General features: G+C 53.2%; 50 protein-coding genes, 1 other RNA gene and 1 riboswitch (2 of these 52 cut by a window edge). Of the genes, 34 read left to right on the forward strand and 17 right to left on the reverse strand.

What is annotated here, in order from left to right; all coding sequences use genetic code 11:
- The 4 genes from ACZ52Z_RS16835 to ACZ52Z_RS16850 form a co-directional block, all read right to left on the reverse strand.
- Positions 1-137, reverse strand: the start of a protein-coding gene (locus ACZ52Z_RS16835; RefSeq protein WP_464267934.1) for an HAD-IA family hydrolase. Its footprint begins 559 nt before the window's first position; the window shows 137 of its 696 coding nt (coding positions 1-137); it begins with the start codon at positions 135-137; the stop codon falls past the left edge of the window.
- 2 nt (positions 138-139) lie between these two features.
- A complete protein-coding gene (mfd, locus tag ACZ52Z_RS16840; protein ID WP_464267935.1) occupies positions 140-3676 on the reverse strand; it encodes a transcription-repair coupling factor in 3537 nt (1178 codons plus the stop codon).
- A gap of 33 nt (positions 3677-3709) precedes the next feature.
- Positions 3710-6382: an outer membrane protein assembly factor BamA gene (bamA, locus tag ACZ52Z_RS16845; protein ID WP_464267936.1), complete on the reverse strand. Its 2673-nt coding sequence runs from the start codon at positions 6380-6382 to the stop codon at positions 3710-3712.
- 240 nt (positions 6383-6622) lie between these two features.
- Positions 6623-7378: a lysophospholipid acyltransferase family protein gene (locus ACZ52Z_RS16850; RefSeq protein WP_464267937.1), complete on the reverse strand. Its 756-nt coding sequence runs from the start codon at positions 7376-7378 to the stop codon at positions 6623-6625.
- A 248-nt stretch (positions 7379-7626) separates the two neighbouring features.
- Here ACZ52Z_RS16850 and icd point away from each other — a divergent pair, with 248 nt between their 5' ends.
- The 3 genes from icd (at position 7627) to dnaA (ending at position 11599) form a co-directional block, all read left to right on the forward strand.
- The gene (icd, locus tag ACZ52Z_RS16855; protein WP_464267938.1) at positions 7627-8865 is read left to right on the forward strand and encodes an isocitrate dehydrogenase (NADP(+)); all 1239 of its coding nucleotides are present in this window, start codon (positions 7627-7629) and stop codon (positions 8863-8865) included.
- A gap of 78 nt (positions 8866-8943) precedes the next feature.
- On the forward strand, positions 8944-9666 hold the full coding sequence (locus ACZ52Z_RS16860; RefSeq protein WP_464267939.1) for a ComF family protein: 723 nt from the start codon (positions 8944-8946) through the stop codon (positions 9664-9666).
- Positions 9667-10279: 613 nt separating this feature from the next.
- Positions 10280-11599: a chromosomal replication initiator protein DnaA gene (dnaA, locus tag ACZ52Z_RS16865; RefSeq protein ID WP_464267940.1), complete on the forward strand. Its 1320-nt coding sequence runs from the start codon at positions 10280-10282 to the stop codon at positions 11597-11599.
- A gap of 84 nt (positions 11600-11683) precedes the next feature.
- Here dnaA and hemG read toward each other — a convergent pair whose 3' ends face one another.
- Entirely contained in the window at positions 11684-13087 is a 1404-nt protein-coding gene (hemG, locus tag ACZ52Z_RS16870) for a protoporphyrinogen oxidase (RefSeq protein WP_464267941.1), read from the reverse strand.
- 243 nt (positions 13088-13330) lie between these two features.
- Here hemG and htpG point away from each other — a divergent pair, with 243 nt between their 5' ends.
- The 7 genes from htpG (at position 13331) to ssrA (ending at position 19988) form a co-directional block, all read left to right on the forward strand.
- Positions 13331-15211, forward strand: coding sequence for a molecular chaperone HtpG (gene htpG / locus ACZ52Z_RS16875; protein WP_464267942.1), 1881 nt, complete (start codon positions 13331-13333; stop codon positions 15209-15211).
- A gap of 321 nt (positions 15212-15532) precedes the next feature.
- Entirely contained in the window at positions 15533-15907 is a 375-nt protein-coding gene (locus tag ACZ52Z_RS16880) for a hypothetical protein (RefSeq protein WP_464267943.1), read from the forward strand.
- Positions 15904-16551, forward strand: a complete 648-nt coding sequence (locus tag ACZ52Z_RS16885; protein WP_464267944.1) for a protein-L-isoaspartate(D-aspartate) O-methyltransferase — start codon at positions 15904-15906, stop codon at positions 16549-16551. The genes ACZ52Z_RS16880 and ACZ52Z_RS16885 overlap by 4 nt, the downstream gene beginning before the upstream one ends.
- Positions 16552-16558: 7 nt before the next feature.
- Positions 16559-17161 (forward strand): YqaA family protein, encoded by a 603-nt coding sequence (locus tag ACZ52Z_RS16890; protein WP_464267945.1) that lies wholly within the window; start codon positions 16559-16561, stop codon positions 17159-17161.
- 105 nt (positions 17162-17266) lie between these two features.
- Positions 17267-19087, forward strand: a complete 1821-nt coding sequence (locus ACZ52Z_RS16895; RefSeq protein ID WP_464267946.1) for a GspE/PulE family protein — start codon at positions 17267-17269, stop codon at positions 19085-19087.
- A gap of 48 nt (positions 19088-19135) precedes the next feature.
- Positions 19136-19591: an SsrA-binding protein SmpB gene (gene smpB / locus ACZ52Z_RS16900; RefSeq protein WP_464267947.1), complete on the forward strand. Its 456-nt coding sequence runs from the start codon at positions 19136-19138 to the stop codon at positions 19589-19591.
- A gap of 38 nt (positions 19592-19629) precedes the next feature.
- Positions 19630-19988, forward strand: a transfer-messenger RNA (tmRNA) gene (gene ssrA, locus ACZ52Z_RS16905).
- 114 nt (positions 19989-20102) lie between these two features.
- On the opposite strand, the gene ACZ52Z_RS16910 is transcribed toward ssrA, so the two are convergent.
- Complete coding sequence (locus ACZ52Z_RS16910) at positions 20103-20294, reverse strand: hypothetical protein (RefSeq protein WP_464267948.1); 192 nt, start codon at positions 20292-20294, stop codon at positions 20103-20105.
- A 180-nt stretch (positions 20295-20474) separates the two neighbouring features.
- Between ACZ52Z_RS16910 and ACZ52Z_RS16915 the strand changes: the two genes are divergently transcribed.
- From ACZ52Z_RS16915 to ACZ52Z_RS16945, 7 genes are all read left to right on the forward strand, one after another.
- Positions 20475-20684: a helix-turn-helix domain-containing protein gene (locus tag ACZ52Z_RS16915; protein WP_464267949.1), complete on the forward strand. Its 210-nt coding sequence runs from the start codon at positions 20475-20477 to the stop codon at positions 20682-20684.
- On the forward strand, positions 20677-23061 hold the full coding sequence (gene hsdR / locus ACZ52Z_RS16920; RefSeq protein WP_464267950.1) for an EcoAI/FtnUII family type I restriction enzme subunit R: 2385 nt from the start codon (positions 20677-20679) through the stop codon (positions 23059-23061). Before ACZ52Z_RS16915 ends, hsdR begins: the two co-directional genes overlap by 8 nt.
- Before the next feature lie 25 nt (positions 23062-23086).
- On the forward strand, positions 23087-24559 hold the full coding sequence (locus ACZ52Z_RS16925; protein WP_464267951.1) for a type I restriction-modification system subunit M: 1473 nt from the start codon (positions 23087-23089) through the stop codon (positions 24557-24559).
- Positions 24556-26229: a restriction endonuclease subunit S gene (locus ACZ52Z_RS16930; protein ID WP_464267952.1), complete on the forward strand. Its 1674-nt coding sequence runs from the start codon at positions 24556-24558 to the stop codon at positions 26227-26229. Before ACZ52Z_RS16925 ends, ACZ52Z_RS16930 begins: the two co-directional genes overlap by 4 nt.
- 9 nt (positions 26230-26238) lie before the next feature.
- Positions 26239-28131 (forward strand): AAA family ATPase, encoded by a 1893-nt coding sequence (locus ACZ52Z_RS16935; protein WP_464267953.1) that lies wholly within the window; start codon positions 26239-26241, stop codon positions 28129-28131.
- Positions 28132-28133: 2 nt separating this feature from the next.
- Positions 28134-29186, forward strand: coding sequence for a Fic family protein (locus tag ACZ52Z_RS16940; RefSeq protein WP_464267954.1), 1053 nt, complete (start codon positions 28134-28136; stop codon positions 29184-29186).
- A gap of 441 nt (positions 29187-29627) precedes the next feature.
- A complete protein-coding gene (locus ACZ52Z_RS16945) occupies positions 29628-30230 on the forward strand; it encodes a class I SAM-dependent methyltransferase (RefSeq protein ID WP_464267955.1) in 603 nt (200 codons plus the stop codon).
- On the opposite strand, the gene ACZ52Z_RS16950 is transcribed toward ACZ52Z_RS16945, so the two are convergent.
- Positions 30199-31173, reverse strand: coding sequence for an HNH endonuclease (locus ACZ52Z_RS16950; RefSeq protein ID WP_464267956.1), 975 nt, complete (start codon positions 31171-31173; stop codon positions 30199-30201). The two genes, ACZ52Z_RS16945 and ACZ52Z_RS16950, sit on opposite strands and share 32 nt — an antisense overlap.
- A gap of 364 nt (positions 31174-31537) precedes the next feature.
- Here ACZ52Z_RS16950 and ACZ52Z_RS16955 point away from each other — a divergent pair, with 364 nt between their 5' ends.
- From ACZ52Z_RS16955 to ACZ52Z_RS16990, 8 genes are all read left to right on the forward strand, one after another.
- Complete coding sequence (locus tag ACZ52Z_RS16955) at positions 31538-31666, forward strand: hypothetical protein (RefSeq protein ID WP_464267957.1); 129 nt, start codon at positions 31538-31540, stop codon at positions 31664-31666.
- Positions 31667-31672: 6 nt separating this feature from the next.
- On the forward strand, positions 31673-32044 hold the full coding sequence (locus tag ACZ52Z_RS16960; RefSeq protein WP_464267958.1) for a hypothetical protein: 372 nt from the start codon (positions 31673-31675) through the stop codon (positions 32042-32044).
- Positions 32045-32542: 498 nt separating this feature from the next.
- Entirely contained in the window at positions 32543-32851 is a 309-nt protein-coding gene (locus tag ACZ52Z_RS16965; protein WP_464267959.1) for a hypothetical protein, read from the forward strand.
- 42 nt (positions 32852-32893) lie between these two features.
- A complete protein-coding gene (locus ACZ52Z_RS16970) occupies positions 32894-34339 on the forward strand; it encodes a DUF3375 domain-containing protein (RefSeq protein WP_464267960.1) in 1446 nt (481 codons plus the stop codon).
- A 2-nt stretch (positions 34340-34341) separates the two neighbouring features.
- Positions 34342-34977 (forward strand): DUF4194 domain-containing protein, encoded by a 636-nt coding sequence (locus ACZ52Z_RS16975; RefSeq protein WP_464267961.1) that lies wholly within the window; start codon positions 34342-34344, stop codon positions 34975-34977.
- Complete coding sequence (locus ACZ52Z_RS16980) at positions 34970-38335, forward strand: ATP-binding protein (RefSeq protein ID WP_464267962.1); 3366 nt, start codon at positions 34970-34972, stop codon at positions 38333-38335. Before ACZ52Z_RS16975 ends, ACZ52Z_RS16980 begins: the two co-directional genes overlap by 8 nt.
- A complete protein-coding gene (locus ACZ52Z_RS16985) occupies positions 38332-39519 on the forward strand; it encodes a DUF3322 domain-containing protein (protein ID WP_464267963.1) in 1188 nt (395 codons plus the stop codon). The genes ACZ52Z_RS16980 and ACZ52Z_RS16985 overlap by 4 nt, the downstream gene beginning before the upstream one ends.
- Positions 39520-39743: 224 nt before the next feature.
- Positions 39744-40025 carry a hypothetical protein gene (locus ACZ52Z_RS16990; protein WP_464267964.1) on the forward strand — a complete coding sequence of 94 codons (282 nt, stop codon included), beginning with the start codon at positions 39744-39746 and terminating at the stop codon, positions 40023-40025.
- A 291-nt stretch (positions 40026-40316) separates the two neighbouring features.
- Here the strand turns inward: ACZ52Z_RS16990 and ACZ52Z_RS16995 are convergent, their stop codons facing one another.
- Entirely contained in the window at positions 40317-40799 is a 483-nt protein-coding gene (locus ACZ52Z_RS16995) for a universal stress protein (RefSeq protein ID WP_464267965.1), read from the reverse strand.
- Positions 40800-41086: 287 nt separating this feature from the next.
- Here ACZ52Z_RS16995 and ACZ52Z_RS17000 point away from each other — a divergent pair, with 287 nt between their 5' ends.
- Entirely contained in the window at positions 41087-41500 is a 414-nt protein-coding gene (locus tag ACZ52Z_RS17000; protein ID WP_464267966.1) for a hypothetical protein, read from the forward strand.
- Positions 41501-41694: 194 nt separating this feature from the next.
- On the opposite strand, the gene ACZ52Z_RS17005 is transcribed toward ACZ52Z_RS17000, so the two are convergent.
- A complete protein-coding gene (locus ACZ52Z_RS17005) occupies positions 41695-42057 on the reverse strand; it encodes a hypothetical protein (RefSeq protein WP_464267967.1) in 363 nt (120 codons plus the stop codon).
- 283 nt (positions 42058-42340) lie between these two features.
- On the opposite strand from ACZ52Z_RS17005, the gene ACZ52Z_RS17010 reads away from it, so the two are divergent.
- Positions 42341-43126: a hypothetical protein gene (locus ACZ52Z_RS17010; protein ID WP_464267968.1), complete on the forward strand. Its 786-nt coding sequence runs from the start codon at positions 42341-42343 to the stop codon at positions 43124-43126.
- 98 nt (positions 43127-43224) lie between these two features.
- On the opposite strand, the gene mce is transcribed toward ACZ52Z_RS17010, so the two are convergent.
- Complete coding sequence (gene mce / locus ACZ52Z_RS17015) at positions 43225-43629, reverse strand: methylmalonyl-CoA epimerase (RefSeq protein ID WP_464267969.1); 405 nt, start codon at positions 43627-43629, stop codon at positions 43225-43227.
- 237 nt (positions 43630-43866) lie between these two features.
- The gene (locus tag ACZ52Z_RS17020; protein WP_464267970.1) at positions 43867-44274 is read right to left on the reverse strand and encodes a Fur family transcriptional regulator; all 408 of its coding nucleotides are present in this window, start codon (positions 44272-44274) and stop codon (positions 43867-43869) included.
- A 394-nt stretch (positions 44275-44668) separates the two neighbouring features.
- On the opposite strand from ACZ52Z_RS17020, the gene ACZ52Z_RS17025 reads away from it, so the two are divergent.
- The 4 genes from ACZ52Z_RS17025 to ACZ52Z_RS17040 all read left to right on the forward strand — a co-directional run bounded on the left by ACZ52Z_RS17025 (position 44669) and on the right by ACZ52Z_RS17040 (position 47631).
- Positions 44669-44836 carry a hypothetical protein gene (locus ACZ52Z_RS17025; protein WP_464267971.1) on the forward strand — a complete coding sequence of 56 codons (168 nt, stop codon included), beginning with the start codon at positions 44669-44671 and terminating at the stop codon, positions 44834-44836.
- A 92-nt stretch (positions 44837-44928) separates the two neighbouring features.
- Entirely contained in the window at positions 44929-45135 is a 207-nt protein-coding gene (locus ACZ52Z_RS17030; protein WP_464267972.1) for a hypothetical protein, read from the forward strand.
- A 50-nt stretch (positions 45136-45185) separates the two neighbouring features.
- Positions 45186-45584, forward strand: a complete 399-nt coding sequence (locus tag ACZ52Z_RS17035; RefSeq protein ID WP_464267973.1) for a pyridoxamine 5'-phosphate oxidase family protein — start codon at positions 45186-45188, stop codon at positions 45582-45584.
- A 535-nt stretch (positions 45585-46119) separates the two neighbouring features.
- Positions 46120-47631 (forward strand): ATP-dependent DNA helicase, encoded by a 1512-nt coding sequence (locus ACZ52Z_RS17040; protein ID WP_464267974.1) that lies wholly within the window; start codon positions 46120-46122, stop codon positions 47629-47631.
- Here ACZ52Z_RS17040 and ACZ52Z_RS17045 read toward each other — a convergent pair whose 3' ends face one another.
- From ACZ52Z_RS17045 to ACZ52Z_RS17070, 6 genes are all read right to left on the reverse strand, one after another.
- Positions 47632-48729, reverse strand: a complete 1098-nt coding sequence (locus ACZ52Z_RS17045; RefSeq protein WP_464267975.1) for a D-alanyl-D-alanine carboxypeptidase family protein — start codon at positions 48727-48729, stop codon at positions 47632-47634.
- 412 nt (positions 48730-49141) lie between these two features.
- Positions 49142-49387: a hypothetical protein gene (locus ACZ52Z_RS17050; RefSeq protein WP_464267976.1), complete on the reverse strand. Its 246-nt coding sequence runs from the start codon at positions 49385-49387 to the stop codon at positions 49142-49144.
- A gap of 111 nt (positions 49388-49498) precedes the next feature.
- Positions 49499-51556: a hypothetical protein gene (locus ACZ52Z_RS17055; protein WP_464267977.1), complete on the reverse strand. Its 2058-nt coding sequence runs from the start codon at positions 51554-51556 to the stop codon at positions 49499-49501.
- Positions 51557-51845: 289 nt separating this feature from the next.
- A complete protein-coding gene (locus ACZ52Z_RS17060; protein WP_464267978.1) occupies positions 51846-53063 on the reverse strand; it encodes an NADP-dependent isocitrate dehydrogenase in 1218 nt (405 codons plus the stop codon).
- A gap of 232 nt (positions 53064-53295) precedes the next feature.
- Complete coding sequence (locus ACZ52Z_RS17065) at positions 53296-54501, reverse strand: CaiB/BaiF CoA transferase family protein (protein WP_464270813.1); 1206 nt, start codon at positions 54499-54501, stop codon at positions 53296-53298.
- Positions 54492-55439, reverse strand: a complete 948-nt coding sequence (locus ACZ52Z_RS17070; protein WP_464267979.1) for a hydroxymethylglutaryl-CoA lyase — start codon at positions 55437-55439, stop codon at positions 54492-54494. The genes ACZ52Z_RS17065 and ACZ52Z_RS17070 overlap by 10 nt, the downstream gene beginning before the upstream one ends.
- Before the next feature lie 435 nt (positions 55440-55874).
- Positions 55875-56101: riboswitch (cobalamin riboswitch) on the forward strand.
- Between the two features lie 175 nt (positions 56102-56276).
- Here ACZ52Z_RS17070 and trpD point away from each other — a divergent pair.
- The 3 genes in view from trpD to cobT are tightly spaced (at most 4 nt apart) and all read left to right on the forward strand, a layout consistent with a single transcriptional unit that may run on beyond the window.
- Complete coding sequence (trpD, locus tag ACZ52Z_RS17075) at positions 56277-57383, forward strand: anthranilate phosphoribosyltransferase (protein ID WP_464267980.1); 1107 nt, start codon at positions 56277-56279, stop codon at positions 57381-57383.
- 4 nt (positions 57384-57387) lie between these two features.
- Positions 57388-57615, forward strand: a complete 228-nt coding sequence (locus ACZ52Z_RS17080; protein ID WP_464267981.1) for a hypothetical protein — start codon at positions 57388-57390, stop codon at positions 57613-57615.
- Positions 57612-57671: the start of a nicotinate-nucleotide--dimethylbenzimidazole phosphoribosyltransferase gene (gene cobT, locus ACZ52Z_RS17085; RefSeq protein WP_464267982.1), read on the forward strand. 2037 nt of this gene lie beyond the right edge of the window; only the first 60 of its 2097 coding nucleotides appear in the window; its start codon is at positions 57612-57614; its stop codon lies beyond the right edge, outside the window. Before ACZ52Z_RS17080 ends, cobT begins: the two co-directional genes overlap by 4 nt.

The raw sequence follows: 57671 nt of genomic DNA on the forward strand, positions 1-57671 counted from the left end.
TGTTCGGGCAGGTATTGTTCCCAGAAATAATCGTCAAAGTGTTTATCCAGCAGGGTACCGTCCATGTCCAGGAGGACCACATCGATGGCTTCCCAGGAAAAGCCTGGAATGGTTTTTTCACAGGATTGATGTATCATGGCTACTCTTCTTCCAGGGTACTCAGCACCTGGTTAATCTGTTGGTAAAGAGGGGTTTGCGAATCCACAGGAACCAACAGGCGGTGGTCAGGGGTCAGGCGCGGGGTGGCCTGATTGCCCGAACTTGCCGACTGGTTCTGAATGACCCGTATGATCCGCTGTGGTTCAAGGGGACTGTTTTCTGCAAAATGGAAAACCAGGGTGGTCGGAGACTGTTCAAGCCGGGTTATCCAGAGTGGGCGCAACCGCTGCTTAAGGCCTATGATACGCAGGAGGTTGCGGGCTTCCTCTGGCAGATTCCCATACCTGTCACGCAGTTCGTCCTCCAGGTCCTGGAGTTCTTCGAAAGTGGCGTTGCTCAGTGCCGATATCCGGCGATAGGCCTGATAGCGCTGGGTCGTATCAGTGATGTACGCATCAGGCAGAAAGGCGGCGGTCTGCAGCTTGACCTCCGGATCAATGTCAAAGGTCGGCTGACCATTTTTACGGGCCTCGCTCTGCTTTTTCAGATCCGCCACTGTGGCCTGTAATAATTCCAGGTAAAGGTCATAGCCGACAGCTGCAATATGGCCTGATTGGGACACCCCGAGCAGGTTGCCACCCCCCCGTATCTGGAGGTCGTTCATGGCCAGTTTGAATCCACCGCCAAGCTCTGCATTATCCATCAGGGCACGAAGCCGCTTTTTCGCATCACCGCTCAGGCTGTCCAGGGAAGGAACGAACAGGTAGGCATAGGCCTGGCGGGAGGAGCGACCGACACGTCCGCGCAGCTGATAGATGTCTGCCAGGCCGAGGTGATCAGCCCGGTTGATAATGATGGTGTTGGCATTGGGAATATCCAGGCCGGATTCAATAATGGTGGTACATACCAGGATATCAATATCATGCTGGATGAACTGTACCATCACCTCCTCAAGCTGCTGGCCGGACATTTGGCCATGGGCAACGCCAATCCGGGCGTTGGGAACCAGTTCGCCGATGGTTTCCGCAAGCCGATGAATGGTCCGCACCCGATTGTGTACAAAAAATAGCTGGCCTCCGCGCTGCAGCTCCTTGATGACAGCCTCGCGAATGACCAGCTGATCGTAGCGGGCCAGAAAGGTCTTCACGGCTCGACGTTGCTGGGGCGGAGTGGAAATGATCGAGAGGTCGCGTATACCGAGCAGCGACATCTGCAGAGTCCGTGGGATGGGGGTTGCGCTCAGAGTGAGCACTTCAACCGACGCTTTGAGCCGCTTGATTTTTTCCTTGTGGCTGACCCCGAATCGATGCTCTTCATCAATGATGAGCAGCCCCAGCCGATTGAACTGAATATCTTTTGACAACAGCCGGTGGGTTCCCACAACCAGGTCAATGGTACCGTCGCTTACCCCGGCACTGATTTCCTTCTGCTGCTTGGCAGTTCGAAAACGATTGAGGCAGCGTATTTCCACCGGAAACGAGGTGAAGCGATCACGAAAGGTGGCGGCATGCTGTTCGGCCAAGACGGTGGTCGGTACCAGGAGCGCGACCTGGTATCCATCTTCAATGACCTTGAAGGCCGCCCTGGCTGCGACCTCGGTCTTTCCATAACCGACATCGCCGCAGATCAGTCGATCCATTGGTTGCTCGCTGGTCAGGTCGGCGAGGGTGTCGTCAATGGCCTGGGCCTGTCCAGGAGTCTCTTCGTAGGGGAACGATTCCTCCAGCTCACGATAGAGTTCACCGGGCGGAGAGAAGCGATGGCCCTGGCGCACTGCACGTTTGGCGTAAATTTCCAGCAGCTCCTGGGCAACCTTCCACACGGCATCGGTGACCTTTTTTTTGGTCGCTTGCCAGCGCTGGGTGCCGAGGCTGTCCAATCTGGGCTGTTGGTCGGTCAGCCCCTGGTATTTGCTCACCCAGTGGAGTTTATCCACCGGTACATAGAGCTTATCGTCGTTGCGGTAGTCAATCAGGAGGAAGTCGCCTCGATTGCCGGTGACCTCCATGTTGATTAATCCTCGAAAGATCCCGACACCGTGTTCCCGGTGGACGACCACATCACCATCGGCCAGCTGATCAAGGTCCAGCGGTTGGCCTTTGGCGGCTCCTGCAGAGCGTCGGTGGCGCTTTTTCTGCAGTCTTTTTTCGCCAAAAAGTTCGTTGGCCGAGAGAATGTGCTGTTTGGCGCTTGGCAGATCAAAGCCCCGCGACAGGGGATGGTCAACCAGGAGGATCTCATTGGTGGAAGAGAGCTCGTTCAGGTTGACAGGGGCCTCTATCGGCCGCGATCTGAGCGAGTAATTTTCCAATAGTTCGGCCAGGTGGCGAGCCTGGCGCTGCGATTTGCAGGCAAGCAGGGTCGTTGCACCTTTTTCCACCCACGGGATGATGCGGTCAGCGAGCGGGGCGAGCAGACCCCGTTTTTTTCGCTGCAGTTCTATTTCCTGGCGCAACAGGCTGTGGTCGCCGCTCTGAATGGTCAGCGGTGGCTCTGGGTTGTCTGGGTCCGGCAAGGAGACAATGCGTGCCGCAAGTCGGTCGGAGCAGGCCTTCTGGATTTCTTCTGTGGAGAGGAACAGCTCATCCGGCTGAAGTGCAGCTACATCGCCGGCAACTGCTTCGGTAAAATTGGCCTGGATACGATCACGGACAAGCTCCATGGAACGGTGTACTTCAAATGGGTCGCAGAGAAAGAGCGCACAATCGGGAGGCAGGTAGTCGAAAAAACTCTGCAGTTTATCGCTGCCGCCATAGAGCAGGGGAAGCAGGCACTCAATGCCGGGGAAGCGGTATTGGTTGGAAAAATTGGTCTCGATCTGCCGCCTTGCATCTTCCGGCCACTGTCCCTGCTCAGCAATTGTAGTTATGACTGCACGCCAAAGCGGCTGATTGCCGGAATGGACGAAGAGCATATCGGATGCGGGGAGGAGCACCGCTTCTTCCAACTCATGCACTGATCGCTGGCTCACCGGATCGAAGGTGCGAATGGTTTCCAGGGTGTCCCCGAAAAAATCGAGCCGCAGCGGTCCCGCAGTGCCGTCGGTGGTATGGGATGGCGGATACACATCGACTATCCCGCCGCGAACAGCCAGGTCACCCTGTTGCTGTACCAGTTCGCAGTTCTGGTAGCCGGCACGCACGAGGAACTCAATCAGGCCGTCGCGGTCAATGTCCTCGCCGGCCATGAGCAGTTCGCAATGGTCATTGAGGGCGGCCCTGGGGAGTATCCTGCGCAGCACAGCCTCGGCCGAGGTGAGCACGATGATCGGTTCCACCGCTTCCTGCAGCAGGTAGAGGGTGGAAAGCCGCGTCCCTACGGTTGCCGGATCAGGGGAGAGCGGGGTGTAGGGCGGGATTTCAAAGCTGGGGTAGACAAGTGCCGGAACAGGGGTAAAGAGCGCAATATCCTGGGCAAAGGTCTCCAGCTGATCATCGGTGGGGAGGATACAGCATATGGATTTTCCCAGTTTTTCCAGCGTCTGGCTGATAAAAAAAGCAGTGGAAGCGCTGTTCAGTCCCGCAATATCAGGTGCTGATGAACTGCCCTCGCACAGCCGTTCAATTACCGACTGCATGATGAATGTCTGTCGTGCAAAGATGGGGGAATATCAGAAGGTGCCACCCATGCTGAAGTCCCAAGTGGAGCTGTCCTCTCCCTCCTGCTGATCAAGATTGTATCCCCATGCAATGCGTAGAGGGCCAAGCGGGGAAAGCCAAAGCAGCCCGACACCGGCTGATTTTTTGAAATCGCTGAGATCCCAGTCTTCCTCAGTGCCGTATACGTTACCGAAGTCAGTGAAAATCTCTCCCTGCATTCCCATGTCCTTGAGTAGCGGAAAGATGATAGAGACGTTGGCATACCACATTTTGTCACCACCGATTTTTTCACCGGTCTCCGGGTCTATCGGACTGATGGAATAGGATTCAAAACCGCGGATCGAGTTCATGCCGCCGAGGTAAAAATGTTCATAGACCGGCAATTTATCGTCCTCGTTTTCAAAGGCCTGTCCGGCAGCTCCTTTGACGTGGAATACCGTCTCCCATACCATGGGAAAATACCAGGAGGACGAAGCTTCGAGCTTGGTAAACTGGGCTTCGCCGCCAAGTGGGCCCCCGGCATATTTAATGCTGGCCGCATTACGGGAGCCACTGCTGGGCGCGAAGGTACGGTTTCTGGTGTCGCGGACCAAGGACAAACGTACGGAGCTTTCAAGATTGATCTCCGCTGATTGTTTAATCACCTCAGAGGCGTTTTCCGCGATATCGCTGAGGTTTGTGTCTGAAATGGTGTATCCGTAGTAGATGTACCATTTTTCAAAGAAGGGGTGACCAAAACGAACGCCTGCGCCGGTGGAGTCCTTGGTGTAATCATCATATTCCCGTTCCCAGTTGAACAGGTCGAACCCGGCTGAGACATTGGAGTCAAACAGGCGCGGATTGGTGAAATTAAGGTTATACCTGGCAGTCTTGCTGCTGAGGTTGCCGGTAAGGGAGAGGCGGTTGCCTGTGCCCAGAAAGTTGTTTTCAGTGATTTCTCCCATTAAAATGAGGTTTTCCGAAGTGGAATACCCGGCACCGATGCTGAATTGACCGGTAGATTTCTCCTTGATATCCACCACCACATCCATCTGGTCCTGGTTGAGCGTGGGTTTGGGCGTGACCGTTACTTCCTCGAAATAACCGAGTCGCTGCAGCTTGAGGGTGGAGGTGCGGATAGCCCTGGAATCGAAGACTCCTCCCTCCTCAACGGTCAGGTCCCGGCGAATGACATTGTCCCGAGTTCGGGTGTTGCCCTGGATCTCGACCCGATTGAAATACACCAGTGATCCTTTGTCGATCTGCAGGGTGATATCTACCCGTTTCCCCACGTCCGCCTTACTGACCTTGGGCGAAACTTCGGCAAAGGCAAAGCCGTTTTCCGCATAAAGATCAGTGATCCGGGTGGTATCCTCGCGCAGGATCTGACGATTGAGGAACGGTTCCTGGCGGATCTGCAGCTTGGCGATAAGTTCATCCTTGTCACGGATCAGGTCTCCGGTGATGTCGACAATGCCAACCCGGTAGCGTGGGCCTTCATCGATGGGGAAGGTGATGTAGAGGCCGTCATCCTTCTGTTCGACAACCGGGGTGCCCACTTTGGCTTCAATAAAACCGTGGTTCTGGTAAAAGGCGCCAAGGCGTGCGGCATCCTGCCTGAGAATATCCATCTTGAGCACCCCTGCATCGGTAAGCCAGGAGAGCCACCAGGTATAGGTCCCGGTCTGGATAACGTCCTCAAGGTCATCGTCGTCAAAGCTGGTATTGCCTTGAAAGCTGATTTCTTCTACCGTAATCTTGTCGCCCTCCTGCACCACGAACCGTACTTCAGCGCTGTCTTCGGCAGGGTAACTGACATTGGCATTCACCTCGGTGGTGTAGTACCCTTTGGATTTGTACAGCTCCTTCACCCTGGTGACCGCATCGTTGATTTTGGTCGGGTTGAGGATGGTGTTGGTGGCGATGTTGGCTGCGTCGCGGACGTCCTCTTCCTTGATGTTATCGGTGCCGACAATGACCACGCTGCCGATAAGTGGTTTTTCCTGTACCCGGAAAAGGATTTTTTTCCCGCTTTCGCTGTCTGAGGCCTCAATTTCGACGTTGTCAAAATAGCCCATGGAAAAAACCGCTTTCAGGTCTTCACGCAGACCCTTTGGGTCGTACACATCTCCAGGTTTGGTGGATATCTTTCGCAGGATGGCACCAGCGTCTATACGTTGGTTGCCGGCCGGTGAAATGGAGGCAATGGTAAAACTCCGGTTGGCAAAACGAACGGCTTCCGCCACAATCTCAGCAAGAACGTTTTGCAGATCATCTATGGATTGGGTTTCCCGAAATGCAGTATACGGGGCGCCGGGCTGGAGTGCATCGAATACCGCCACATCAAGGCTGTAGGTCGTTCCTAGCTGGGTCAGGCTGCCGATCGCCACGTAATCGTATCCGGTTGTTTCAGATATTCGGTTGATTGTCTGCGAGGGAGGCGGCCAGGTGCCGCTGTAGTCAAGGAGCGTTGCTGCCTTGTCTCTGGCGAGCAGGAGATAGTCTCTTTCTGCCAGTGCCGATTCAAGGGCACTGTCCGCCGGAAAAACAAGTGATTCTGGATCCGGAGCGTTAATTTTTAAGGGGATAAAGGCGGTATTTTGCTCCAGGGCCTGAACCGGGGATGCGCCAAGGAGGCAGATAAGCACCAGCAGCACTGCGAGGCTGGAGAGAATATGGCCTGTTCTTCTTGTATGCAACTGCATGGAATAATTCCCGTGAAAGGTAGCTGTATCAGGCAAGCTGTTTAGACTGTTTGCGCAGGCGGCCGGGGAAAACGGATTTGCCGTGGCGGGTCCGCCCTGTGTAATTTCGGATGGCATTATTACACGTTCCACTGTTTTTGCAAAGCATTATAATTCTGCTGCATTACCGTGCCGCGGGTGTTGGAGAGGCCGGTTTTTTCAAGAGGATGAAAACGTTGCCTGCTGAAAGGACTGAGTTGGTCAAGGGGACGAGACCGCCTCGTTTTCAGGTTGGTATTCGTTATCGAGCAATCGAGCCACATCCTGATGGAGACTGGAGGCAAGAGCCTGTTTGTCCCTGGCTTTATAGTGGCTGGTGGGCTGCGGAGTACCGAAACGGATGGTTATGGTGCCCTTGTTGGCAAAAAGTTTTCCTTTGGGAAGTACAGGGAAGGAGCCGTTGAAACCAATGGGGACCACCGGAACCCCCGCCTTGATCGCCAGCATAATAGCTCCGGTCTTGAATTCCTGGAGCCTGCCGCTGGGGCTTCGGGTCCCCTCTGGGAAAATCAGGACCGACGCTCCGGCAGCAATCTGTTCGGCCGCCTGATCCAGGCTTTTCAGCGCCTGCCGTCCCCGCGATCGGTCGATGGAGATGTAGCCCACCTTTTTCATGGCCTGGCCGAAGACAGGAATGTTGAATAATTCTTTTTTTGCCACCCAGCGAAAGTCGTATGGGTAATACCCCTGAAAGCTGAAGATGTCGAACTGGCTGCAGTGGTTGCCGACAAAGATATAGGTCTGGTCGGGGGCGATCTGATCCAATCCCTCAAACTGCACCTTCACCCCGGCAAGGCGGCAGATGCATCGGCCCCAGAACCGTGGAAACACCAGTGCTTTTTCTTTAGCCTGACGAAAATAGCTCAGGTCCAGCCAGGCAAGCAGGGAGACAATGAAGGTCATGGGCGGGGCAAGAACAAGAACAGTAACAGCGCGAATATATTGAAGTGGTGACATCGTGTTGAGGGGCATTGGGTTGAGGGGCACATTTGGCGCAGGGGCGCATCCTGCTTACGTTTCTGGACAGAATATACATTGACAGGTAAAATCTGCAAGTTTATGTACCAGCCAAGGGTACCTCGTCCTGTTGCCTGCAGCCATGTGCCCTGCCAAAAGAAACCTGGGACTGAGTATTCATCTTGGTGTGCGGCGTTTTGCGTACAGCGCATCTGCTGCCTGTCGAGAAAAAGGGTGCAGGAAAATTCGTGAGCAACCGGGAGACTGTTTTGTCAGGAGATGAGATAAGGTTAACGCCTGAAGGGGCTCTCAACGTCCCGAATAATCCCATTATCCCCTATATCGAAGGAGATGGGGTCGGGCCGGAGCTCTGGGCGACGAGCCGACAGGTAATTGATGCTGCTGTGGAAAGCGTCCATGGAGGCGGGAAGCGCATCGTTTGGCGTGAGGTGCTTGCCGGAAAAAGAGCACAGCTGCAAACGGGCGAGCGTCTGCCGGATGCAACTGTGCGGGCATTGAAACGGCACCGTGTTGCCATTAAAGGTCCGCTGGAGACACCGGTCGGAGAGGGCGCTCGCAGCGTTAATGTTGCTTTGCGTAGAGAGCTGGACCTGTATGCCTGTGTTCGTCCGATCACATATTTTCAGGGAATTGTTGCTCCTGTTCGCGAGCCGGCCAACGTAGATATGGTGATTTTTCGTGAAAATACCGAGGACGTCTATGCGGGAATTGAATGGCCGGCGGGGTCGGAAAAGGCCAATCAGCTGATAGAGTTTTTGCGCAGAGAGATGGGAACCCATATTCGCGATAATTCCGGGATCGGGGTGAAGCCTATTTCCGAATTCGGTACCAAGCGCCTGGTGCGCAAGGCGATTCAGTTTGCCCTGGATGCCGGGAGGGATTCGGTGACCCTGGTGCATAAGGGCAATATCATGAAATATACCGAGGGCGCTTTTCGCCATTGGGGCTATGAGCTGGCTGCCGAGGAGTTCGGCGATGCAACCCTCACCGAAGAAACGCTGCGTCGGGAATGTGGCGGCAAGCTGCCTGCCGGTAAGGTGCTGATCAAAGACCGCATTGCCGATGCCATGTTTCAGCATGCGCTTTTACGTCCCCAGGAGTATTCGGTGCTGGCCATGCCCAACCTGAACGGCGATTATATGTCCGATGCTCTGGCTGCACAGGTAGGCGGCCTGGGGATGGCACCCGGTGCCAATATCGGTGATGGAGTGGCAGTGTTTGAAGCCACCCACGGCACCGCGCCGCAGCTGGCCGGTAAGGACGAGGCTAATCCCTGTTCCCTGCTCCTAAGCGGGGTTATGATGCTGGAGTATATTGGATGGGGCGAAACGGCGGTCACTCTGCGCCGCGCTATAGGGCAGGTGATCGGTGCCGGGCAGGTCACTGTTGATCTTGCCAGGCTGATGGATGGAGCACAAGCAATGGGCTGCTCAGCCTTTGGGCAGGCTATAATCGACCGTCTGTAATGATCATCAAGGGAGGTGGGGTATGCCTTACTGGAACCATGACCGCATGGAGGAGGATAGAAGCGGGAAGGGACAGGCATGCGCTCCCTGATCGGAGCTCTGCATGACCTGCTCTTTCCTCCCCACTGCCTGCATTGCGGACTGCGGCTGGACCATTCCCTGCCGCCGGTTCTCTGCCCTGGCTGTCTAGACGGTCTCCAACCTCTTCACTCGCCCTGGTGCACATGCTGCGGCTTGCCCTATGCGGCTGGAGAGGACCATTTGTGCGGGACCTGTCTCGGCCCTGACCCCTACGCTTTCGATTTCGCCCGTTCACCATTTCTGTACCAGCCGCCCATCAGCTCACTCCTCCTGGCTTTGAAATTTGCCAACCGCACCGATTCGCTCACCCCTCTCGGAACATTGAGCGCCGCCTCAGGGGTGCTGGCTGTTTTTTCCGAACCGGATATCATTCTTCCTGTTCCGCTGCATATTACGCGTCTTCGCCAGCGAGGCTTCAACCAGGCCCTGTTGCTTGCCCGCCATTGTTTTCCTCAGTGGCGCGACCGTATAGCCCCTTCTTTGCTGATCAGGACCAGGGCAACGGCTCCCCAGTCCTCCCTTTCCGGAAGAGAACGGCGCCGTAACTGTTCCGGGTGCTTTGCTTTGACCGACGCGTCCTCTGTTGCCGATAAAAAGGTTTTGCTTGTAGATGACGTTTTTACAACCGGCAGCACCCTCAATGAATGTGCCCGGACTGTGGGTCGGCATAACCCGGAGCGGATTGAGGTGTTTGCCGTAGCGCGCAGCCTTAAAAAATAACAGCTGTACCACCCCTCCCCCAGGCAGGCAGCATCGGGAAAAGCAGGATGAGTGTGGCGATGCTGATGAATCCCCTTTCTTTTTCAACAGCTTGACATGATGATAAAAAACAGGAAAATGCAACTGGCAAGGTCATGGCTCCGCCGGCCAAAGGTGTAAGAAAAATGCGACTTTTTTTTGATGGAAAACTGAAGCGGAAACCACGCAATAGAGGGGGATTAACACAGGCTGGCGAACTGTAAGCTAAAAATGGAGCATATGAAAGTTATAATGAGCTGCGTGGAGAATAGTTGAGTTAGGGAATTGTTGATAACTTGTTAAAAGAATGTGCGACTAGGTCGTATTTGTCTAAAATTCTGTCTATTTATGAAAATGCGCAAGAAACGGTCGATATGTTGGGGAGATGCTTCGGGAGTGGGCTCTATACGGTGAATCTTTCATTACCCTTGAATTTGTTGATTTATATATGATTTGTATCCTGAAATCAGCGTAGATCGATTTTGACCGAAAAATAGATTTTCGGTAGATCAATGGCCACAGCAAGACATTGCTGTTTCAGTGGTTCTATATTTTTCAATCGTTTATAATATCAACGTGTTAAAGGTAAACATCCATGATTTGGAATGCGATCAGATCGTCATTGCTTGCTTCTTTGCCCGAAAGCGAATTTTCCCTTTGGATCAAGCCGCTGGAGTGTAAAGCAGAAAATGAGCAGCAAATCGAGCTTGTCGGACCGGATCGGTATTTTTGCACATGGGTGGAAGATCATTACCTGCCTCTGATCAAGGGCGCTGCAGGGCAATTGGGCAGCCATGCCGAGATCAGGCTCCTTATCGACGATTCCCCTGTCCTTCAGCTGGAGAATAAGAGCAAGGAACAATTGCGGTTGCCTGGTGTGAGCCGTGATATGTCTAAATTTCGCTCTTTGCATCCGGCCTATACCTTCGACCAGTTTATGGTGGGAGAGTCCAACCTGCTGGCAAAATCGGCATGCACGGCGATTGCCCAAGGGGAAAGAACCTACGGTAACTGTCTTTTTATGAACAGTTCAACCGGTCTCGGGAAAAGTCATTTGACCCAGGCGGTGGTGCACCAGGTCCTTGATACGGCACCGGGCACACGCATGCAGTACCTCACTGCCCAGCAGTTTACCGCGGAGATGGTGAAAAATCTGCGATCCAATTCCATGGAAAAGTTTTCCAGGAAATATATCAACAGCTGTGATCTGTTGCTGGTCGAGGATGTGCATACCCTGGTGGGGAAGAACAAGACCCAGGAAGAGCTCAATACCATTCTTGACTACCTGATCAAGTCCGGTCGTCGGGTTATTCTCACTTCGGCGCTGGCCCCGGGAAAGCTCAAAGGGCTGGATGAGGATTTTCGCAGCCGGATGACCTCCGGCCTGATCACCGGCATCGCATCGCCGGATTATGCAACCAGGGTACGCATTATTGAGCATAAATTGCGCGTGAACGAGTTACAGCTTGATGAAGAACTGGTTGATTACCTGGCGCGCAGGCTCAAAGGTGATATTCGTCGGTTGGAGAGCGCCATTATCGGCATCAAGGCCAAGTCCACTCTGCGAAATGAGCCGCCTGACCTTTGCCTGCTCAAAGAGGTACTTTCCGGAATCCTGTGCGCAGTCAATGATCTTTCCGCAACCGGTATACGGGATCTGGTGATTGACCAGTTCAAGGTATCCGAGGAGGAGCTGAAATCAAAATCCAGGAAGCGCTCGATCACCTATCCCCGGCAGATTGCCATGTACCTTACCCGAAAGTTCACTCAGGATTCCCTGGCCGATATAGGTGGACTCTATAATCGGGATCACTCCACCGTAATGCATGCCATCAAAGTCATTACCCGCGATATGGCCCGCCACAGTGCCACTAAAGAGCAGGTTGAAATGCTGTGCGCCAAGCTCGAGCCATAATCGGCCCGAGCCCGAGCGGTTGTGCTGGAAAGCGGCAGGGGGCAGCGCCTGCCGATGATGCTGGGGAGAGCAGTCCGGCTGACTTTAGAAGTAAACCGGTTTGACCTCGGCACCTCTCCTCTCGCCCTGGCGGGTGAGAATCCGCTGTGCCATGCGCTGTCCCTCTTTGGTCATATCGTTGATTCCAATGCCTTTCCATCCGAACCCGCAGATGTGCAGGTTGGGTTCCCGCTGCAAAATGTTTTCCCTCCAGCCAAGCAGATCGGTGTAACCTTTCTCCAGCTGGGGTATGCCGTGGGGCGAGCGCAATACTCGGCTGAAGCAGGGCGCCTTGGGCAGCGGCATTAACTGTCGGATATCGGCATACACCTGGTTGATCAGCTCGTCATCCGAGAGGGTGAGCCGCTGCGGATGCCTTCTGCCACCCACCAGCACTTCGATTAACTGGTGCCCCCCAGGTGCACGACCGGGAAACATGTGCGAGGAAAAAAGAGTGCCAAGGGAAAAGCGTTGTTCCTGCTCAGGAGCAAGGTAGCCGAACCCGAAAGGGATTTGTGCTTCTTCGGTAAAGCCAAGCAAAACCGAGGCAATATGTGCCTCAGGAATAGCTGATACAGGTGGTGGTTGCAGTTTCGGGATTCTGCCGAGCAGGGGGAGTGCCCCATTCACCGGCATGGCCAGCACCAGGTCGGTACACCTATAGGCAATTTCACCGGCATTCACCTGCCACTGGGTGGTCTTTTTTTCGATGGAGGTGACTTCCGTCTGGTAATGCAGGTCAGCCGTGCGGCCGATTTGTTCGGCCAGCGCCATTGGCAGCCTGCCCATGCCCTCCTTGAAGCTGGTCATTGCCGGCAATCCCCTGCTTTTTTCCGTGCTTTTGCGGCCAGCAAGCATCCGCTGTATCAGGCCGCGAATCACGGAGCCACGCGCTTTTTCCAGCTCTCGTACCCCTGGCATGACCGCATCGATTCGCAGACGGTGGATATCCCCGGCATAGGTGCCGGTAAAAACTGCGTCTGCAAAGGGAACGAGAGCCTTGCCGAACCGGTGTTCTACCCATTGGGCAACCGTTGGCTCCTGTTGAAGCGGGGCTTTCCAGAGATCGGCCAGGACGCGGAGTTTTGCCGGAAGAGAAACCAAAGGTGCGCGCAGAATCCGCAGCGGATGTTGGGGTATTAACTGTAACTGTCCACCCAGGCAGAGGTAGCGGACGAATTCTTTCAGGGGGGCCATCTCCTTTTCATCCTCCAGGCCGGCGATCCGGATCAGGTCTCTGCTGGCCGCACAGTTGTCGAGAAAACCGTGAGGCCCCCATTCTGCCAGATAGCCTTCCTGGTGGTAACTGCTGATGGCGCCACCGCACTGGTGGTGTTTTTCCAGCAGCAGCAGTCGCAGGCTCGGGCGTTGGTCGAGGAGAAAAGCGGCGGTGGATAAACCGGAGATGCCGCTACCAACAATGCAGACGTCAAAGGTGTGGTCGTTCATGAGCGGAATAGAGCAGAGTGTGAGTGGGCATAGCGGCCTACAGGGCCGAGTCTTGACAGTCGGTCAATCGTGCTTAACATGATTGCCGAATAATTGAAAGGTCCATGTTGGCCGTGGTGCAGTAGCATAAAAAAGGTGGAATTCAATGGAGATAGCAGCACTGTTGAAATCCCCGGTCGCTATCGTGCCTGGTTGCCGAATTATCAACAAAATATGAGTATGTCCACAGAAGGGGAAAGTATCATGACTGAAGCACAGGTCGAAACCAAACAATTCCAGGCGGAAACCAGAAAGGTCCTGGATATCGTTATCAACTCTCTGTACACCGAGCGAGATATCTTTGTACGTGAGCTGGTTTCCAATGCTGCCGATGCTTTGGAAAAATTTCGTCATCAAAGCCTGGTGGAAAAAGCGGAGTTCGATGCCCATGTACCGCTGGAAATCACCATCGACTGCGATGATAAAAAACACACGCTGACCATCACCGATACGGGTATCGGTATGACCAGGGAGGAGCTGGAAACCAACCTGGGAACCATTGCCCATTCCGGTTCTGGCCGTTTTTTTGAAGAACTGGCTGAAGCGGTGAAAAAGGATGTCAGTCTGATCGGTCAGTTCGGGGTCGGTTTTTATTCGGTGTTTATGGCTGCCAAAAAGGTCACGGTTCAGACCCGTTCCTGGGACGGCAGTGAAGGGCATGAGTGGATTTCCGACGGTGGCGGCACCTACACGATCAGTCCGTGCCAAGGGCTCCATCGCGGTACCCGGATCATCATCGACCTTAAGGATGATGCCGAGACCTATGCCACCAAGTTCACCATTGAAAATATCATCAAGCAGTATTCCACCTTTATTCCGTTTCCGGTCATGGTGGAAGGGAAAAAGGTGAATACGGTTCAGGCCATCTGGGCGCGATCCAAGAGCGAGATCAGCGAAGAGGAATACACCGAGTTCTATAAATTTATCGGCAACGCAGGGGATGAGCCGACCTACCGTCTTCATTTTTCCGCAGATGCGCCGCTGGCCATCAATGCGCTGGTCTATGTGCCCAAGGATAACTTTGAGGTGTTCGGTATGGGTCGGATGCAGCCCGGCGTCAACCTGTATTGCCAGAAGGTCTTGATCGATCAGCATAGTGAAAACATCCTCCCTGAGTGGCTGCGTTTTCTTAAAGGGGTGGTTGATTCCGAAGATCTGCCGCTCAACATTTCCCGCCAGTCGCTGCAGGATAATGCTCTGGTGTACAAGTTGCGCAAGGTGCTGACGAAGCGGTTTATCAAGTTCCTCAACGAAGAGGCGAAAAAGGACGAGGAAAAGTACCTGGAGTTCTGGAAGACTTTCGGTATTTTTCTTAAAGAGGGGGTTACCTCGGACTTTGAGTTCCGCGATGATCTGGGGAAACTGCTTCGTTTTGAGTCTTCCTCCAGCGAACCAGGCAAGATGATCTCCCTTGATGACTACATCAGCCGGATGAAGGACGGGCAGGACAATATCTATTACATCAACGGACCGAGCAGAGCAGCGGTGGAAAGTGGTCCGTACGTGGAGATGTTCAAAAAGCGGGGGGTCGAAATTTTCTACACCCTTGAGCCTATCGATGATTTTGTTCTCAATCATCTGGGTGAGTATCAGGGCAAGAAACTGGTTTCTGCCGATACTGCTGATCTGCGTTTGCCCGAGACAACCGGCGAAGTTGATGAGAGCGAGAGCAAGGAGCAGGGGGAACCCTTGGCTGCGGACCAGGTGGAGGCGCTGTGCAAGTGGATCAAAGAACGTCTCGGCGATCGGGTCCAGGAGGTCAAGGCCTCTAACCGCCTGGTGGACAGTCCGGCAATGATCGTTAATGTGGACGGGTTCATGACCTCCTCCATGGAGAGGATCATGCAGGCTTCAGGGCAAGAGGCCGGACTGGGAATGCAGTCGAAAAAGGATATGGAAATTAACCCATCCAGTTCGTTAATAAGGCGTTTGGCTGCCCTGAAGGATGGCGACCCTGATTTTGCGGGAATCATCGTTGATCAGGTATATGACAACGCCCTGATTCAGGCCGGTCTGGTGGTCGACCCGATGGAGATGGTGAGCAGGAATTACCGTATCCTGGAACGGGCGGTGGGTGAGGAGTAAAAGGGTGCGGTTACGCCCCCAGGCTTCCTCTGCGCGGTTGGTGCCAGCTTTCCGCCAGAAGCGGCAGAACGCTCGCCCATGGGCCTAGTGCCCAGTCTTGGCTTGAAAAAAGGTTGTGTTCACGATATATGGACACAACCTTTTTTATTTGGGGTTCCTCTTGAGCCTCCCTCGGCGTGCCGCTTTTAAGGCGGCAACCACTATAGAGCGGGGGCTTCGGCGTTATTTCAGATACCAGCAACAGCTGACTGCAGCCTACGGCGAGCGTCGATGAGAGTGCAATGGGCAAAGGATTTCCCGCAAAAGAAAGGGGAGGTATACGTGCGAAAACTACTAATAATTTTGGCAATTTTGCTGGCGCTTTCCGGCTGCCAGTCCAAGCAGGTACGCCACCTGGCATCCGATGCGTCGTTGATCAAGCCGGGCCAGACCACACGGGACGAGGTCAAGCGCTACCTGGGAGAACCGAACGGACATCGCAGTATTTCTCCGGGTGTAGAAGAGTATGTCTATTATGAGGATTTGCCCGGTTTTATGGGGCATACCCCGGTAATTAGTTCCTGGGTGGATGCAGCAGGCTATGAAATGATAATTATTACCCTGAAAGATGACCTGGTAACCAATTGCGAGTTTCGCACTTTCAGCGAGGCTGACCAGGAGTGGGTTGATGATTTTACCTGGGAAGATGTCCAGTGAGCACCCCTTCCAGGTTTGAGATAAATCGTCAACGGATGGTGGAGGAACAGCTTATTCCCCGCGGAATAAGCGATCCCAAGGTGCTGGAAGCCATGGGTACGGTACCCAGGCACCTGTTCGTTGAAGATGCCATGCAGGCCAACGCCTACAGCGACTTTCCCCTGCCCATTGGCAGCGGGCAGACCATCTCCCAGCCCTATATTGTTGCCCTGATGACCCAGGCCTTGCAGCTGCAGGGCGGTGAGCGGGTGCTGGAGATCGGTACCGGCTCCGGATACCAGGCGGCGATCCTGTCTCGGTTGTGCGAAAGAGTGTATACAGTCGAGCGTATTGACGGCCTGCTGAGCAGGGCCCGCCGAGTATTTGACAAACTGCGCTACCACAACATTGTTTCCCGCATTGACGATGGGACCAGCGGATGGCTGGATGAAGCGCCTTTTGACGCGATTGTCGTCACTGCCGGTGGCCCGTTCGTTCCCCAGCCCCTGATAGAGCAGCTTGCTGACCCGGGTCGTATGGTTATTCCGGTGGGCGATCATGGACTGCAGGAGTTGCAGTCTGTGGTCAAAGAGGGTGGAGAGACTCGCGTGGAGGTTATAGAATATGTCCGTTTTGTCGACCTGATCGGCACCTATGGGTGGTAGCAATCCTATGACCACACAGCAACTCTCTCTTTTGCAGAGGACCTACAACCGTTGCATGCAGTGGATCCAGACACCGGCTGGCATCTGGGCCCTTTTCCTGATTGCCGTGGCTGAATCCTCTTTTTTCCCCATCCCGCCCGATGTGTTTCTGGTTGCTCTGTGTGTGGGGGCGCCGCACAAATCATTCAAGTTTGCTTTGATCTGTTCCATCGGTTCGGTGATCGGCGGGGTTATCGGCTACGGCTTGGGGCTGGGGTTTATGGACACCCTTGGTCAGCCAATCCTTCAGGCGTACGGTTTGCAGGACAAATACCTCACCGTGCAGGACCTGTATCAGCGCTATGATGCCTGGGCAGTGGGCGCAGCAGGATTTACGCCGCTGCCCTACAAGCTGTTCACCATAACCGCCGGTGCGTTTAAGATTCACTTTCCGACCTTTGTTCTGGTTTCGCTTCTGGCAAGGTCAGCCCGTTTTTTTCTTGTCGGCGCGCTGATTTACAAGTTCGGGGCACCTGTGCAGTATTTCATCAGCCGATATTTTAATATTCTCACCATTGTTTTTCTTGTATTATTGGTGGGCGGATTTATTGTGGTCAAAGTATTGTTGTAACCTGCCTGATTGCCGAGACGGAGAGGGGCCCACCGCGGCTCTGTCGATGATCTTTTCCGCTCGCTGAGCATTTCCCGGCTGAGATTCCCGCTTTCGAGACTGCCTATGAGCTACCTGAATAGTGATAAATTGCTCGACCTGCTGGTGGACGAAGGGTTGCTGACCAATGATCAGCGCCGCTTCGTTATCCTGGAAAAGGGAAAGCAGCGCCAGAAACTGTTGCGCCAGGTAGGGGGCCGACGCAAGGATGACCCCAACAGGGTCGAGAGAGGGTATCCGGACCTGGTGGCGGTAACGGCTTCACTGAACCTGGAAATTCCCGGGTCAGATGGAGAATTACTTGGCGAAGAGCTGATCATGCGTGCGGTTGGCCGTAAACTGAAGATCCCGTTCAAAAAGCTTGACCCCCTTGAACTGGACATGGAGACGGTTACCAAGACCATCCCGCGCTCGTTTGCGATCAGTCACCTGATCCTGCCGATCGGCCTGCGCAACGGTATCCTTGAGGTGGTGACCTACAACCCCGATAACCGTGGGCCGCTGGCAGATATTGAGCGGGCCAACCAGGTCAAGATCAGGGCCTATATTTCGACTCGGACCGATATCAAGAAGATACTGGCAGAGTTTTTCGGCTTTCAGCACTCCATTTCTGCTGCGGAAACCCAGTTCAGCGGTACCGGGGGCGCAACCACGGTGGATATCGGTAATCTGGAGCAGTATGTGCGTCTCAGCTCCAGCCGGGAACTGACCTCGACGGATCAGCACATAAAGGCGGCGGTCAATCATCTCTTTAATTACGCCCTGGAACAGCGGGCCAGCGACATCCATGTGGAACCCAAGCGGGATGTATGCCTGATCCGCTTTCGAATAGATGGCCTCCTGCATACCATATATAAGCTGCCTAAGGCCGTGCATTCGGCGATCACCTCGCGGATCAAATCGCTGGCAAGGATGGATATTGCCGAGAAGCGGCGGCCCCAGGACGGACGAATCAAGATCGGGCGCAGGGAGGAGGATGGTGACGCCGAGGTGAGGGTTTCGACCGTACCGGTTGCCTTTGGCGAAAAAACGGTCATGCGAATACTGGATTCCGATGTTATTTTCCAGGATCTGAACGGGCTCGGTTTTTCCCAACGGGACCGGGTAGTGTACAACAGCTTTATGTCTTCGCCCCACGGGATTGTCCTGGTGACCGGCCCCACTGGCAGCGGCAAATCTACCACCCTCTATTCCACACTCAAGCAGCTAGCCAGCCCGGATAGGAATATCATTACTGTAGAAGATCCGGTGGAGATGGTACACGAGGAGTTCAATCAGATTGCCGTGCAGCCGCAGGTGGATGTCACCTTTTCCACTATCCTGCGCAACATCCTGCGCCAGGACCCGGATGTGATCATGATCGGTGAGATCCGTGACCTCGACACCGCGACCTACGCAGTACAGGCGGCATTGACCGGACACCTGGTGTTTTCCACCCTGCACACCAATGATGCGGTATCGAGCATCGTGCGTCTGGAAGATCTGGGGTTGGAGCCGTTTTTGATCGGCTCCACCATGCTTGGAGCCCTTGCCCAACGACTGGTACGCCGTAACTGCCCCCATTGCGTCGAAAGCTATGCGGTTGAGGGTGCAGAATTGAAGAAACTGGGATTTCCGGTGGCTGAGAGCGGAACCCAAACGCTTAAACGAGGCGCAGGATGTCGTTCCTGCCGTGGGACGGGCTACTTCGGACGTCTCGGTATCTTTGAGGTGTTCCCCATGTCGGATCGGATGAAGGAGCAGGTCGCCTCCCGATCTGCCGTGGAGGCGCTTCGGCAGACAGCGGTGCGCGAGGGGATGGCGACGCTGCGTGAGGATGCCTGGCGCAAGGTACGGAGCGGGATGACCACCGTTGAAGAGGCATTACGGGTCACCAGGGATGCGTGAACGCTACTGGACAACCATGGTATACTAACAGGTGAATGAACAGGCAGTATGGGGATAAAAGTAGTTTGCAAAAATAAGAAGGCCTTTCACGATTACCATATTGATCAGACCTTTGAAGCGGGGATGGTGTTGAAGGGGCCGGAGGTGAAATCTCTGCGGGCGGGCAAAGGGAACCTGCGGGATGGGTATGCCCAGATTAAAAATGGGGAGCTGTTTCTCTATAACGTGCATATTTCGCCCTACACCTTTGCCACCCATATCGCCCAGGATCCCATGAGGGTGCGCAAGCTCCTGCTGCATAAGCAGGAATTGCGAAAATTAATCGGTAAATTGCACGAGAAGGGGATTGCGCTTATCCCTTTGAAGATATATTTTATAGAGAGTGGGAAGGCCAAAGTTGAACTGGGCCTTGCCCGGGGTAAAAAACTCTACGATAAACGGGCTGCGCTCAAGGAAAAACAGTCTAAGCGCGATATCGAACGCGATGTACGGCGCGGTGGTTGAGGCGCAGCCTGATCATCATTAATAACAGATCATCATATGGGGGCGAAACGGATTCGACGGGGATATTGAAGCTTATTGTTGCATGCCGAGTTGCTGTCAGCTCGTAAAATTGGCGGTTTTTAAATATAATCGCAGACGATTATAATTACGCACTGGCAGCGTAAGCTGCTGTGCCGCTCCACCAATCTGCGCCTGCCAGGTTGGAGCCGGAGCGTCGACTCTGTAGGCTGGTCTGCTGCACATGCCTGAGGTACAGCAGACGAGAACTTCCAGGCTGGCATCTGCTTATCCTTGTTTCGGGTGAGACGCGGATGTGAGAACCAATCCCGAGACTAAGCATGTAGAGACGTAAGGGGAGAGTTTCCGGACGCGGGTTCGACTCCCGCCGCCTCCACCACTAACATTTAAACAAACCGATCCTGTTGCCGAGTCCGGCACGCGGGATCGGTTTTTTTGTCTTTATAAATTAGCGACTTACGTCGATTAGCGCGTTCTGCTGAATGCTCCGCATTCACTCCCGTTTTGGGAAATCTTGTTCAATTCCTTTCTCTGTAGCCACTTTCTTCTCCGTTTTCTCAGCTTCTGCATTGGGCTCAAGTCCAGTGGGAGCCGGGTTGACTGAAGTCTGCTCCTGCTCGACCATTTCCGCTTGATACTGCCGAAACGCCTCGGCAATCCCGTCAAACAAATCATTAATATCCATCAGTTTCTCCTGTGTTCTGGTTTCTCTGCACCTTACTTACCGGAGAAACGGAGAACGTGTCGGGAGCCTGAACCACTTTTTCATCTCTGACCAATAAACGCTCTTGCACAAGCTATAGCAGATGTTATATTCTATGGTGATTGATAACATGACCCTGTAAAAGACATGAGGTGATAAGGCATGGGAACTAAACCATTTTCAGAGCAGGTAAAGGCGGTGCGCATGGCACTGAATCTCAGCCAGGAAGAGCTGGCCCATGCCCTCGGCGTCAGCTTCGCCACGGTCAATCGTTGGGAGAATGGAAAGACCAGCCCGTCAAAGTTGGCTCAACGTCAGTTTGAACAGTTTTGCGAGGACAAAAGAAAACAGGGAGAGTTTGAAGATGAATAAAAAGCAACTCTCCGAACGCGATATCTGCACCAAATTCATTACCCCGGCTCTGAAAGAGGCCGGGTGGGATATCACAACTCAAGTGAGAGAAGAGTTTTCCCTTACCAAAGGGCGTATTATCGTGCGTGGCAAGCTACATACTCGCGCCAAGCATAAACGTGCCGACTATGTCCTGTTTTATAAACCCAATATTCCCATTGCCGTTATTGAGGCCAAGGACAATAACCATACGGTTGGTGATGGTATGCAACAGGCTCTTGGCTATGCAGACATGCTGCAAGTTCCATTTGTATTTAGTTCTAACGGTGATGGTTTTCTATTTCACAACAAAATAGCATCCGATGGCATTGTCGAGCGTGAGCTGTCTCTTAATGAATTCCCTTCTGTGGAAACATTATGGCAACTGTGGGCGCAATATCGAGGTCTCAACGATCAGCAAAATGAATTAGTTACGCAGGACTACTTCAGCGACGGAAGCGGTAAAACTCCACGTTATTATCAGTTGCTTGCTGTCAATAAAACCATTGAAGCGATTGCTCAGGGACAAAACCGTATTCTGCTGGTCATGGCAACCGGCACAGGCAAAACATTTACAGCGTTTCAAATCATCTGGCGTTTATGGAAGTCCAGGGCAAAAAAACGAATCCTGTTTCTTGCTGATCGAAATATTCTTGTCGACCAGACCATGACAAACGACTTTAAACCATTTGGTTCCGCCATGACCAAGATTCAGAAGCGGCAGGCCAACAAGTCGTATGAGATTTACCTCTCCCTCTATCAAGCCGTCACCGGCAACGAGGAAGAAAAAAATATATATAAGCAGTTCAGCCCCGACTTTTTCGATCTGATTATTATTGATGAATGCCATCGGGGTAGTGCTGCGGAGGATTCTGCCTGGCGAGAGATTCTTGAATATTTCTCTTCAGCGACACAAATAGGCCTGACCGCTACTCCCAAGGAGACCAAAGAGGTCTCCAATATCGATTACTTTGGTGACCCGATCTACACCTACAGCCTCAGGCAGGGGATTAATGACGGATTTTTAGCTCCTTATAAAGTAGTGCGCATTGACATAGACAAGGATTTAACCGGCTGGCGACCAGACAAAGGGATGGTCGACAAGTATGGCAATGAAATAGAAGATCGCATCTACAATCAAAAGGATTTTGATAAAACTCTGGTTTTAGAGAACCGCTGCCAATTGGTTGCAAAAAAGATCACAGAATTCCTCAAGCAGACCAACCGCTTTGATAAAGCCATTGTGTTCTGTGAAAACATCGACCATGCCGAACGTATGCGACAAGCGCTGGTCAATGAAAATGCCGATCTTGTGGCTCAAAACAGCAAATATGTCATGCGTATCACCGGAGACAACGAAGAGGGAAAGGCAGAACTCGACAACTTTATTTTTCCGGAAAGCACCTATCCGGTTATTGCCACGACGTCAAAGCTGATGACTACCGGCGTGGATGCTCAGACCTGCAAACTCATTGTGCTGGATCAGCGCATTCAGTCCATGACCGAATTTAAGCAGATCATCGGACGCGGTACGCGGATCAATGAAGATTACGACAAATACTATTTCACCATTATGGACTTCAAAAAAGCCACCGAGTTGTTTGCAGATCCCGATTTCGACGGTGACCCGGTGCAGATTTACGAACCCAAAGGGGATGATTCCCCCGTACCTCCAGACGTCCCCGATGAAAATGCGGGCGATGATGGTTTCACCTATCCAGACACCAATGAGGAGCAAGAGTGGATGGGCGTTGGAGAGTCCGGCTCGGAATATGGTGACGGAAGCGTTCGTCGTTATGTGGTAGCCAATGTCGAGGTAAAAGTTGCTGCGGAACGGGTGCAATACTTCGATGCAAACGGAAAATTGATCACAGAGTCCCTCAAAGACTACACCCGCAAAGCCCTCAGCAAAGAATACGCCTCTCTCGACGATTTCCTGCGGCGCTGGAGTAGCATGGACAAGAAACAGGCCATCATTGACGAGCTTTCCGAGCAAGGTGTGTTCTTCGAAGCCCTGGCCGATGAGATCGGTCGGGAATCGGGAAAAGAATTCGACCCCTTTGACCTCGTCTGCCATGTAGCGTGGGATATGCCGCCGCTTACCCGTAAGGAACGGGCAGAGCAGGTAAAAAAGCGTAACTACTTCACCAAATATGGCGAGCAGGCACGCATTGTTTTAGAAGCCCTGCTCGACAAATATGCCGATGAAGGGGTGGCTCATATCGAAGAGACGCAAATTCTCACCATCGCTCCCTTTACCGAATTGGGCACCCCCATGGAAATTATTCGCACCTTTGGCGGACTGGAGCAATATCAACAAGCTGTTAACGAATTGGAACAGGCGCTCTATGGCGCCTGAACAAAAGAACTGGAGATAACCGACTATGTCACTTTCAACCTTAATTAAATCCATCCAGGACATCATGCGCAAAGATGTGGGTGTCGATGGCGACGCCCAACGCATCAGTCAGATGGTCTGGCTCATTTTTCTCAAAATATTCGACGACAAAGAACAGGAGTGGCAACTCACGGTTCCGAACTATACATCACCGCTCCCCAGCCGCTTCCGTTGGTTCAACTGGGCAAAAAACGCGGAAGGAATGACAGGCGAAGAACTGATCGACTTTGTCAATAATGACCTTTTCCCGGCATTAAAGGCACTGGCCACCAAGGCCGGAGTCTCCGATCACGGCAAAGTCGTCGGTTCCGTGTTCGAGGATGCCTACAACTATATGAAATCGGGCACGCTCCTGCGTCAGGTCATCAACACCATTGAAGAGGATCTGGACCTGAATAAATCAGGCGACCGTCACCTGTTCAACGACATCTATGAAAAGATTCTTGCCGATCTGCAATCCGCCGGAAATGCGGGTGAATACTATACACCCCGTGCCGTCACCCAATTTATGGTCGATATTCTCGATCCCAAACTCGGTCAAACGATCCTCGACCCGGCCTGTGGAACCGGCGGCTTTCTCACCTGCGCCATCGAGCACCTGAAGAGTACGAAGCAGATCAAAAATAACGATGATCTCAAGCAATTGCAAAAATGCATCCACGGTGTAGAGAAAAAGCCACTGCCGCACATGTTGGCGCTGACTAATATGATGCTGCACGGCATCGACGTCCCCACCAACATTCGTCACGACAACACACTGGCCCGACAGCTCCAGAGCTACACCCCGAAAGACCGTGTGGACATCATCATCACCAACCCGCCCTTCGGCGGCATGGAGGAGGACGGCATTGAATCCAACTTCCTCAAAAAATACCAGACCCGCGAAACCGCCGACCTCTTCATGGCGTTGATCATGCACCTGCTCAAACACGACACCGGCAAAGCCGCTGTGGTATTGCCCGACGGATTCCTGTTCGGTGAAGGCGTCAAAACCACTCTTAAGCGCGAGCTGCTGGAAGAATTCAACCTGCACACCATCGTGCGACTGCCAAAAGGGGTATTCGCCCCCTATACCAGCATCGCCACCAATATCCTCTTCTTTGAAAAAGGCGGGCCGACCAAGGACGTCTGGTTCTTTGAACACCCTTATCCCGAAGGCTACAAGTCCTACTCCCGCTCCAAACCGCTCACCATAGGCGAATTCGACCTTGAAAAAAGCTGGTGGGGCGGAGCCGATCGCAAAGGGCGCAAGACCACTGAGCAGGCATGGAAGATATCAGCTAAGGAGCTGGCTGAGCGCAACTACAACCTCGACTGCAAAAATCCGCATGAAGACGAAATTATCCACATGGACCCTGAAGAATTGATGGCTGAGTATCAGGACATTGTAAAACAGCTTAATGCAGCACAACTCGCCCTCAAAACCGAGCTGATGGCTTGCTTAGGGGGCAATGCATGAACGCCTTCATTTCCAAACTCTTAGAAGAGCACTTCGACACTGCCTTTGCTGCACCGGACGGTATCACCAAATTGCGTGATTTAATCTTGTCGCTTGCCTTGCAGGGCAAGTTGCTTCAGCAGGACCCTAATGATTCGCCCGCCAGTGAACTACTGAAGGAGATTGAGACTGAAAAAAAGCACTTAGTAAAAGCTGGCAAAATCAAAAAAACAAAGCCGCTTCCTAAAGTTCAAGAGTCCGATATCCTTTATGCTTTGCCGGACAGCTGGATATGGACTCGCCTCGGAAATATAGGCAATATTTTTAACGGAAACAGTATTAACGCCCGTGAAAAGCAAAGCAAATATGCCGGTGTAAGTGGTTTTCCCTACATCGCAACCAAGGATGTCGGTTACGGTTTTGAGCCTTTAGACTATAAAAATGGAATCAATATCCCTGAGTCTGAGCCGAAATTTAAAGTAGCCCACAAAGGAGCAGTGTTGATCTGCTCAGAAGGCGGAAGTGCAGGCAAAAAGTGCGGCATAACCGAAGAGGATATTTGCTTTGGAAATAAGCTCTATGCCAATGAACCGTTTGGTGGCATTACTTCAAGATTCATTCTCTATCTTTATCTTTCTCCTGTGTTCAGGCAATCATTCAGCGCGGCCATGACCGGCATCATTGGCGGTGTGTCTACGGCAAAGTTTTTGGCGCTGCCAATTCCACTCCCTCCGTTAAAGGAACAACAACGCATCGTCGCTAAAGTCGACCAGTTGATGGCGCGGTGCGATGAACTGGAAAAGCTGCGCAAGGAGCGGGAAGAAATGCGGCTGGCTGTCCACGCCACCGCCATCAGAAAACTGCTCGACAGGCCGGACCGCACGGCCTGGGACTTTGTTCAAAAAAACTTCGGCGAACTCTACACCGTCAAAGAAAACATTGCCGAACTGCGCAAAGCCATCCACCAGCTCGCCGTCATGGGCCGCCTCGTCCCCCAAGACCCCAACGACCCTCCCGCATCCGAACTGCTTCAACAAATCGACGCCGAAAAACAGCGCCTCATCAAAGAAAAGAAAATCAAAAAGCCCAAACCTCTCCCGCCCATCAAACCGGAAGAAATCCCCTACGAACTCCCGCAAGGCTGGGAGTGGGTGAGATTTTTCGACCCCAACACTGTAAAGTCTGAACTGGTCTCCGCTAGGGATTACCCAGACGACAATCAAATTGCGCCTGACTCGATCGAAAAAGATACTGGTAGATTGCTGTTTCATCGAACCGTTGCAGAGTCAGGTGCCACTGGCCCCAACAATCGTTTTTACGAAGGGCAGATTCTTTATTCGAAAATTCGTCCTTCACTGAACAAGGTCGTCATTGCACCATACGACGGTCTGTGCAGTGCAGACATGTATCCAATTATCTGCCATGCAGATACAGAATTTATGCTTAAAGCCATTCTGTCAGAACCTTTCTTGGCTCAAGTGAGGTTGGCTGAAAATCGAGTAAAGATGCCGAAGCTAAACCTCGAAAGTCTTGGGCAATTTGTAATTCCACTTCCTCCGCTCCCCGAACAACAACGCATCGTCGCGCGCATCGACCAGTTGATGGTGCTGTGCGACACGCTCGACCAGCAGATCGACGCCGCCACCCATAAACAAACCGAACTGCTCAACGCCGTGATGGCGCAGGTGTAGGAAGATATTATGCGCCTGACATCACTCTACATCGGCCAATACAAGAACCTGCGGGATTTTTCCCTGAGCTTTGATGGCTCCAGCTTCATTGATGTTTTTGTCGGCAAAAACGGTACCGGAAAATCCAACCTGTTCGAGGCGCTTATCGAGATCTTCCGCCACATTGTCGAGTATGACCGTGACAAGACTCCCTGCGATTTCAATTACCGCATCGGCTTCGAGATTGATGGCAAGGCCACCGAAATCGGCTGGAACTCCGGAAAATTGACGATCAACGATAAAGACCGAAAAACCATCGGCAAGACGCCGCTGCCCGACAATGTGCTGATCTACTACTCCGGCCACAACGATACGGTGGCTAATCTGGTCGAACAGTATGAAGAAACCTTTCGCAAGCGGATCAAACGTGCTGATTTTGACGAGACCCGTTTTTTTCTGGGCATCGGCCCCGAATACAAAGAGTTGTTACTGGCCGTTCTGCTGATGCAGCCCGAGACATGCAAAGCCCGGCAGTTCATCTGCCAGAAACTCTGCATTGAAACCGTGGATTCAGAGGTAAAGGTGGTGCTGGAGCGCCCCGCTTACGCCGCCGATTCCCGTTTTGATATTGAACAGAATGACGAAACCGACCGTTACTGGAAACCGGAGGGAATCACCAAAACCTTTCTCGACCGGCTCCATGGTAGCATCAACACCGCCAGCGGCAGCCCGGTGCGCTCGGAAGGCTATTTTGCAGAACCAGACCGCTACATCCTCTATTTTGATATCGCCAAAATCCGAGAGGAATTCGCCGAGTTCAGCCCTCAGGAACTGTTCCGCCAATTCGATAATCTCAAAACACTGGGGATGCTTGCAGAGATTACAATTCCTCTGAAGCTGGCCGGAGGTATAGACGCCACCATTGCGCATTTCAGCGACGGACAGTTTCAGTCGGTCTACATCTACTCAATCACAGAACTTTTCAAGGACCGAAACTGCATCACTCTGCTCGACGAGCCCGACTCCTTCCTCCACCCTGAGTGGCAGTTCGACTTCCTAAAGCAGGTTTTTGAAATTACTGACACAGCCGCCAAGACCAACCACGTCCTCATGAGCAGCCATAGTGCGGCCACCATAACGAACCTGAACGAAACACTCATCAATCTATTTGATTTTGACGGCTCTTCTGTTCGATGCCAAAAGGTGGCCAAGACAGATATCATTCGAACACTATCCGGTGGATTCATCTCTTTTTCAGAAGAAGAAGCTCGGCTGAATATTCAGCATATCTTGAAGAATACGAGTGGTCCCGTTTTATTTACGGAAGGAATCTCTGATGAAATCATTCTGGAAACGGCCTGGAGCAAGTTATATCCGGGCCAATCTTGCCCATTTGACATCCAGAATGCCTTTGATTGCGCATTTCTTCGCAACCTGATCAAACGGAATGAGCTTTACCAAAATAATCCCGGACGCACCTTCTTTGCCCTGTTTGATTTTGATGCGGCCTACAACGACTGGAATCAACACGGCAGGAATAATGTTGAAACCGATCCGCAAAAAGGCCTGATCAAAAAACATAACTCGCAAGACAGCTATGCGATCCTCTTGCCGGTGCCAGCGGCTGATCCGATCAAAAGTCAGGTCATAAACCCACGCACGGGCGGGAACTTCGGCAATCGATCACTTCTAACCATCGAATTGTTGTTCCACGGCATCCCCGGCCTAGAATCATATTTCGTGGTTGATGCAGAGAGAACGGATGGATTTACGAAATTTGTAGGAGATGGCCAGAAAGTTACTTTTGCAAAAGACGTTGTCCCTACCTTAGACACAGAATATTTTGAAGTTTTTCGCTACATGTTCGAATTCATCAAGTCGAAGTGTGCAGCATCGGCAGAACCGCCGGAACGTGAGGTGTAATCATGAGTACATTTAATCCAAAATTCACCATCACCAACCGCATGACCGCCGCCATCACGCATATTGAACGGGCACGCGGATTTCTGGAAGCGGCGCGACTGTCGGACGACTGGGTGCGGAATATGGGCGCAGAGGCGTTGATCAAGGAAGCCCATCACACAACCCACATTGAAGGCACACAGTTGACACTGGATCAGGCGGAACGCTTGTGGCGCGGTGAAGCGGTTCCTGAAGCCGATCCGGATGATGCGCGGGAGTTGCTTAATTATCGCTCTGCTTTTGAATTCGTTTCGGATTGCCTCGATAGTGGTGACCCGATCACCGAAGGGCTGATTCGTGAGATTCACCGCAAACTGGTGGAAGGTGTGCGAGGCGGCAAAGCCGATCCCGGCAACTATCGTCGCATTCAAAACTATGTGGCCAATTCCTCCACCGGTGAAGTGATTTACACTCCACCATCCGCTGTGGAAGTACCGTTCATGATGTCTGAGATGGTCAAGTGGCTGAATGGTGACCTCGATATTCATCCAGTGCTGATCAGCGGCATTGCTCAGTTCCAGTTGGTGCACGTTCACCCATTTCTCGATGGAAATGGCAGAACGTCACGCCTACTATCGACGCTCTGCCTGTACAAAGCCGGATACGATTTCAAACGCCTCTTCACCATCAGCGAATATTATGATCGTGACCGTCCGACCTTTTACAAAAAGATCCAGAGCGTCCGTGAAAACGATATGGATATGACCGGCTGGCTTGATTATTTCATCACCGGCCTCGAAACCCAGATGATCGAAGTCAAAGAGCGCGGTGAACAGGTCATTCGTCGGGATGTCTTGGTTCAAAAACACAGCCTGAATGAGCGCCAAAGCAAAGCTCTTGGGTACTTGCTGCAAAACGGCAAACTCACCATCCAAGATTTTGAAAACATCTGCCCCGATGTAAATCGACGTAGCCTCCAGCGCGACCTCAAAGGAATGCTGGATAAGAAGCTTATTTTGGAGATCGGCGCAGGACCAACAGACCCAACCCGCCACTATGTCTTAGCGGAGCTATGACAAGCTGTGACACGGAGCTGTGACAAAGCTATGACAACTGCTGTGACAGCAATTTGCGACAAACTCACGACAAAACTTGTGACATGGCCGCTTTCAGACTCGGGTTTGCGGAATGATTACAGGAGGCCTCCGCGCGGGAATCGAACCCACGTCCGTTCTCTGTTTCGGGAAAATGTAGAAAATTAAATTTCTCTCGGTGTCCAGCATCTTGAAGGCATTTGATGTGTGGTAAGGTATTGAATAAACAGTATTTGTGGATATTATTTGGTTTGGAGAACGAATTGGGATAAGGCTCCGTGTCCTCCACCAAAACATAGTCAAAGGCAATCTTGGAAAGGCTTAAAACCCGGGCTCAATCAATGAGTTCGGGTTTTTTGTTTGCTCCTATTATCATGTGCGTTATGTATTATTTTACGATAAACACTCTCTCCTCCTGGCGGTATGAATCTCTTCTACGAAGCAAATTATCGGCAATACTTTGCCTCTACAGTTAATATCGATCCCGCTTCTTTTCTCACCCCTCTAACTCGGTTCCTTGCTCCCCAATCCACAACCCTTGATATAGGGTGCGGTTCAGGGCGAGATCTGCTGTGGCTTGCAGAAAGGGGTTTTAAGCCTACCGGGCTTGAGCAATCTACCGGTCTGGCGAGCTTAGCACGGGAGCATGCCGACTGTCCGGTTATTGAAGGGGATTTCTGTACTTTTGATTTCAGTGGGTTGGCTTTTGATGCATTAGTTCTAGTGGGGGCACTGGTTCATCTGCCGCGGTCATCCTTGCATGTTGTCCTTGCATCCATCACCAAGGCTTTAATCGCTGGCGGTTGCATGCTCATCACCATGAAGGAAGGAATCGGCTGTTACTCCTTGCCGGATGGTCGGCAGTTCACCCTTTGGGGTAAGGAAGAGATTGAAGAGGTGTACCAGGCTTGCGGGTTGGAGGTTGTAGATTTTTCAAGACAGGTTTCCCGATTGCGGCCAAAGGACATCTGGCTAGGGCATGTGTTGCAGCGAGTCAGCGAAATCGTTCCTGGCGATGCCATTTGAAATTTACCAGATCAGGCCAAAATTGACTTTCCTGTGGTTTGAAGATCGGTCGTTCTGACAAGGTCAGCATGTGTCCGGGAAGATTTGGATCCTGTTTTACCGAAGGCGAAATCAGGACCCGGTAATGTCGGTCAACAGACATCAAGCCTTCATCAAATGACCAATGACAGAGTTTGCACAGAGCCATTCCATTGGTGGGATGGTCGTCATGGCTTTCACTCCATGGTCGTATATGAGCGGCGTCGACAGCAGTATGTCCTTCGGCGGTGAGCATTTTGATCCCGCACAATGCACAGCGGTGTGTATAGAGGCGGACGATCGCTTTGCGAAAGCCTTGGTTTCTCACTTTTTCTTTGTTTTTCGGCTTACTCACTTCGGGAAAGAAAATTGATAAAGGCTCGGCCGTATTAAGCAAGCTGTGCGAATATTGGTCGGAAGCGCAGTTGAGGACGGATTGTTCCCGGATAGTTTTTTGTATTTGCTGGGCAAAGTATTTTTCAATGAGGACCGATCGTAACTGTTCTCTTGTCTGGCTCATCTGCATGAGCATGAACAGGTCTTCGGAAATTTTTGCTCCCAGGTAAAGCTCCCGCAATTTTTTCATGGAGCGTATTGCCATTCCTTTACGGTGTTCTGTACCCTCCCTTGGCACTAACTCCCAAAAACCTGAACTTTCAAGGTAGAAAAAGGGGTAGGCCATACTGGCTTGTCTGCCGTTATATGGCAGCAGTGCAATATACCCAAGGAAAGTTTCTGTCAGCTCAAAAGAAGGGGTGATGAAACTCGTTGTGATCTGCCCCGATGCAATGTGATCGAGGATAGAAAGGAGAAGGATCGGTTTGTATGGGGAACAGTGCTGGGTAAGGGGGGACCAGGATTTTCTGTTTTTATCGACTCGAAGCCCGGCAAAGGATATCAGGTAAGTCTCCAGTCTTCCGCACATGTGACCCTGGGTGTAGAGAGGCATTGAAAAAGTATATAATTCTTAGGTATTGTCATCTGTTACCATACTCTGCCTACGGCTGCCACTGATATGTCCTACAGTTGCAACTCCCTGGTATGCAGGGGGCCATACCTGCTGCATCTCTGTGAAGGAATATTTACCTAGTGTATTGGTAAAGCCCTCTCCATTGTCCCTTCCATGGCTTGCCAGTGGGAACTGGGAGAAAGGGGACGGAATCATTCATTGGTGTCTTTTGTAATTTGGAGATATTTTCCATTAGCAAAAGAAGTAACTCGTTTCGTTGGGAATGCTGGGTATATTGGGTTGCGGGCGTTAGCTATAAACTGTTTCGGGAATTGGAATCATGAGCGAATACCAGTACTACGAGTTTCTTGCCATTGACCGGCCATTAACAGCGGATGAGATGGCCGGTCACACGCGGCGTAAAGCGCTGATTCAACGCCTGGTAAAGGCTGGTATCTGGGAGGATTAATAAAAGGTGAGTGCGCGAAGCCCGCAAGAGGGTAAGGAATGTGAAGGCTTGGGCAGACTCATTGAGGAAATCACCATCGACGCATACGGTGATGATGAACAGCTCTGGGCTTTTAAGCAGGCCTTCGAGGATAACCTTCACCTGCCAACCGGCGGCTTCGTCATCGGGGAGCCGGTTTCAGTGATTGCAATAGACTATGACGGTAACAAACGGCGCGGTTTGACGGCAAGGTGCAGTCGAGAGGACGGGGCCGAATATGTGGTGGCGCTCTCTGAGGTTGTCTTTCCGGAGGTAGCGGAGGAGGCTCGCTCTATCGCGGCATATCGCAGGTTGCTCGGTCTCGATCCGTACCCCGCAGGAACCAAGCAGTCCTCCTGATGCCTGCGGCAAGCCAAAGCAACAGACAATGACATCGATCTGAGCAAACCCGTTGACCTGTCGCTGATTATATTTTGATTTGTTCAGAACTAGCCTGCTCTGGAGAAAGGACAGGCGAAAAGATACAGAGAGTATTTTCAACTTGCCAAATTCTTCGGCCTCCTGTTTGTTTCTTTGATGAGGAGTTGCTCCAGTGAATAAAAATATTGACGGCAGTCCGCCTGATTGCCCTCACTCATCATACAACATCTCAAGCAGGGATAAACTGGTCGTGAATAAGAGTTCAGGGCTTCGTCTTCCCGGTTCCGCGGTCTTTACTCAGAACTGTGGGGCATCGTCTCCTGGCTGTCCTGGGCTGGTAAACGGACACCCCTCGCATCCAGGCGGACCTCCCTGCACAGAACGGGGCGAGGGCTGACAGCATGCGCTGACACCTCGCCGGTGGCGGGTATGCCCAACCGTAACCGCTATGACAGGCCAGTACCATAAGGAACCGTTATGCAATCCGATACTATTCAAATCATCGACCGCATGTCCGCCGTCGAGGCAATAAAGCAGCTGAACGAGGAGGATCTGCTTTTTCTCAACCGTATGATCGTTGAGCGGCTGAAACTGCTGTCCCAGGCTCGTGCCACCAGTCAGATGGCAAGGTTCACCAAAGGGGAACGGGTTTACTTCCAAACCTCCGAAGGCGACAGGGTGGAAGGTAACGTGCTTCGCCTCAACAAAAAAACCGTCAGTATCATCACTGACGACGGTGACCAGTGGAATGTTTCCCCTGGATTATTGCAGCTTGTAGAAGGATAGCGGCCGGCTCAGCGCGGCTGCGATTCCCTCCGATATGACGATATGGCGCTCGATTATAACACCTTAGAACTGCTCCGCCAGAATCATCCAGCCTGGCGGTTGCTGTGCGCCAAGCATGCGCCGTTGGTAGCTGGTTTTCTGCATCGGGTTTTTATCGAGCCCAATGTGCGAAATCTGTCTCAGGCTGACCTGGTTGAGGCCTTGGAGGATGAACTGTTTGCCCTGCGGGAGCAGTTGGGGGCTGAGACGTTTCCAGGGAGCGCGCAGGGCTACCTCAACGACTGGGCGGAAAACGACAAGGGGTGGCTGCGCAAGTTCTATCCGGCCGGAACAGACGAACCGCATTTTGACCTGACTCCGTCTACGGAAAAGGCCTTGGCCTGGCTGGAAGGATTGACCGAACGTACCTTTGTCGGTACGGAGTCGCGCCTGCTCACGCTGTTTGCGTTGCTGCGCCAGATGAGTGAGGGGAGCCAGACCGATCCCCAACTGCGGATCGCTGAACTGGAGAAACGACGCAGCGATATCGATGCGGAAATCGAGCGTATTCAGGCAGGGGATATCCCGCTCCTGGATGAGACGGCGCTAAAAGATCGCTTTCAGCAGTTTCTCCAGCTTGCCCGGGAACTGCTGACCGATTTTCGCGAGGTGGAGCATAACTTTCGGGCTCTCGACCGGCGGGTTCGTGAACGCATGGCCCTTTGGGAGGGCGCCAAGGGGGAGTTGCTTGAACAGATCATGGGCGAGCGTGACGCCATTGCCGATTCGGATCAGGGAAAAAGTTTTCGTGCCTTCTGGGATTTTTTGATGTCCCCGTCCCGGCAGGAGGAGTTGAGCAGCCTGTTGGAACAGGTGCTGTCTCTGGAGCCGATTCTGGCCATGCACCCGGATGCCCGATTGCGTCGCGTACATTATGACTGGCTGGAAGCCGGCGAGCATACTCAGCGGACCGTGGCCAGGCTCTCCGAGCAACTGCGGCGGTTTCTCGACGACCAGGCATGGCTGGAGAACCGCCGCATCATGGATATCCTGCACAGCATTGAAAATCATGCGCTGGCATTGCGCGAAGAACTCCCGGCCGGCGATTTCATTACCCTGGAGGAGACCGCCGCCACCATCGAACTCCCCCTGGAACGGCCCCTTTTTCGACCGGCGCTCAAGCCGGATATTTCCGGGGTGGTGCCCGATGAAGGGGAGGCGGATGTGGATACGGCGGTGCTTTACGCCCAGGTTGTGGTTGACCGGGCTGCGATCGCCAGCAATATTCGGCAGGAACTCCAGGAACGCAGCCAGATCAGTCTTGCCGAGGTGATCACCCGCCATCCATTGCGCCAGGGGCTGGCCGAGCTGGTTGCCTACCTGCAGCTGGTGGGCGAGTGGTCCAAGGCGGTGGTGGATGATGACGTGCAGGAACAGGTACGCTGGCAGACGGACGACGGCAGAGTACGGCAGGCCACTTTACCCCGCATTATATTGTTGAGGAACTGAGCATGAGCTTTACTGCAACCGATACGGATCATCGCATTAGCCCGATTCAGGAAATCTCGTTCGTCGTGGTGCCGCTACTTAAGGGGGTGATCTACGAAGAGGAAAAACCGGGGTTATGGGGTTCCCTGCTCCAGCAGCAGGCGAGTGTGCGGGATTACGTGGCGGTGCTCGGCCTGGATTTGGTGCTCGACGAGGCCGAGGGATATGCCTTCTTACGCTCCCGGCAGGAAGTCGCAGAGGATGAGGAAGCAGCTACCCCGCGATTGGTTGCCCGGCGGCAGCTCTCGTACCCGGTCAGCCTGTTGCTCGCGCTCCTGCGCAAAAAGCTCGCTGAATTTGACGCCGTTGGCGGTGAAACCCGTCTGATCCTTTCCCGCGATGAGGTGGTGGAGCTGGTCCGGATTTTTTTACCGGCCGGCAGCAACGAGGTCAAGTTGATCAATCAGGTCGATGCCACCTTAAACAAAATTGCCGAATTGGGTTTTATTCGCCGCCTGCGCGGGCAAAAAGGGATGATTGAGGTGCGGCGTATCATCAAGGCGTATATCGACGCCCAATGGCTGGCTGAATTTGATGAGCGGTTGGAGGAGTACCGGCAGCAAATGACCGGGGACATGGAGGGAGGCGAGGATGGCTGAACCACTTTTTCTCGAGTTTCTTGCCGACGACCGGCTGGCCGGATTCCGCCTGCAGCGGCTTGAGGTGTTTAATTGGGGGACCTTTGACGGCCGGGTCTGGACGCTGCATCCGGAAGGGAAAAACAGTCTCCTCACCGGTGATATAGGATCCGGCAAATCGACGCTGGTCGATGCGGTCACCACCTTGCTGGTGCCGAGCCATCGCGTTGCCTATAATAAAGCAGCGGGTGCCGATAGTCGCGAACGGTCGCTTCGTTCCTATGTGCTTGGCTATTACAAATCAGAACGGCAGGAAACCTTAGGCAGCGCCAAGCCCGTTGCCCTGCGCGATTTCAACAGTTATTCGGTCGTGCTCGGTGTTTTCTACAATGCTGGCTACAAGAAAATTGTCACCCTGGCGCAGGTTTTCTGGATGAAGGACGCGCATGCACAGCCGGCCCGATTGTATGCTGCCTGTGAACGAGACCTTTCTATTGCGGCCGATTTTTCCGGATTCGGCAGCGAGATGGCCGGCCTCCGTAAGCAGCTGCGTGGCAATGGTATCGAGCTGTTCGACAGCTTCCCGCCCTATGGTGCCTGGTTCCGTCGCCGATTCGGTATCGACAACGAGCAGGCATTGGACCTGTTCCATCAGACTGTTTCCCTCAAGTCCATCGGCAACCTGACCGACTTTGTGCGCAGCCACATGCTGGAGCCCTTTGATGTGGCGCCGCGCATTGCTGCCCTGATCGGCCACTTCGAAGACCTTAGCCGGGCCCATGCCGCGGTGATCAAGGCCAAACGGCAGGTCGAGATGCTGGAGCCTCTGGTCGCTGATTGTGAACGTTACCGGGAGCTGGTGCACGCGGCTGAAGAGCTGCGAGCCTGCCGTGATGCCCTGCGACCCTGGTTTGCCGTCTTAAAACTTGACCTGTTGGAGAAAAGGCTCGTTTCGTTGGCTGAGGAGGTCACCCGGCATCAGGTTGCCATCGGACGGCTGGAGGAACAACGCCGCACTCAGCAAGGGCAGGAGCGGGAGCTTCGCCAAAGTATTGCGGACAATGGCGGCGACCGGATTGAACGTATCGAAAAGGAGATCAAGCAACAACAGGGTGAGCTGGAGCGGCGTCGACTGAGAGCCGGCCGGTATGAGGAGTTGGTGCGCTCACTGGGAGAGCATCCTGCCGCGACCGAAGAGGAGTTTCTTCGCCAGCGGTCAGCCATTGCAACCTGGCGCGAAACAACCGAAGAAGCGGAGGCCACGGTGCAGAATAACCGGACCCAGGCCGAAGTTGAATTTGTGCAAGGGCGGCAGGAATATGAGCTGTTGCAAACGGAAATCAAAGGGTTGAAAGCCCGGGTCAGCAATATTGACGAAAAACAGATCGCCATGCGGCGTTCGCTCTGCCAGGCCCTGGATCTGGCTGAAGAAGAGATGCCTTTTGCCGGCGAGTTGCTGCAGGTTCGGGAGGAGGAACGCGAGTGGGAAGGAGCCATTGAACGACTGCTCCACGGTTTCGGCCTGTCACTGCTGGTTCCGGACCAGTATTACCCCACGGTGGCACAATGGGTTGACCAAACCCACCTGCGGGGAAGATTGGTTTATTTTCGGGTGCGTAAGCGGGGACGCGGGGAGCTGCCAGGGCTGCATCCCGATTCTCTGGTGCGCAAGCTGCAAGTGAAACCGGATTCACCGGTTTACGAATGGATTGAACGGGAGGTGGCGCATCGGTTTGACCTGGCCTGCTGCCAGTCCCAGGAGCAGTTTCGCCGGGAGCGACGGGCTATCACCAGGGCTGGACAAATCAAGGCCCCCGGAGAGCGGCATGAAAAGGATGACCGCCACCGCCTCAATGATCGGCGCCGCTATGTGCTGGGATGGAGCAATGCCGAGAAAATCGAGGCATTGGAGAGGGAGGCCAAGCAGCAGGAAATATTGCTTGGTGAACTCGCCAGCCGTATCAGTACCCTGGAGCAGGAACAGGCTAGTCTCAAGGAGCGTCTTTCGATCCTCTCCAAGCTGGACGAACACGCAGACTTCCGTGATCTGGACTGGAAACCGGTAGCAGTGGCCATCGAGCGCCTTGCAGATGAGAAGCGAGAGCTTGAAGCTGCCTCTGACCTGCTCAAGTCCCTTACACTGCAACTGGCCGAGCTGGAAGGTGCGCTGAAGCAAACCGAGCAGCGGCTGGACGAGCGAAAGGATAAACGCTCCAAGACAGAGCAGAAAATCACTGCCGCTAAAGAGCTGCAGCAGCAGGCGCAAGACCTGGTGGCACAGGCAGCGGAGGATGCTGCCGAGCGTTTTGCGCTGCTGGAATCGATGCGGGAGGAGGCGCTTGGCCAGCATGTGCTGACGGTTGAATCCTGTGACAACCGTGAGCGCGATATGCGCGAGTGGCTGCAGACCAAAATTGACGCCGAAGACGCAAAGAGTAAACGGCTGTCCGATAAGATCATCAAGGCGATGACCGAGTACAGGAGCGAATGGCCCCTGGAAACCAGGGAGGTGGATGTCAGTATCGCCGCCGGCCCTGAGTTCAGGGCGATGCTTGACAGGCTGCAGGCCGACGACCTGCCACGCTTTGAGGGGCGCTTCAAGGAACTCCTGAATGAGAATACTATTCGGGAGGTGGCGAATTTTCAATCCCAGCTGGCCCGTGAACGGGAGACCATCAAGGAACGGATTGCCCAGATCAATGAATCGCTCACCCAGATTGACTACAATCCCGGTCGGTATATCAGCCTCGAAGCACAGATGAATCTCGATGCCGACATCCGTGATTTCCAGACCGAATTGCGCGCCTGTACCGAAGGGGCGCTTACCGGTTCAGAGGATACGCAGTATTCGGAGGCAAAATTTTTACAGGTAAAGCGTATCATTGAACGTTTTCGAGGCCGGGAAGAGCATTCCGATCTGGATCGGCGCTGGACGGCCAAGGTAACCGATGTGCGCAACTGGTTTGTTTTTGCCGCCAGCGAGCGTTGGCGTGAGGACGACACCGAACATGAACACTATGCGGATTCCGGCGGGAAATCGGGCGGACAGAAGGAAAAACTCGCCTATACCGTGCTTGCCGCCAGCCTGGCCTACCAGTTCGGTCTGGAATGGGGGGCTGTGCGCTCGCGATCATTCCGCTTTGTGGTGATCGACGAGGCGTTTGGGCGCGGTTCTGATGAATCGGCGCAGTATGGTTTGCAGCTGTTCTCACAACTCAATCTGCAGCTGCTGATCGTCACCCCGCTGCAGAAAATCCACATTATCGAACCGTTTGTCGCCAGTGTGGGATTTGTTCATAATGAGGACGGGCGCAACTCTGTACTGCGCAACCTGAGCATCGAGGAATACCGGGCCGAGAAGCAACGGGTACAGGGATGAAGTGGACGACGCCGGCTGACCTTAAAGCGCAGGTGCAGAGGCTCTGGGATCGTGGCCTGTTGCTGGCCTGCCTATCCGGTGGTGAGGCTGTTTTCCCCAGACGTCTACCGTTCAGGGGCCCAAGTTCCCGTGAGCTGAGCGAACGCTTTCCCGAGGTGCGGGAATGGATCGCCCGATTGTCAGCCGCCGCGGGTCCCTATCGAATAGAATGGCGCAGGGTCAACCACCGGGTGCTCGGGGCAAACGACATCCCTACGCAAATTTGGGTTGATACGCTGGAAGATGCACTCGGGCTGATCGGCAAACGGAGGGAGGCCAAGCAGTTTACAGCATTGGTTGAAATGACCGGCGAGCGGCAACCCGAACTGGTCGCCTGGCTGACCAGGCGGCCGCTGCGGGCGTTGCAGCTGGCTGATGACTGGCCACAGCTGCTGGCGGTTGTCGACTGGCTGCGTGAGCACCCCCGTCCGGCCATGTACCTGCGTCAGGTTGACCTGCCGGGAGTGCATACCAAGTTGATTGAAGGACATCGAGGCGTGCTCACCGAGCTGCTTGATCTTGCTTTGCCGGGGGAAGCCGTTGAAGCAACCTACACGGGCGTCTCCGGATTCTGCCGCCGCTACGGCTTCCTGGAGAAACCCGCCCGGGTGCGTTTTCGGGTATTGGACCGCGCTATCAGGCTGCTGCCTGCGTATTTTGATCAGGATGTTGATCAAGACATTACCTTGACGCAGGCTGCTTTTTCCTCACTTGACCTGCCGGTGACGAAAATATTCATTACTGAAAATGAAATCAATTTTCTCGCCTTTCCGTTGGTCCCGGAGGCAATGGTGATTTTCGGGGCTGGGTACGGCTTTGATAATCTCGCTACCTCCGCATGGCTTCAGCAAAAGGATATCTATTATTGGGGAGATATCGATACACATGGCTTTGCCATCCTCAATCAGCTGCGTGGATTATTTCCGCACGCCATGTCTTTTCTCATGGATGAGGAGACCCTCCTGCGCCATCGGCAACTTTGGGGAATTGAAACCCAGCCTGAAAGTACCCATCTCGAACGGTTGACCCATGAGGAAAACATCTTATACCGTCAGCTCCTCCATAACCATTGGGGCGACCGGATCCGGCTTGAGCAGGAGAGGATTGGATTTGATTTTTGGGTCAACCTCGTCCGGCAAATATGAACCTTCATTGGCTGATGCCGTTAAATGTTGTTACCGGGCAGTTATCTTTCGTCGTTAACTCTTCTGCCAACACCTCAACTCAATCAATTGTTGAAGAGTGGGCATTTAAGGGGGCTGAGTGTAAAAGTGATGCGCAAAGGTGACGCGGTACCTTTTTTTTACGAGTAAGAGGGTATAGAGTAGTAGATATGCATGTGGCTTTCAGCCTTTTTTGAGGAGGATATATGCGAGTCGTATTGATCATTGCCGCACTGGTTTTTTGCTGGGTCTCTATGGCTGAGGCGCGCCGTTCCTTGATGGACGATGTGTTCAGCCGGCCCTCGGAGTACACAAAAAACCGTATGCGAGTCAAGCAGGCAAGGGCGGATTGGAAAGTACAGCAGTACAGAGCAAAAATGGAACGCAGTAGAATTATTACCAATGAGCTCAGGAGGCAGGACTACCTGCGCAACAAGGCGCATAACGAGATGGTTCTTCAGCGTCAGAGAATGAAGCACAAAAAGTAAAAAGGACCACTTCTCGGCAGGGAAAGGAGGGGCGTATCCTTTATCCCGGATGAGGAAAAGCGTGCCGGCAGAGCATTGAATTTCCTGGAAAGGATGCTTTGTCGTGCCTTGTCATAAGTGAGTCCACCGGGGAACTCATGGCAGGGGGCAAAAAGTCTATTGCCCCCGAAAATAAGCGTGTCTTTCGGGGGGCTTTACACTGCATGCTGCACGTTTACTGCACCGTGCTACCGGCTTGCCGGGGGCGTGCATCATATGGCAAAAAAAGAGAGACCTGACCGGCTGGGAGGCCTATTCTCCCTTAGGCAAGCGGATGACCGTTACCGGTACTTGGCATCTCCTGACCACACGTCGGGCAGTGTTGCCCATGAGGACGCCGGTCAATGCTCCAAGCCCGTGCGTTCCCATAATGACCATGTCATAGCCCCCGCTATGAGCCTCCTCGATAATTTCCTGTGCAGGATTCCCTTCTCTGAGCAGGGTTCGTTCAGCGAAAAACTTACATTCTTTTATCTCCCCTTCGACTTCGCTGCAAAACCGACTGATGCGATTGGTCATCAATTCCTTGTACTTGCTTGATTTGTGGGCCTCCAGTTCCTTGAGCTGTTCCTCCGAGAGGTAGTCTGCAACCAGATTCCTCCCTGATGAACTCAAGTCATCAACCACGTGCAGCACGGTTATTTCTGCATCCAGTTTATCAGCCAGCAACGCCGCGTATCCAGCGGCATGCTTAGCATTTTCTGACAGGTCGGTAGCATAAAGTATCTTCTTCACACTGGGCAGCATAGGTATCCTCTCGAGCTAACGTTAAAGAAATAATGGGTTTATCTTAAACTAAAGCCTGCAGGGGGACAGGGCAAGAGCAGAAAAGAGAATAATGGCAAAGACAAAGGAGAGCACACCGACGAAAAGTATGAAGGACTGCGCATACAGTTGCAGCATTTCAACTTTTTTACATGGCGGGGCCTGGCGATTGGTAGGTTGAACGAAGGTGACCCATGATTAGATTATATATAGGTCGGGAGTGGGATCTCTTTTCAAGGCCAGAAAAAGGAGGGAATATGTCGTGTACTATCCAGAAGGTGCAATACTATTACGTAACCGTTCCAGATCTGCCGGGAGAGGCATATAAGTTACTCAATATGTTGGCGGACAGGGGAATAAATCAACTCGCTTTCTCTGCCGTTCCAGTGGGGCCTAATTCAACACAGCTGGCTATTTTTCCCGAGGAACCGCTTACATTTATTCATGAAGCGGAAGCCGCGGGAATGATTACTGAAGGACCGCACCACGCCTTTCTAGTCCGTGGTGATGATGAGTTGGGAGCTTTGGCGAGGTTGCATCGGCAATTATATGAAGCAGGAATAAATATATACGCAACCAGTGGGGTAACCGACGGGCGGGGAAGCTACGGTTATCTTATCTACGTCAAAGCAGACGACTATGAAAAAGCGGCTGAAACGTTGGCGGTGTAGCAGGAGCGGCAACCCATAGCTGGGTTGCCTGCGCTGTACGGAAAAAAGAGCAGCATGGCTGCTCTTCTTGAGTTTGCGGCACCTTGGGTACGGCAAGAAATTTTTATGCTTTTTGTGCCTTAAGGCGTTACGCAAGCCAGAAGCTTTTATCCGCCCTACGGACCCGTAGGATCTCTGCAGGTAGATGACACGGATTACATTCTAATTTTTGCTTCTGTTTTCTCTGGTTTTTTCGCAAGATGGTCGTGGCGGTTTTTCGCTATGTGAGCAAAACGATGTAGGATTTCTTCCAGATCAGAATCTTTCCAAATGGCAGCAAAAGCATCAAGTCCTGTTAGATCATCACTCAGATGAAAGGGGGGGCTTTGGTCTGGCTGTAGTTGTATGTCTTCAAAGTTTGGTGCGAAATTTTCGGAAAGCGCCTGGGAAAGAAGGCTTTGCATGGAGTAGGTGAAGAATTTTTTCACGTCTTCAGTGGACTCGGAAAGATTCATATCCTTTCGGAATTTTGGCAGAATGTCTTTCTCAATTTTGGTGAACGACTGTTGTGTTGACATATAATTACCCTCCTTCCTTTCCATGAAAAATAGTTAGGTGGTTTGGCAGTAGCACCTCACTGCATGTTCACCAGTAAAAGGTAAGGGTAAAAGAGAGAACCGCAACAGCGTTCAGGCGCAATACGCTATTTATCAGGCGGACGGTTTTACTTGCGCACCTGCCACAAGGCTCCTATCGGCTCAGCCCGTACGGTATTTGCTGAGGTGTCCATTACACGGTGGAACCACTTATTGCCGTCGAATGAAATGATTCAGCAAATATGAGCAAACCAGAGAATAACTGATGACCATCCCCTCCTTCAGCCGCTTTGTGGGTATTGATTATTCAGGCGCGCAGACTCCGGATTCCGGTTTGCAAGGCCTGAGGATCTATATGGCGGACCGGAAATCCCTGCCGCAGGAAGTGGTTCCGCCGCCCGGTTCGAAAAAAAAGTGGACTCGCCGCGGGGCGGCCAACTGGCTGGCGCATAATTTGGCCAAAGAGGTACCGACGTTTGTCGGCATTGACCATGGCTTCTCCTTTCCATTGGATTATTTCGAAATGCATGGATTGAAACCTGATTGGCCGGCTTTTCTTGAGGATTTTTGCCGGCATTGGCCGACGGATGGGGAAAACACCCGCGTTGAATTCGTTAGGCAGGGGCTGTGCGGCGAGGGAGAAAAGCGTTCTGGTAATGCTCGTTGGCGCCGGTTGACCGAAGTGCGTGCTCGAGCGAAATCGGTCTTTCATTTTGATGTACCCGGTTCAGTAGCCAAGTCAACCCACGCAGGTATTCCCTGGCTGCGCTTTCTACGGCAACAACTTGGAGGCCAACTTCACTGCTGGCCCTTTGACGGGTGGGATATTCCTCCTAATTGTTCTGCTCTGGCAGAAGTGTATCCTTCTCTGTGGAAGGGAAGGTTTTCCCGAAACGGGCGTACATCCGACCAACAGGATGCCTATGCGGCAGCTGCCTGGCTGCGTCAGGCTGATCTCCACGGCAGCCTTGGAACGTATCTCTCTCCCAAGATATCTCCTGATCAGCTGCGTGCTGCCCGGATCGAAGGGTGGATTCTGGGTGTTCTTTGACGTAAAGAATGGCGTGGAATTATGGGACAGCGAGAGTCACGGCCTGCTGGTACGCGGGAGGTGCCCCGGTACCAGCAGCGTAGGAAACAAAAGCAGGATTAATGGCGTTCGCAGAGTTCGACGAGTATGCCGCCCGTGGCTTTTGGATGGAGAAAGGCAATCTTTGCCCCGCCAGCTCCAATTCGCGGAGTTTCGTCAATAAGCTTGATGCCCTTTTCCTTGAGCTCGGCCAAGGCCTCTTCAATGTTTTCCACCTGGAAGGCAACGTGCTGGAAGCCCGCACCCTTGCGCTCGATGAATTTGGCCACCGGACCGTCTGGAGAGGTGGACTCTAACAGCTCGACCTCGCTTTCTCCCACCGGGAAAAAGGCGGTGGTGACTTTTTGTTCCTCTACGGTCTCTGCACCCTCAAACTCAAGCCCCAGGACGTCGCCCCAGAATTTCTTGCCCTCTTCAATGCTATTGACCGCAATACCAAGGTGGTTGATTTTAAGAATTTTCATAGACAGCCTCCCCTGTGAAATAAATCCCCCGTCAGGAAGCATCATGCATGCCCTCGGAAAGGATTGGTTGGTGACTGATTGACTACACAATCAGTAGGTTATCTGCAGACAGGCCCTGTGCGCCACGTTTTCTTAAGCTGAGGCAAGAGGCACCATCGAACAGGTGAACAGTTTACGTTTCCGGCTCGAGCATATTCTTTTTACGGAAAATGATTCTCCATTATCTGGCAAAAAAAACTATTTTTTTTGGCATGCCGGACACAGTCCGTAGAAGTCGAGACGGTGGCTGAATATCTGAAAGCCGGTTTCCTGCATCATCTTGTTGGTGAGTTGTTCAAGATCCTGCATGGAAGGATCTATGATGGTTCCACAACCTGTGCATATGACATGGGGGTGCGGATAGGGCTTGTTCCCATCATAACGATTCCCCATTTCACTGAACTCCAATTCAAGCACTTCTCCATTTTGTTTGAGAAGATTGAGGGTTTTATATACCGTAGCCAAACTCATGGTAGGGTACTGCGTAACGAGTTGCTCGTATATAGCTTCAGCAGAAGGATGATTATCGCTTCGGGAGAGTACCTGCAGGATAGCGTACCGCTGGGGAGTGATACGATGATCATTCTCCTTGAGGCGATGTATCATTTGTTCCAGGCGCTTATCTGGCGTTATGTTCGTTATCACTCGGCGTAGTTGATTATAATTTTCAATTGATAAAGATTATCCTTTCGGGAGTGTGTTGTCAATTGTAAAATAGCACCATGCAGGGTGAAGCCCAGCATGGATCTATCCGTTGCAACCCTTGCACTTTTTTCGTGAGAGACGTACGGGGGAAAGTCGCCAGCGTACCACGCTTGGTAAAAAAGAAAAGCTTTGTCTGCCTTCCCAAGAGCTGGAGGGTGAAATTCTGTAATTAGTGGTAGTATAGACTATCTTTATTTCCTTTTTTTGCTCTTATTGAAGTTGAGGGGCGCATGTTTACTGTGTAAAGCAACAGGGAAGAAACTCCTCCTACAACCTACTACAAACGGAGAACATCATGTCTGGATATGAATCACTCGCATGGATTAAAGATAAGGAAGGAAGGGAGTTTGTATGTTCCGTGGACGTACTCAAGGGCGACTTGAGAGACCGCGAAGAGTTGAGCGAAGAAGAAAAGAAACAGTGTATGAATGTGAATGAGATTATCGGCACGGAAAGGTGGTAACCACCCGAAGATAAATCAAAGATGAAGAAGTACCGTTTGATGAAGCAGTGCCTTAATGAAGATAAACCAATGACTACCATGAGGTAAAGACAATGACCGATCTGAATAAAGAATACCAAAACATGAGCAGCAGCGGTGGTGGATACGAATCTATGGTGTGGCTGCGGGATAAAGATGGAAAGGAATATGCCTGTTATCTTAAGGACATTAAAAATATCAAAGCCAAAGAAGACCTGACTGAAGAAGAAAAAGCCCAGTGCATGGATGTGAACCAACTCATCGGCACAGAGCGTTGGTAGCCTGATCGATCCTGCCCCATTTGGGGCGGGACCTAATTTTTGATGGGGGAATGATGAATTTACAAGAGTATTTTTCTAATGCATCCGGAGTGGGAATCATGGCCACGGCAGATGCTGAAGGCAGGGTAGACACTGCCATTTATGCCAAGCCGCATTTCCTGGAACCGGAAACGGTGTCCTTTATTACCGGAGACCGCTTGACACATGCCAATCTTCGTTCAAATCCTCATGCCAACTACATGTTTCTCGAGTGTGACCATGGATACAAAGGCGTACGGCTATTTCTCCGGCTGATCAAAGAATCCACCGATCAGGAGCAGATCAATGCGCTTTCACGCAGACCTCCTGTATCGAAAAAAGACGGGCAGTTGAAAGAACGGTTTCTGCTTACCTTTACCGTTGATAAGGCCCTTGAAGTGATTGGTGGCAAGGAGGTGGATGTCGAATAGAGCAAATGACCGTAAGCCATCAGTGCCTCTGCGGTCGTTGCATTTGCAACAGTCCTTCCTGCAATGTTTTTGCCCCTAGAGTTGCATCAACCGTCAAAACTGGCATCAATCCAGTGGTATTTTTTGCCTTCCCCCTCCACAATCAGAACTACCATGAAGGCCTACCTGAATCAGTGATACCTCAGGGGCTCCGTTGAGCTCCTATCCTGTTCAATGAGGATATATTTCGTGTGCAGCCGAATAGTCAGGCTCACCATCCTACCTGCAGGGTGTCCGAAACCCGCACATCTGCTGCGTTGGCAACCTATTGATGTACTTGCAGTAAACTCCGGCATATTGACGCGTTGCGCCTGTACTGCTCTGGAACGCGGGAATGCGGCTGCAGGTGAGGAGGGCATGTATGAAAAAGTATGGTATGGTGGCGATATGGGCAGCGCTCAGCATATGAAATGCTCATCAACACGTGCCGTACCTGTTTTTTCTGGTCCGGGGCCTGTGGGTGACAGCGCGAAGAATAACTCTGCCACGATACTACATGGACCCTTTTTCTCTAATCGCTTTGGCGACGGCAGCGGGTTTTGTCTTTAAAAAAGCCTCGGGTGCAGGAAAAAAAACATGGGGGAAACCCGGTATTCTGGGCGCCAGGAGATCAAAAACTGTTCCAGGACAATTGAGCATCACCGGCGCAGGGATAGAGATTGAAGAAATCGAGGAGTTGCCAGAGTACCGCTTTGTCAAGCAGCTCATTGAGGCAGAGTATCCGATGGTGTTTGTTACCGGCGGGGCCGGGACAGGGAAGAGTACCTTTATCCACTGGTTGCTCCATCACTATGCAGGGCGTGTGCTGCTTGCCGCCCCGACAACCATAGCTGCCGCCAATATTGAGGGGAAGACCATTCATTCCCTCTTTCAACTCCCTCTGCAGTGGATAATCCAGCGGAGTATCCGTTCTGCCCCGCATCGGCTGGATATACGCAAGGCCAAGTTGCTGATCATCGATGAAATATCCATGGTAAACGCCAATCTCCTGGATGGAGTGAGTGCTTTTTTACGGAAGAACCGTGGTGTGGACAAGCCGTTCGGCGGTTTACCCGTGGTGCTGGTCGGCGACCTGTTTCAATTGCCACCGGTGGTTAAGCCGGGGGTGGCTGACCTTTTCGATAAACACTACGGCGGGCAGAGCAAGTTCTATGCGGCCCGCTCCTTGACCGAGACTTCCATTCCCTACTATGCTGTTGAGCTGACCAGAACCTTCAGGCAGGCTGATGCCGTGTTCGTAGACGTGCTAGCCGACATCCGCGAGGGCGCGAACCTGGATGCAGCCCTGCAGGTTATCAATTCAGGTTGCAGCATAACTGCTCAGCGGACATCAGGTGCCGTGTGGCTGGTACCCAGAAGAGAGGAGGCGGAAAAGGCAAACAGGTCAGCACTGTTACAGCTTCCTGGACGGACTTTCCGTTTTGACGGTGAGCTGGCCGGAGATTATCCGGCCAATATTGCAAACCTGCCCTCACCGCTTTCCCTGTATCTAAAAAAAGGAGCCCAGGTAATGTTTACCCGCAATGATCCGGAAAAACGCTGGGTCAATGGAACGGTGGGAAACGTTCACCGCGTCGACAGGGGAATAGAGGTGAAATTGCAGGCAAGTGGGGAGATCGTCGAGGTGGGGAAGACTACCTGGTCAAATTTTCGGTACCAGTGGAATGAAAAAGCACAGAGAATAGAGCGAGTGGAAATTGGCAGTTACCGACAGTATCCACTGGTCCTCGCCTGGGCGATCACTATCCATAAAAGCCAGGGGAAAACCATTGAAAAGGTGCACTTGGATTTGGGGAGAGGAGCTTTTGCCTATGGCCAGACCTATGTTGCCCTGAGTCGGTGTCGTGAACTCTGCGGATTAACCCTCTCCAGACCACTGACCGTGAACGATATCAAGGTGGATAGCGACTCTCAGCATTTTAACAATCACTTACACGACCTGATGGAAAAACTCCCCCCAAAAAAGATGATGGACGCCATGGGCAAGCGTTCATCGACTGGTCGTTGATCACGAAATGCGGCGATTGCGTTTCGGGCGTCTTCGACCCCTGAGGAAAACCAGCAAGAGCGAGGGGATCAGCCCCGCAAAGAAACCGTAAAAAAATATGCCTACTTTTCCGTCTGCCTGATCTTTTGTCGTTTGTTGCCTGCTGGTTTCACTGGTTTCTTCGGTTTCGCGCGCGTGCGCCTGTTGTGCACCCGTATCGGCAACCTGTTTGGGTTTTTGCACAGGCGCGCCGTCAACCACCTGCACCGCTTTCGCTGGTTTTGGCGGTACCATGGCAAACCCCTTGGCCAACAGTTCTGCAGCCTTTGCATCCCGTACATGCCGATCCTCACTCCCGAGAACGAGCACGATGAGGCGCACGCCGTCTCGTTTGGCGGTGGCGGCTATGGAAAAACCGGCAGCCCTGAAATACCCCGTTTTGAACCCGTCACATCCAACCACCTGGTTGAGCAAGTGATTATGGGTGCGCATCATAAACGCACCGTCGCGAAAGGCACGCTCCCTGGTGCCGGTGTAGGTAAAGGTTTCCGGCCTGCTGGCCAGTTCACGAAAAAGCAGGACCAGATCCCTGGCAGTGGTGCGGTCAGGGAGCTGACCTTCAGCAGGCGGCAGGCCGTGGACTGAATGAAAACGGGTATTGAGCATGCCCAGTTCCTGTGCACGTTGGTTCATCAACGAAACAAACGCTGCCTTAGAGCCGGCAGTGTGCACAGCCAGGGCCACAGCCGCATCATTGGCGGACTGGATAGCCAGGGCATAGAGCAGGTTTTCAACGGAAAATTGTTCGGAGGGATCAAGATAGACCTGCGAGCCTCCCATTCTGGCGGCTTCGTTGGTGACCTGGACCATTTCATCAAGGGTATGCTTCCCCTGTTCAATCTGCTCAAGAACCAGGAGCAGGACCATCATCTTCAGTACTGAGGCGGGGTAAATCGAAGCGTTGCCGTTTTCTTCAAACAGGACCTGACCATTTTCGGCGTCCACAACCATGGCTGAGACATAGGGGTTGTCGGTTATTGTTTCAATTCGTGCCCTTCCGGCCCAGGATGCAGTAGTGAGCAGTATACTGATGAGGAGGACAAGCAAGCAGTTTTTCATGGTATGTACCGGTAAGTTTGGTAAGGCGGGGCGGGGGTGACTGGCGGAAACGGTCTGCTGATTGGTCGTTCAATGGTTTGCATTTGCAGGCTTACCACCCGATCCCACGATCGATTTCGTCGAGGCATTGTACTCAATTTCTCGCTGTTTGGGGTGATTTTTTCCTGCTCCCAGGTAAACAGCTATAAGAACAAAAGCGGCAAGACCATGCTTGCCTATTGCCGTGCCAAGTCCGGTAAGAGAACGGCTGCCTGGAGTATGCAATCCACCAACTCCACGATAAATGATACCCGTAGCAGAAAAAAACCTGGGAAGTTATGCTGATGGGGAAATGGACTGCTGCTTGCCCCAGGTGACCTGATGAGTGGGCGGAAGGCTACTCGGCCAGGTCACCTGTCCTGTGGTAAAGACGTCAGGTCTCCTCCTCACCGATTTCTTCTGACGAGGTGGTCAACCATTTCCTGCCGCCACTGTTTTCAACGTAGTAGACCGGTTTTTCATTGCGGAGCATGTCCGCTATATACACGGCATTTTCCTGCGGGGGAAACCAGTTGACATTTCTCCATCTGCCATCTTTCTTGTAGTGGACGATGATCCACGTTTTTTCCTGATCAAGATCATAACGGAGTACATAGTTTTCTACGGGATAGACCGGCATGGAAACCTCCAGGGGTGTAGGTTGCTAAGGAAAGCTGCGGTGTTCATTGCGCAGCCGGCAGCGGCAGAAGGCGTGCCACTGCCTCCTGCCGATCACAAAGAACCCTGGATATCAGAGATTCACCAGGGATATTGCCCGGTGTGTTCTTCTCCACAACAGGGTCTGGTTGATCAACCAGTTCGAACCTGGGCCGTGATCGAACCCACTCGGGTTAAAGGCCCTGCTGGCGGCAAAAATCCACAAGCTGTAGCAGCCGGGGGCCAAGGTTGATGGTAACCGGTACTCGTTGGTCTGAAGGACGGTGTTGTCAAGAGCGGAGGTATGCCAATGCCTGTATGCTTCGATGTCAGGGGCAGCAGGTGTTGGCTGTACCAGGAGCGGATTGCCTGCGCCGCATCCGGTAAAGGAGAGATGGGCGTCCCGCAGATGGGCGGCTGTTGCCCGCCAGCTGACTCGCACGCGTACGGCTCCCCGTACTGGATCACGTTCTATGACCGGGCAAATAGCCGGGAGCAGGTTGGAGTTGGCGTCAGTCCATGAACCGCCAACGTCTTCATAGCGCCACCGTATTTCCAGAAATCCAGCCTCAGGTTTGCTGTTGTCCACGGTGAAGGTGCGCGGATCGCTGGTGCTGGTTATTTTCATCCCGCTGGCGGTCAACCGGCCGGTTTCCAGGCGCAACTCGTAGGTACCGTTGGGGAAGCGGCGCGTATTCCAGTGGAGCAGCCAGCTGGGATGCTCAATCAGGGCGGCATCGAGGATAGGGTACCATCCTTCCGGGTCCGGAACCACGTGGATAGGAGGACCGGGAGAAGCCGCCGATCTCGGTGCCCACCAGGAGAGACCGGTGAAGGGTACGGGGATGCCGACCCCGTTAAGTCGATACGTCAGTCGATAATGGGTGGCTTTTTTTATTCGATGGCACCCGTGCAGGTTGAGCGAGGCTGCATAGGGGGCCACGCCGTTGTTGGCGCCCATTCCAGTTGCCGGAGGCGGCGGATAGTCGCCTGGCACGCTGACCGGTCGATTGACCCTTCGGCCGTAGCCTGTCCCGTCATCATGGTGGCTGTTGGCCAGGGGCATATAGCCTGCGGTGTTGATCACCGGAATATCGGCACACGGTATTTCCGGAACAGGTTCACAGATGGGAACGCACAGGGCATTGGCATTGGCAACCAGGGTGACCTTGAGAAAGGAGGGGGCATTCCAGCGCACATCAAAGAAACCTTCACTGTAGATGGTCTCTTCTGCTCCGTCTGCGTCGATATCCTGAGTGACCGTGAAGGTGATGTCCGGGACATCAAGAACAGGGGTCCACTCCGCTACCCATGCGTCGCGGCAGCGGATAAAGGGCCCTTTGAACCGGGCAAAATCGACCTTGGCCAGTGCTTTTTTATCCATCCCGGTTGCGGCGGCCGCTGCGCTGAAATCACGGTCTTTTTTCTGCTGCATGAGCGTGTGCAGCGGTGGCGGTGTACTGGGAAGCGGAGTCTCCATGAGCGATGCAACCTCTGCCGCCGAGGAGCCGAATTCAGGCATTTCCGCGAACACGCGCAGCTGGTCGGTAATTTCTTCGCCGAAATTAACCCGAACCTGTTCGATATGTTCCAGGCAGCAGGGCTTGATCGGGAGCGGGTCCGGTTCCGGCCGGGGATCTTTGATAACCGGCGGCTCCGGCAGCAATTCCAGCAGGTCTTTGAGCCTTGGGCGATACAGATCGTACAGGCACAGGCGTATTTTTCGCAGCCTGAGTAACCTGTCTATGTCCCAGTAAGGCAGGTTGACGCAAAAATGTCCGCAGCTGTCAGTGGTGACAACGGCTATTTCCTCGCGTCTGCACTTGAAGGGAAAAAGCCAGAAAAAAGGAGATCCCAGGGGAAAATAACCGAGAAAGGAACAGTCCGTGTCCTCCACTCGGACGGTCGCCCCGGGTACCGGACAGAAGGAGCCGTTGGCATCCTGTTTGACGACCCGTCCGCATACCCTTCGGAAAAGCAGCAGCTCCGGGTCGACTCGCCACTTGAGCAACTCATGGACTTCGCCTACTCTTTTTCCTGCAAATTCCTTTGCATCCATTTGGCTTAGATCTGCCAGGTAGCGTGCACGTTCCCTGGTCACGATCAGCTTGTTCGGATCCTGTGGCTTGGTGGAAATTCGATTACTCGGCATGTTCAACCTCCCTGAAGATGGTTCCGTGATGGTGCATTTATAGGGGGAGAAGCAGTAAACGTGCCAGCTGCAGGGGAAGGTTGGTTTAAAAAAAATATTAAAAAATAAATAGTTGCGAGTCAGTAGGGGGCGGGCAGAGAAGAGAGGCGGTCCATTGGTGCATATGCACCTTTAATGGTGGTGCAAAAGCACCAGCCCAGCAGAGATTCCCAGGGACGTCCTAATAAGCGGTGGGAGGAGGCAGAGCCTCGGAAGAGGTTCTGCCTCCTGTGGTGCTTGGTATCCTCTTTTAACGCTTGAGGGCAGCCTGCAGGTTTAGGTCGAGTTTGGCCAGGAATTCCTCGGTGGTGAGAAACGGCTGGTCGCCTTCCACCAGTAAGGCCAGGTCCTTGGTCATGTATCCTGATTCGACGGTATCGATGCATACCTGTTCCAGGGTCTGTGCAAAGCCGACTACCTCGGGGGTGTCATCGTATTTGCCTCGGTAGGCCAGACCTCGGGTCCAGGCAAAGATGGAGGCAATGGGATTGGTCGAGGTCTTGTTGCCCTTCTGGTGCTCCCGGTAGTGGCGGGTGACGGTGCCATGGGCTGCTTCGGCTTCAACGGTTTTGCCGTCTTCTGTCATCAGCACGGAGGTCATGAGGCCGAGGGAACCGAAACCCTGGGCAACGGTATCCGACTGGACATCACCGTCATAGTTTTTACAGGCCCAGACAAATCCTCCCTCCCATTTGAGGGCGGCGGCAACCATGTCATCGATGAGCCGGTGTTCGTAGGTAATACCTGCGGCCGCAAAACGGTCGGCAAATTCCTGCTCAAAGACCTCCTGAAAGAGATCCTTAAAGCGGCCGTCATATTTTTTCAGGATCGTGTTCTTGGTGGACAGGTAGACCGGCCATCCCAGGTTCAATCCGTAATTCATGCAGGATCGGGCAAAGCCTCGAATGGATTCGTCCAGGTTGTACATGCCCATTGCACAACCGCTGCCCGGAAAATCAAATACCTCGTACTCCACCGCTTCGCTCCCGTCAGCGGGCTCGAATCGCATGGTCAGCTTGCCGGGACCCGGAACAACAAAATCGGTGGCACGGTACTGGTCGCCGAAAGCATGCCTGCCGATAACAATGGGTTTTTTCCAGCCCGGGACCAGGCGGGGAATATTGTCGCAGATGATCGGCTGGCGAAAGACCGTGCCGCCGATAATATTACGGATAGTCCCATTCGGGGATTTCCACATCTCTTTGAGGTTGAATTCCTTGACCCTTGCCTCATCGGGGGTGATGGTGGCGCATTTGACGCCCACGCCGTATTGCTTAATCGCGTTGGCCGCATCAACCGTTATCTGGTCGTTGGTTTCGTCACGTTTCTGGATGGATAGATCGAAGTATTTGATATCAACATCCAGGTACGGCAGGATGAGTTTTTTCTTGATGAAGTCCCAGATTATTCTGGTCATTTCATCGCCGTCCAGCTCAACGATGGGGTTTTTGACCTTGATTTTCGCCATTAAATTACTCCTGTTGCAATGAATAGCTCATGCAGAATGTTTTTCTGCAGTTTCCGCTGGTAGAAGGCAGCGGGAGCGTGGAAATGTCGTATAGGTATTCCACAACTCTTAAGAATGATTCGTGTTTAATCAAGCTTTTATTTCACCCGAGCAGCTCGCTTGCCCGCACCGGACACCTTTGACAGCAGCAGCGAAGTCCAGAGCAGCCGGGTTAACGGGAGCGCTAAAGCATTCAATCATCGACTTCAATAACATTGGTACTGATCAACTGCTCGATTTCCTCCTCAGGCAAGCCTAATGCGCGACAGACAGCCCGGGTACCGTTACCGACTGCCGGAGGCTGGCTGCGAAGAGGAAAACCTGCGCCGTTCATCTGCAGGGGGATGCGGGGCAGCATTGCCGTCTTGCCGTTGGGTGTCTGGACCGCAACAAGACCGTCTGTTTTTAGCAGGTGGGGGTCATTGACCAGGTCCATGGGTTGGTTCACCGGCGCGCAGGGTATCCTCGCCCTGTCTGCTGTCGCGAGGAGTTGCTCCTCAGTAAACCCGGCAAATCGTTCGGCCAAGGCCGGGAGTAGCCGTTCACGGGCGTTGATTCGATCCTGGTTGGAGGCAAGGCGGCGGTCGTTGGCCCAGTCCTGAAAGCCAAAGGCCGAACACATGCGCTGCCATTGTTGTTCCGAGGTGATGCCGACAAAAACTTGTCTGTTGTCCGCGGTGGTGAACAGGTCGTATATTGCCCATGCCCGGCCCCTCTCCGGCATCGGCGGGGGCGGCGTTCCGGAGATGGCGGCTACGCCTATGTGCTGGCTGACCAGAAAGGCGACTGATTCAAAAAGGGTAGACTGGACGTGTTTCCCCTTGCCGGTTGTTGTGCGTTCATGCAGGGCTGTCAGGATGCCGATAACGCCAAAACTCCCGGCAAAGATATCGGTTATTGAGCTTCCAGCCCGCAGCGGTTGGCCTGTCGGGCCGGTCATATAGGCCAGGCCGCCCATCATCTGTACCACTTCATCCAGGGCGGGACGATGAGCGTAGGGGCCCGGCATGAACCCTTTCAGGGAACAGTAAATGAGGCCCTGATTGCGCTTGCTGCAGGAAGGGTAATCCAGGCCGAGACGCTCCATGGTGCCGGGGGCATAGTTCTCGATCAGGATATCTGCGGTTGCGACAAGGTCAAGGAAGAGGTTTCTGCCTGCAGAAGCTTTCAGATCCAAAGACAGGCTTTGTTTATTGCGGTTGAAGCAGGGGAAGAACGCTGAACCGAATCCGCCGAGTGAACGGGTGGGGTCGCCATCGCCGATGGGCTCGACCTTGTAGACCTCTGCACCTAGGTCTGCCAGGATCATGCCGCAGGTCGGGCCCATGACCGTATGGCCCAGCTCAAGCACCCGTATTCCGGTCAACGGCAGGTTGCGATCTGAAGTGGTCACGTTGATGGCCTTGCGGGGGAAGAGAGGGTCGGGTAGAGACCGGCTGTTCCGTCGGGGAGGGATTTAAGCAGCGGGCAGAGGTGGCCGTGGAGTTTGCGTCCCAGGTGCTGCTCATAGGCCGTGACCGCTTGGCAGAGCTTTTTCAGGTCGATACCGGTAGCAACCCCCAATGAGGCAAAGAGGTAGGCTGCATCTTCAGTGGGGATGTTGCCGCCGACTCCATCAACAAAGGGGCAGCCGCCGAGGCCGCCGACGCTGGTGTCGAATAGGCGAACACCCGCCTCGTATCCGGCAAGCATATTGGCGATACCGAGCCCTCTCGTGTCGTGCAGGTGCAGAGAAAGGGTAGGCTCCGGCAGTTCTTTGTTCACCTGGTGGATCATTTTTTTTACCTGGTAGGGAGTGGCCATTCCGGGGGTGTCGGCCAGGTTGACTTCTCGGGCTCCCGCAGCCACCATGCCTTCAAGGGCCTGCACAATGCGAGCGGTTGGAACCGCGCCTTCTTCGATGCAGCCAAAGGCACACTGCACTCCAGCGCGAACGGTGATGCCGGCGGCAGTCGCTCGGCGTATGAGGGGGAGGATTTCCTGTAAAGCGGCAGTATGCGATTTGCCGACGTTTTTGGCGCTGTGGGCATTGCTTGCTGAGACGGAGACGGTGAGGTGGGTGAGCCCGCAATCCATGGCCCTGTCTAAACCGAGAGTGTTGAGGACCAAGGCGGTGGTGGTGACCCTCTCTCTGTTTCTGGCGAACCGAACAAGGGCATCGGTATCCGCCATTTGAGGAACGAGCCTGGGGTTGACAAAGGAACCGAGTTGAATGCGCTGCAGCCCAGCATCGGCGAGAAGGTGAAAAAGGTGCGCTTTTTCTTCTACAGGGAGAACTTGGGGCTCAAGCTGTAAACCATCTCTGAGGGACTCGTCCTCAAGTAATACGTTGTTCATTTCATGCTGCTGCTCGGTGATTGGACGGTTGGGAAAACAGAGGGAAAGCCCGGCCTGCGCCAGTGAGTAAAAGGGAGTCACCGGTCGGCCCAAGGAAAAAGATAGCAGGTTACGACGAGAACTGCAGCGAAAAACGGCGCTGAGGGGAATCGTTAGTCCCACGGCATCGCCTTGCACCTGTGCTGTTCTTGCCCCTTCCCTTACTGATCAACGGTTTTCGGCAACTGAATTGTTGCAAGCGCTCAATTGACAACCGGGATGAGAATAATTATTATAAAAGTGTCTTCATCTCTCCTTCATTGAAGACAGCACCCTGACCGTCCTCTCGCCCAGCACCCCAGGTCAGGGTGCTTCCCTTTGGGAGCTTGACGCTCCTCTCCCGGCAACCAGCACCTGTAGAGATTCTTATAGCCATTGAAAAAACAAGAGGTTCTTGTATATTGCAATGGTTCAGGTGCATACATGGTATGGTAAAAGGAAAGGCGGTGAGAATCCGTCACAAGCCAGTCATTGCTGTATTCGAAGTCCATAGCGAATGTTGCCCGCGCAATACGGGAAGCATCCCCCTGTTGGGGAGTCACTGGAAGTAGATATTTCCGGGAAGGCCGTCGCTGTTGGCATCCTTCGTAAGTCAGAAAGCCTGCCTGAGCCAGAGGGTTGTCACGACCTAGTTCCACAGCCACCGCTGGATACCTGTGTTGTCATTTCTCTAAAAAAATAAAATGGAGTATTCCGCCCGCTTTGCCGCAGGACGTACGCCAAAGGTGCGTCGGTGCGTCGTTTGCAGTGTGGGAGGTAAAAGACCGGCGCAGCTGGATAACCACAGGGAAACAGTATATGGATAGGATAAAAAATAGAGCCTTCGGGCAGGTGATAACCCGGTTGGTCCACGGTGAAGACCTCAGTGGAGAGGAGGCCTATGCCGCCTTCTGTCAGGTGGTCAATAATGAGGTGACGGAGATGCAGCAAGGGGCCTTTCTTGCTGCACTTACCGGAAAGGGGGAGACGGCCGACGAAGTCGCCGGCGGCTGGCAGGCCATCTATGAACTGGACACGACCAAGGTAACCCTCACCACCGAAGGGCCGGTGGTGGATAACTGCGGCACCGGCATGGATACCTACAAGACCTTTAACATCAGTACCGCTGCCTCGCTTGTCGCGGCTGCCGGGGGGGTACGGGTGGCCCGTCACGGGGCCAGAGGGATTACCTCATCCTGCGGGACGGTGGACATTGTTGAGGCTTTGGGCGTCGATGTTGAGTGCGATGTTGCCTATGTGGCTGACGCCATAGATAAAGTGGGGGTGGGGCTGTTTAACGGAATGAGCCCAAAGGTCCATCCACTGGCATTGGGAAGGATCCTTAGTCAGATATATTTCGGCTCTCCGCTCAATATTGCCGCCTCGCTGGCGAATCCCGCGTTGCCGAAAATGGCAGTGCGGGGTGTGTATGCCAAGGAGCTGATCCTGCCGGTTGCACGAGTGATGCGCTCCATCGGCTACACCAGGGCAACGGTAGTCTACGGAGCCATTGAGGGCAGCAGGAAAGGGATGGACGAAGCTTCGGTGTGCGGCCCTACTTTTGGGGCCCGGCTCGTCGATGGCGTGATTACGGAGTTTTCCTGCACCCCCGAAGAGTGCGGGCTACAGCAACACCCGCCACAGGCGCTTGCCGCAGATGGCAGCCTGGAGGATGCGGCACAGGGAATGGTGACCCTGCTTCGGGGGCAGGGCAATCGGGCCCGTAGGGACGCGGTGCTGCTTAACAGCGGTTTCCTGTTTGAGCTTACCGGCAAGGCGTCTTCCATTCGGGAAGGGGTGGCAATGGCTGAGCAATGTATGGTGAATGGGGGGCCGGTAGAGGTGCTGACCCGCTGGGTTGCTGTCCAGAATCGTGACCCTGAGAAAGGTTTGGCGACCCTCAATAAGCTGTTGGAGAGGGGGTAGTGCCATGGAACAGCTTTTGTTGATCAAGGAGGGCGCCGACTATTTCCGCTTTTCCGGGGATGGATATGTCCGTTGCAGTCTGCAGAAGGCCAGTGTGTATCCCATGCAGCAGTTGGCGCAGGTGAAAGCATTGCACAGCCAGCTCCTGGATGAAGGATGCGCTGGGGCGCGCATCATGCTTTTATCCCTTACCGAGCAACCTTTTATCCAATCAAAGGGGGAGGACGTATGAAGCTCGCTCTCCATGGTCCAGGTCAAATGGTTCTGGAAACAAGCTCGACAGCCCCG

The organism is Desulfogranum aggregans (assembly GCF_055398265.1).

What these genes read in the sequence shown, in the direction of transcription:
- dnaA (WP_464267940.1), top strand. Translation starts at nt 10,280, where the DNA reads ATGATTTGGAATGCGATCAGATCGTCATTGCTTGCTTCTTTGCCCGAA.
- ACZ52Z_RS16990 (WP_464267964.1), top strand. Translation starts at nt 39,744, where the DNA reads ATGCGAGTCGTATTGATCATTGCCGCACTGGTTTTTTGCTGGGTCTCT.
- ACZ52Z_RS16940 (WP_464267954.1), top strand. Translation starts at nt 28,134, where the DNA reads ATGAGTACATTTAATCCAAAATTCACCATCACCAACCGCATGACCGCC.
- ACZ52Z_RS17055 (WP_464267977.1), bottom strand. Translation starts at nt 51,556, where the DNA reads ATGCCGAGTAATCGAATTTCCACCAAGCCACAGGATCCGAACAAGCTG.
- hemG (WP_464267941.1), bottom strand. Translation starts at nt 13,087, where the DNA reads ATGAACGACCACACCTTTGACGTCTGCATTGTTGGTAGCGGCATCTCC.
- ACZ52Z_RS16935 (WP_464267953.1), top strand. Translation starts at nt 26,239, where the DNA reads ATGCGCCTGACATCACTCTACATCGGCCAATACAAGAACCTGCGGGAT.
- ACZ52Z_RS16895 (WP_464267946.1), top strand. Translation starts at nt 17,267, where the DNA reads ATGAGCTACCTGAATAGTGATAAATTGCTCGACCTGCTGGTGGACGAA.
- htpG (WP_464267942.1), top strand. Translation starts at nt 13,331, where the DNA reads ATGACTGAAGCACAGGTCGAAACCAAACAATTCCAGGCGGAAACCAGA.
- ACZ52Z_RS17070 (WP_464267979.1), bottom strand. Translation starts at nt 55,439, where the DNA reads ATGAACAACGTATTACTTGAGGACGAGTCCCTCAGAGATGGTTTACAG.
- trpD (WP_464267980.1), top strand. Translation starts at nt 56,277, where the DNA reads ATGGATAGGATAAAAAATAGAGCCTTCGGGCAGGTGATAACCCGGTTG.
- mfd (WP_464267935.1), bottom strand. Translation starts at nt 3,676, where the DNA reads ATGCAGTCGGTAATTGAACGGCTGTGCGAGGGCAGTTCATCAGCACCT.
- ACZ52Z_RS16925 (WP_464267951.1), top strand. Translation starts at nt 23,087, where the DNA reads ATGTCACTTTCAACCTTAATTAAATCCATCCAGGACATCATGCGCAAA.
- ACZ52Z_RS16980 (WP_464267962.1), top strand. Translation starts at nt 34,970, where the DNA reads ATGGCTGAACCACTTTTTCTCGAGTTTCTTGCCGACGACCGGCTGGCC.
- ACZ52Z_RS17000 (WP_464267966.1), top strand. Translation starts at nt 41,087, where the DNA reads ATGTCGTGTACTATCCAGAAGGTGCAATACTATTACGTAACCGTTCCA.
- ACZ52Z_RS17050 (WP_464267976.1), bottom strand. Translation starts at nt 49,387, where the DNA reads ATGCCGGTCTATCCCGTAGAAAACTATGTACTCCGTTATGATCTTGAT.
- ACZ52Z_RS17025 (WP_464267971.1), top strand. Translation starts at nt 44,669, where the DNA reads ATGTCTGGATATGAATCACTCGCATGGATTAAAGATAAGGAAGGAAGG.
- ACZ52Z_RS17020 (WP_464267970.1), bottom strand. Translation starts at nt 44,274, where the DNA reads ATGATACATCGCCTCAAGGAGAATGATCATCGTATCACTCCCCAGCGG.
- smpB (WP_464267947.1), top strand. Translation starts at nt 19,136, where the DNA reads ATGGGGATAAAAGTAGTTTGCAAAAATAAGAAGGCCTTTCACGATTAC.
- ACZ52Z_RS16975 (WP_464267961.1), top strand. Translation starts at nt 34,342, where the DNA reads ATGAGCTTTACTGCAACCGATACGGATCATCGCATTAGCCCGATTCAG.
- ACZ52Z_RS16945 (WP_464267955.1), top strand. Translation starts at nt 29,628, where the DNA reads ATGAATCTCTTCTACGAAGCAAATTATCGGCAATACTTTGCCTCTACA.
- ACZ52Z_RS17030 (WP_464267972.1), top strand. Translation starts at nt 44,929, where the DNA reads ATGACCGATCTGAATAAAGAATACCAAAACATGAGCAGCAGCGGTGGT.
- ACZ52Z_RS16930 (WP_464267952.1), top strand. Translation starts at nt 24,556, where the DNA reads ATGAACGCCTTCATTTCCAAACTCTTAGAAGAGCACTTCGACACTGCC.
- ACZ52Z_RS17010 (WP_464267968.1), top strand. Translation starts at nt 42,341, where the DNA reads ATGACCATCCCCTCCTTCAGCCGCTTTGTGGGTATTGATTATTCAGGC.
- ACZ52Z_RS16985 (WP_464267963.1), top strand. Translation starts at nt 38,332, where the DNA reads ATGAAGTGGACGACGCCGGCTGACCTTAAAGCGCAGGTGCAGAGGCTC.
- ACZ52Z_RS17080 (WP_464267981.1), top strand. Translation starts at nt 57,388, where the DNA reads ATGGAACAGCTTTTGTTGATCAAGGAGGGCGCCGACTATTTCCGCTTT.
- ACZ52Z_RS16910 (WP_464267948.1), bottom strand. Translation starts at nt 20,294, where the DNA reads ATGGATATTAATGATTTGTTTGACGGGATTGCCGAGGCGTTTCGGCAG.
- ACZ52Z_RS16890 (WP_464267945.1), top strand. Translation starts at nt 16,559, where the DNA reads ATGACCACACAGCAACTCTCTCTTTTGCAGAGGACCTACAACCGTTGC.
- ACZ52Z_RS17040 (WP_464267974.1), top strand. Translation starts at nt 46,120, where the DNA reads ATGGACCCTTTTTCTCTAATCGCTTTGGCGACGGCAGCGGGTTTTGTC.
- mce (WP_464267969.1), bottom strand. Translation starts at nt 43,629, where the DNA reads ATGAAAATTCTTAAAATCAACCACCTTGGTATTGCGGTCAATAGCATT.
- ACZ52Z_RS17005 (WP_464267967.1), bottom strand. Translation starts at nt 42,057, where the DNA reads ATGTCAACACAACAGTCGTTCACCAAAATTGAGAAAGACATTCTGCCA.
- ACZ52Z_RS16915 (WP_464267949.1), top strand. Translation starts at nt 20,475, where the DNA reads ATGGGAACTAAACCATTTTCAGAGCAGGTAAAGGCGGTGCGCATGGCA.
- ACZ52Z_RS16950 (WP_464267956.1), bottom strand. Translation starts at nt 31,173, where the DNA reads ATGTGCGGAAGACTGGAGACTTACCTGATATCCTTTGCCGGGCTTCGA.
- ACZ52Z_RS17060 (WP_464267978.1), bottom strand. Translation starts at nt 53,063, where the DNA reads ATGGCGAAAATCAAGGTCAAAAACCCCATCGTTGAGCTGGACGGCGAT.
- hsdR (WP_464267950.1), top strand. Translation starts at nt 20,677, where the DNA reads ATGAATAAAAAGCAACTCTCCGAACGCGATATCTGCACCAAATTCATT.
- ACZ52Z_RS17045 (WP_464267975.1), bottom strand. Translation starts at nt 48,729, where the DNA reads ATGAAAAACTGCTTGCTTGTCCTCCTCATCAGTATACTGCTCACTACT.
- ACZ52Z_RS17035 (WP_464267973.1), top strand. Translation starts at nt 45,186, where the DNA reads ATGATGAATTTACAAGAGTATTTTTCTAATGCATCCGGAGTGGGAATC.
- ACZ52Z_RS16965 (WP_464267959.1), top strand. Translation starts at nt 32,543, where the DNA reads ATGCAATCCGATACTATTCAAATCATCGACCGCATGTCCGCCGTCGAG.
- bamA (WP_464267936.1), bottom strand. Translation starts at nt 6,382, where the DNA reads ATGCAGTTGCATACAAGAAGAACAGGCCATATTCTCTCCAGCCTCGCA.
- ACZ52Z_RS16955 (WP_464267957.1), top strand. Translation starts at nt 31,538, where the DNA reads ATGAGCGAATACCAGTACTACGAGTTTCTTGCCATTGACCGGCCATTA.
- ACZ52Z_RS16970 (WP_464267960.1), top strand. Translation starts at nt 32,894, where the DNA reads ATGGCGCTCGATTATAACACCTTAGAACTGCTCCGCCAGAATCATCCA.
- ACZ52Z_RS16860 (WP_464267939.1), top strand. Translation starts at nt 8,944, where the DNA reads ATGCGCTCCCTGATCGGAGCTCTGCATGACCTGCTCTTTCCTCCCCAC.
- ACZ52Z_RS16850 (WP_464267937.1), bottom strand. Translation starts at nt 7,378, where the DNA reads ATGTCACCACTTCAATATATTCGCGCTGTTACTGTTCTTGTTCTTGCC.